44 protein-coding genes (1 of these 44 running past the window's edge) are annotated in these 57,671 nt (G+C 66.8%); 17 read left to right on the top strand and 27 right to left on the bottom strand.

Translation table 11 applies throughout. From position 1 onward, the window contains the following. A protein-coding gene (locus B0E47_RS02200; RefSeq protein ID WP_139351304.1) for a hypothetical protein crosses the window boundary here: on the bottom strand, nt 1–341 show its 5' end (the start). 409 nt of this gene lie to the left of the window's left edge; only the first 341 of its 750 coding nucleotides appear in the window; it begins with the start codon at nt 339–341; its stop codon lies off the left edge, out of view. A 370-nt stretch (nt 342–711) separates the two neighbouring features. On the opposite strand from B0E47_RS02200, the gene B0E47_RS02195 reads away from it, so the two are divergent. Both B0E47_RS02195 and B0E47_RS02190 read left to right on the top strand, forming a co-directional pair. Next, nucleotides 712–2,754, top strand: a complete 2,043-nt coding sequence (locus B0E47_RS02195; protein ID WP_139351303.1) for a TonB-dependent receptor — start codon at nt 712–714, stop codon at nt 2,752–2,754. A 52-nt stretch (nt 2,755–2,806) separates the two neighbouring features. Then, on the top strand, nt 2,807–3,745 hold the full coding sequence (locus tag B0E47_RS02190; protein WP_217318883.1) for an SMP-30/gluconolactonase/LRE family protein: 939 nt from the start codon (nt 2,807–2,809) through the stop codon (nt 3,743–3,745). Between the two features lie 59 nt (nt 3,746–3,804). Here B0E47_RS02190 and B0E47_RS02185 read toward each other — a convergent pair whose 3' ends face one another. Then, entirely contained in the window at nt 3,805–4,968 is a 1,164-nt protein-coding gene (locus tag B0E47_RS02185) for a YXWGXW repeat-containing protein (protein WP_077512066.1), read from the bottom strand. Nucleotides 4,969–5,156: 188 nt separating this feature from the next. On the opposite strand from B0E47_RS02185, the gene B0E47_RS02180 reads away from it, so the two are divergent. Next, nucleotides 5,157–8,414 (top strand): sialidase family protein, encoded by a 3,258-nt coding sequence (locus B0E47_RS02180; protein WP_077512064.1) that lies wholly within the window; start codon nt 5,157–5,159, stop codon nt 8,412–8,414. Between the two features lie 45 nt (nt 8,415–8,459). Here B0E47_RS02180 and bioC read toward each other — a convergent pair whose 3' ends face one another. From bioC to bioB, 5 genes are all read right to left on the bottom strand, one after another. After that, nucleotides 8,460–9,335, bottom strand: coding sequence for a malonyl-ACP O-methyltransferase BioC (bioC, locus tag B0E47_RS02175; protein ID WP_077512062.1), 876 nt, complete (start codon nt 9,333–9,335; stop codon nt 8,460–8,462). Beyond that, a complete protein-coding gene (bioH, locus tag B0E47_RS02170; RefSeq protein WP_077512060.1) occupies nt 9,328–10,131 on the bottom strand; it encodes a pimeloyl-ACP methyl ester esterase BioH in 804 nt (267 codons plus the stop codon). Before bioH ends, bioC begins: the two co-directional genes overlap by 8 nt. After that, complete coding sequence (locus tag B0E47_RS02165; RefSeq protein WP_077512058.1) at nt 10,128–10,877, bottom strand: sulfurtransferase; 750 nt, start codon at nt 10,875–10,877, stop codon at nt 10,128–10,130. The genes bioH and B0E47_RS02165 overlap by 4 nt, the downstream gene beginning before the upstream one ends. A 48-nt stretch (nt 10,878–10,925) precedes the next feature. Continuing rightward, entirely contained in the window at nt 10,926–12,110 is a 1,185-nt protein-coding gene (gene bioF / locus B0E47_RS02160; protein WP_077512056.1) for an 8-amino-7-oxononanoate synthase, read from the bottom strand. A gap of 180 nt (nt 12,111–12,290) precedes the next feature. Beyond that, the gene (gene bioB, locus B0E47_RS02155) at nt 12,291–13,349 is read right to left on the bottom strand and encodes a biotin synthase BioB (RefSeq protein WP_077512054.1); all 1,059 of its coding nucleotides are present in this window, start codon (nt 13,347–13,349) and stop codon (nt 12,291–12,293) included. 149 nt (nt 13,350–13,498) lie between these two features. Here bioB and B0E47_RS02150 point away from each other — a divergent pair, with 149 nt between their 5' ends. After that, nucleotides 13,499–14,221 carry a ComF family protein gene (locus tag B0E47_RS02150; protein ID WP_077512164.1) on the top strand — a complete coding sequence of 241 codons (723 nt, stop codon included), beginning with the start codon at nt 13,499–13,501 and terminating at the stop codon, nt 14,219–14,221. Nucleotides 14,222–14,240: 19 nt separating this feature from the next. Here the strand turns inward: B0E47_RS02150 and B0E47_RS02145 are convergent, their stop codons facing one another. From B0E47_RS02145 to B0E47_RS02120, 6 genes are all read right to left on the bottom strand, one after another. Then, nucleotides 14,241–15,413: a sulfotransferase gene (locus B0E47_RS02145; RefSeq protein ID WP_077512052.1), complete on the bottom strand. Its 1,173-nt coding sequence runs from the start codon at nt 15,411–15,413 to the stop codon at nt 14,241–14,243. Nucleotides 15,414–15,419: 6 nt separating this feature from the next. Then, nucleotides 15,420–17,372 carry a hypothetical protein gene (locus B0E47_RS02140; protein WP_139351301.1) on the bottom strand — a complete coding sequence of 651 codons (1,953 nt, stop codon included), beginning with the start codon at nt 17,370–17,372 and terminating at the stop codon, nt 15,420–15,422. Beyond that, nucleotides 17,369–18,262: a 4-hydroxybenzoate octaprenyltransferase gene (ubiA, locus tag B0E47_RS02135; protein WP_254422773.1), complete on the bottom strand. Its 894-nt coding sequence runs from the start codon at nt 18,260–18,262 to the stop codon at nt 17,369–17,371. Before ubiA ends, B0E47_RS02140 begins: the two co-directional genes overlap by 4 nt. Nucleotides 18,263–18,459: 197 nt before the next feature. Beyond that, complete coding sequence (locus B0E47_RS02130) at nt 18,460–20,112, bottom strand: ATP-dependent Clp protease proteolytic subunit (protein ID WP_077512046.1); 1,653 nt, start codon at nt 20,110–20,112, stop codon at nt 18,460–18,462. A 122-nt stretch (nt 20,113–20,234) separates the two neighbouring features. Next, the gene (locus B0E47_RS02125) at nt 20,235–21,617 is read right to left on the bottom strand and encodes a M28 family metallopeptidase (protein ID WP_077512162.1); all 1,383 of its coding nucleotides are present in this window, start codon (nt 21,615–21,617) and stop codon (nt 20,235–20,237) included. Nucleotides 21,618–21,771: 154 nt separating this feature from the next. Then, nucleotides 21,772–24,312, bottom strand: coding sequence for a pre-peptidase C-terminal domain-containing protein (locus B0E47_RS02120; protein ID WP_077512044.1), 2,541 nt, complete (start codon nt 24,310–24,312; stop codon nt 21,772–21,774). Nucleotides 24,313–25,098: 786 nt separating this feature from the next. On the opposite strand from B0E47_RS02120, the gene B0E47_RS02115 reads away from it, so the two are divergent. Then, complete coding sequence (locus B0E47_RS02115) at nt 25,099–26,346, top strand: TIGR03862 family flavoprotein (protein WP_077512042.1); 1,248 nt, start codon at nt 25,099–25,101, stop codon at nt 26,344–26,346. On the opposite strand, the gene B0E47_RS02110 is transcribed toward B0E47_RS02115, so the two are convergent. Next, nucleotides 26,343–27,404 carry a LysR family transcriptional regulator gene (locus tag B0E47_RS02110; protein ID WP_077512040.1) on the bottom strand — a complete coding sequence of 354 codons (1,062 nt, stop codon included), beginning with the start codon at nt 27,402–27,404 and terminating at the stop codon, nt 26,343–26,345. The two genes, B0E47_RS02115 and B0E47_RS02110, sit on opposite strands and share 4 nt — an antisense overlap. Before the next feature lie 155 nt (nt 27,405–27,559). Between B0E47_RS02110 and B0E47_RS02105 the strand changes: the two genes are divergently transcribed. From B0E47_RS02105 to B0E47_RS02095, 3 genes are read left to right on the top strand one after another with little or no spacing between them, the layout of a single operon-like run. Beyond that, nucleotides 27,560–28,693 (top strand): DmsE family decaheme c-type cytochrome, encoded by a 1,134-nt coding sequence (locus tag B0E47_RS02105; protein WP_077512038.1) that lies wholly within the window; start codon nt 27,560–27,562, stop codon nt 28,691–28,693. 12 nt (nt 28,694–28,705) lie between these two features. Further along, nucleotides 28,706–31,321, top strand: a complete 2,616-nt coding sequence (locus tag B0E47_RS02100) for an MtrB/PioB family outer membrane beta-barrel protein (RefSeq protein ID WP_077512036.1) — start codon at nt 28,706–28,708, stop codon at nt 31,319–31,321. A gap of 11 nt (nt 31,322–31,332) precedes the next feature. Continuing rightward, nucleotides 31,333–32,040 carry a c-type cytochrome gene (locus B0E47_RS02095; protein ID WP_077512034.1) on the top strand — a complete coding sequence of 236 codons (708 nt, stop codon included), beginning with the start codon at nt 31,333–31,335 and terminating at the stop codon, nt 32,038–32,040. Nucleotides 32,041–32,067: 27 nt separating this feature from the next. On the opposite strand, the gene B0E47_RS02090 is transcribed toward B0E47_RS02095, so the two are convergent. Next, a complete protein-coding gene (locus tag B0E47_RS02090) occupies nt 32,068–32,835 on the bottom strand; it encodes a glutaminyl-peptide cyclotransferase (RefSeq protein WP_077512032.1) in 768 nt (255 codons plus the stop codon). Nucleotides 32,836–32,864: 29 nt separating this feature from the next. Further along, on the bottom strand, nt 32,865–34,259 hold the full coding sequence (gene dbpA / locus B0E47_RS02085; protein ID WP_077512030.1) for an ATP-dependent RNA helicase DbpA: 1,395 nt from the start codon (nt 34,257–34,259) through the stop codon (nt 32,865–32,867). Between the two features lie 92 nt (nt 34,260–34,351). Here dbpA and folB point away from each other — a divergent pair, with 92 nt between their 5' ends. The 3 genes from folB to B0E47_RS02070 all read left to right on the top strand — a co-directional run bounded on the left by folB (nt 34,352) and on the right by B0E47_RS02070 (nt 36,153). Next, complete coding sequence (gene folB / locus B0E47_RS02080; RefSeq protein ID WP_077512028.1) at nt 34,352–34,711, top strand: dihydroneopterin aldolase; 360 nt, start codon at nt 34,352–34,354, stop codon at nt 34,709–34,711. After that, nucleotides 34,711–35,214, top strand: a complete 504-nt coding sequence (folK, locus tag B0E47_RS02075; RefSeq protein WP_077512026.1) for a 2-amino-4-hydroxy-6-hydroxymethyldihydropteridine diphosphokinase — start codon at nt 34,711–34,713, stop codon at nt 35,212–35,214. Before folB ends, folK begins: the two co-directional genes overlap by 1 nt. Before the next feature lie 78 nt (nt 35,215–35,292). After that, nucleotides 35,293–36,153 (top strand): DUF6159 family protein, encoded by an 861-nt coding sequence (locus B0E47_RS02070; protein ID WP_077512024.1) that lies wholly within the window; start codon nt 35,293–35,295, stop codon nt 36,151–36,153. 14 nt (nt 36,154–36,167) lie between these two features. Here B0E47_RS02070 and B0E47_RS02065 read toward each other — a convergent pair whose 3' ends face one another. Both B0E47_RS02065 and B0E47_RS02060 read right to left on the bottom strand, forming a co-directional pair. Continuing rightward, nucleotides 36,168–36,914 (bottom strand): pteridine reductase, encoded by a 747-nt coding sequence (locus B0E47_RS02065; protein ID WP_077512160.1) that lies wholly within the window; start codon nt 36,912–36,914, stop codon nt 36,168–36,170. Between the two features lie 70 nt (nt 36,915–36,984). After that, nucleotides 36,985–37,641: a hypothetical protein gene (locus tag B0E47_RS02060; RefSeq protein WP_077512022.1), complete on the bottom strand. Its 657-nt coding sequence runs from the start codon at nt 37,639–37,641 to the stop codon at nt 36,985–36,987. A gap of 211 nt (nt 37,642–37,852) precedes the next feature. Here B0E47_RS02060 and B0E47_RS02055 point away from each other — a divergent pair, with 211 nt between their 5' ends. Continuing rightward, entirely contained in the window at nt 37,853–40,021 is a 2,169-nt protein-coding gene (locus B0E47_RS02055) for a TonB-dependent receptor (protein ID WP_077512020.1), read from the top strand. A 91-nt stretch (nt 40,022–40,112) separates the two neighbouring features. After that, nucleotides 40,113–41,300 (top strand): SAM-dependent methyltransferase, encoded by a 1,188-nt coding sequence (locus B0E47_RS02050; protein ID WP_077512018.1) that lies wholly within the window; start codon nt 40,113–40,115, stop codon nt 41,298–41,300. Nucleotides 41,301–41,322: 22 nt separating this feature from the next. On the opposite strand, the gene B0E47_RS02045 is transcribed toward B0E47_RS02050, so the two are convergent. Both B0E47_RS02045 and B0E47_RS02040 read right to left on the bottom strand, forming a co-directional pair. Beyond that, a complete protein-coding gene (locus tag B0E47_RS02045) occupies nt 41,323–43,536 on the bottom strand; it encodes an alkaline phosphatase family protein (RefSeq protein WP_139351300.1) in 2,214 nt (737 codons plus the stop codon). Nucleotides 43,537–43,596: 60 nt separating this feature from the next. Further along, a complete protein-coding gene (locus tag B0E47_RS02040) occupies nt 43,597–44,844 on the bottom strand; it encodes a multifunctional CCA addition/repair protein (RefSeq protein WP_077512016.1) in 1,248 nt (415 codons plus the stop codon). Between the two features lie 330 nt (nt 44,845–45,174). Between B0E47_RS02040 and B0E47_RS02035 the strand changes: the two genes are divergently transcribed. Continuing rightward, complete coding sequence (locus B0E47_RS02035; RefSeq protein ID WP_168170991.1) at nt 45,175–46,041, top strand: cupin-like domain-containing protein; 867 nt, start codon at nt 45,175–45,177, stop codon at nt 46,039–46,041. Nucleotides 46,042–46,275: 234 nt separating this feature from the next. Continuing rightward, nucleotides 46,276–47,856 carry a tetratricopeptide repeat-containing sulfotransferase family protein gene (locus B0E47_RS02030; RefSeq protein WP_254422767.1) on the top strand — a complete coding sequence of 527 codons (1,581 nt, stop codon included), beginning with the start codon at nt 46,276–46,278 and terminating at the stop codon, nt 47,854–47,856. Between the two features lie 23 nt (nt 47,857–47,879). Here the strand turns inward: B0E47_RS02030 and B0E47_RS02025 are convergent, their stop codons facing one another. Both B0E47_RS02025 and B0E47_RS02020 read right to left on the bottom strand, forming a co-directional pair. Then, on the bottom strand, nt 47,880–48,818 hold the full coding sequence (locus B0E47_RS02025; RefSeq protein ID WP_077512010.1) for a complex I NDUFA9 subunit family protein: 939 nt from the start codon (nt 48,816–48,818) through the stop codon (nt 47,880–47,882). A 6-nt stretch (nt 48,819–48,824) separates the two neighbouring features. Then, nucleotides 48,825–50,867: a transglycosylase SLT domain-containing protein gene (locus tag B0E47_RS02020; protein WP_077512008.1), complete on the bottom strand. Its 2,043-nt coding sequence runs from the start codon at nt 50,865–50,867 to the stop codon at nt 48,825–48,827. A gap of 127 nt (nt 50,868–50,994) precedes the next feature. Between B0E47_RS02020 and B0E47_RS02015 the strand changes: the two genes are divergently transcribed. Further along, nucleotides 50,995–52,593, top strand: a complete 1,599-nt coding sequence (locus tag B0E47_RS02015; RefSeq protein ID WP_077512006.1) for a glycoside hydrolase family 17 — start codon at nt 50,995–50,997, stop codon at nt 52,591–52,593. Here B0E47_RS02015 and B0E47_RS02010 read toward each other — a convergent pair. From B0E47_RS02010 to B0E47_RS01990, 5 genes are all read right to left on the bottom strand, one after another. Then, nucleotides 52,504–52,920, bottom strand: coding sequence for a hypothetical protein (locus B0E47_RS02010; protein ID WP_077512004.1), 417 nt, complete (start codon nt 52,918–52,920; stop codon nt 52,504–52,506). The two genes, B0E47_RS02015 and B0E47_RS02010, sit on opposite strands and share 90 nt — an antisense overlap. Next, nucleotides 52,917–53,732, bottom strand: coding sequence for an endonuclease/exonuclease/phosphatase family protein (locus B0E47_RS02005; RefSeq protein WP_077512156.1), 816 nt, complete (start codon nt 53,730–53,732; stop codon nt 52,917–52,919). The genes B0E47_RS02010 and B0E47_RS02005 overlap by 4 nt, the downstream gene beginning before the upstream one ends. A 140-nt stretch (nt 53,733–53,872) precedes the next feature. Beyond that, complete coding sequence (locus B0E47_RS02000) at nt 53,873–54,523, bottom strand: thiol:disulfide interchange protein DsbA/DsbL (RefSeq protein WP_077512002.1); 651 nt, start codon at nt 54,521–54,523, stop codon at nt 53,873–53,875. 63 nt (nt 54,524–54,586) lie between these two features. Continuing rightward, nucleotides 54,587–55,474, bottom strand: a complete 888-nt coding sequence (locus B0E47_RS01995) for a thiol:disulfide interchange protein DsbA/DsbL (RefSeq protein ID WP_077512000.1) — start codon at nt 55,472–55,474, stop codon at nt 54,587–54,589. Nucleotides 55,475–55,538: 64 nt separating this feature from the next. After that, nucleotides 55,539–56,312 (bottom strand): c-type cytochrome, encoded by a 774-nt coding sequence (locus tag B0E47_RS01990; RefSeq protein WP_077511998.1) that lies wholly within the window; start codon nt 56,310–56,312, stop codon nt 55,539–55,541. 405 nt (nt 56,313–56,717) lie between these two features. Here B0E47_RS01990 and yihA point away from each other — a divergent pair, with 405 nt between their 5' ends. Next, nucleotides 56,718–57,371, top strand: a complete 654-nt coding sequence (gene yihA, locus B0E47_RS01985) for a ribosome biogenesis GTP-binding protein YihA/YsxC (protein WP_077511996.1) — start codon at nt 56,718–56,720, stop codon at nt 57,369–57,371. The last annotated feature ends 300 nt before the right edge of the window (nt 57,372–57,671 follow it).

The following is a 57,671-nucleotide window of genomic DNA, read 5'->3' as shown; positions in this document are numbered from 1 at the left end:
AGGCCCTTGGCGTCGTCGCCGGACATGCGTTCCGGATCGCGGCGGCCCTGGAACGGCGAGATCTGCCAGGCATCCTTGCCGTCCCAGGCCTGGATCTGGGTCAGGCCCTGGATCGTGGCTTCGATGCGGGTCGAGTCCGGCGTCTTCTGGTAGGAGGTGAACGCCAGGTCGAACTGGCCGCCGATACGCAGCTTGCCTTCGAGCTTCAGCGTGGTGATCGCGTGGATCTTGTCGAGACCGCCGCGGGCGGCGAGATTCTTCGCGACCAGTTCGTCCGCCGTCGTCGCCCGCGCGGACGTGGCGAGTAGCAGGAGTGCACAGCACAGCAAGGGCATACGCATGGAACCAGACCTCCCTCTGGTGGCGCCCGCAAGGCGCGGGCAGCGACTGGCAACATGGTGGCGGCCAGCACGGTGCATGCCTCTCTCGCGCAACGTCGGAGACATGCGACAAGCCGAAAGCTTACGCCCGCAAGCGGCGCTCCGCGATGGGGCAGCGGGTAAACCTCTGGCCTATGGCGCCAGATCGCGAAGCGGGTGATAACGTGCGGCTGGATTTTCCCCGAGATGAACCGTGCCGATTCCGCGCCATGCCTTGTTGCCACTTGCCGTCGTCCTCTCACTCGCTGCGTTCGCGGCGCGGGCGCAGCAGTCCGCGACGGATGCCCCTCGGGCGACGCCCAGGAAGGCGACCAACCTGGCGCCGGTCGACGTGAATTCAGAAGCCTGGCGCGAGACGCTCAAGGCCAAGCTCGAACACATGCTGCCCGAGGTCGATGGCACCAAGATCACCGTGACCAGGAAGACCACGGTGACCCACCTGGCCGACCAGCCGACCGTGATCGGCAACAACCTCGACCAGTTGCTGGCGCGCTCGCCCGGCGTGCAGGTGTCGCAGCAGCCCACGCCGACCCAGTTCAACCTGAGCTATCGCGGCCTGGGCAATCCGCAGGAATCGGAATACGTGCTGGTGATGCAGGACGGCATTCCGCTGGAAAGCGACTGGATCGGTTTCCCCACGCTGTATGCGATGCCGCTGACGCAGAGCTTGTCCGAGGTCGAGCTCATTCGTGGCGGTTCCAGTCTGTTGTACGGGCCAGAGCCTGCGCCGGTGATCAACCTGGTTTCGCGTCGCCCCAAGCCGGGCGCGCCGTTCTCCGCGAGCAGCGAGCAGGTGGTCGGCAACCACGGCCTGTACTCGACCTACGACGCGGTCGAGGGCAGCAGCGGGCGCTGGACGTATCGCGCCGACGCCGCCTATGTCCGCAGCGACGGCAGCCGGCCCAACGCCGGCTCGCAGATGCGCCAGGCCGATCTGTATCTCGACTACCGCCCGGACGACAGGCAGCTGTGGTGGATCGACCTGCACGCGATCAATGCGGCCTCCGGCGATGCGGGCCGACTCGGCTATCCGCAATGGCAGGCCAACCCGCGTGCCACGCCGACGCCGTACAACCGGGACTGGGTGACGCGCGACCAGTTGGTGCTCGGCCACCGCCGCACATTCGGCGACGGCTGGCTGTTCGAGGGCAAGCTGTGGTTTGCGTACCAGGATCTGGCCAGCCGCGGCGCGAACGGTGCGCTGGCGCCGCAACCGCCACCGACCGGCACCACCTTGCAGGACGAGCAGTTCCGCACCGCTGGCGCCGACCTGCGCCTGCGCAAGAAGTGGGGCCGGGGCAATGCGTTCACGATCGGCACCACGCTGTTCCACGGGGATGATCCGTTCCGGCAGTGGAGCAGCAGCGACCTGTACGTCGATCGCCACGACCGCAGCGGCACGCCGCGGCTGGTGCAGGCGCGTACGTCGGACTACGCGGCGATCTTCGCCGAGAACGTGTTCCGCCTGCCGCATCGCTTCCACATCGTGCCTTCGGTGCGGTTGGAGCATGAGCGGGTGGCCGTCGATGAAAGCGTGCGTCCGCCTTTCCTCAGTCGTCCGCTGATTCACGAGGCGGATGCGCGCAGCCTGCCGCTGTTCGGGCTCGGCGTCGGCAACGACTTCGGCCACGGCAACGAGACTTACTTCAGCGTATCTCAAGGCTGGCGCCCGCTGCGCTACTTCGACATGGCCTCGCCGTTCGCCAACGTGGTGCCCGGCCATGCGCCCGATCCGTCGAAATCGCTGTCGTACGAGCTGGGCGTGCATGGTGTGCCGGTAACCGGCCTGTACTACGACGTCAGCGTGTTCTGGATCGATTTCCGCAACCGCATCGAGGCGCAGCACATCAACGCCACCGACGTGATCGAGGTGAACAGCGGCGATACCCGCAGCCGCGGTTTCGAGGGCCAGCTCAACTACGATTTCCTGGCGAATACCGCCTTGGCCGATCGTGGCGAACATCTGGAGGCTTTCGTCAGCGCCAGCCTGCTCAACGCGCGCTTCACCGCCAGCGTGATCCCCGGCCAGGTCGGCAAGATTCCGGCGTACGCGCCGCGTTACCTGCTGAAGGCCGGCGTGAACTGGCGCGTCGAGCGGCGCATCAAGCTGAGCCTCACCGCGGTCTCCTCTGCCGCGCAATTCTGGCAGGACTCCGATCAGCCGCTGGGCAGCGGCAACAGCTACCTGCCGGCGCGCATCCCGGCTTATACCGTGCTGGATCTGGCCGGCGACTGGCAGCTCAACCGCCACGTCACCCTGCTCGCCGGCGTCAGCAACCTCGCCGATCGCCAGTACTACGACCGCGTGTGGCAGACCGGACTGGAGCCGGCGCTGGGGCGGTCGTGGTATGCGGGGGTGCGGCTGGGGTTGTAGGCCGGCGATGGCGGTGCCGTATGCTGGGCGGGTCATCACGGAGCCAACGCCCATGTCCGCCGAGCTGCCCGGCACTCGCCTGATCCCGTTGCCCGGCAACGGGCCCGAGGATGTCGTGGTCGATGCCGGGGGCCGACTGGTCGCCGGCGTGGAAGATGGCCGCGTACTTCGTATCGATCCGCGCAGCGGCGACGTGCAGGTGCTGGCCCGGCTGGACGGCCGGCCGCTGGGGCTGGAGATCCTGCCCGATGGAAATATCCTGGCCTGCGTCAGCCCCGGTGGCGTGGTGCGGATCGATCCTGCCGACGGCACGGTTACGCCGTTGATCAGCAGCTTCGAGGGCAGGCCGCTGCCGTTCTGCAGCAATGTCGTGGCGGCGCGCGACGGCAGCATTTTCGTCAGCACCTCGAGCGCGCGCTACACGTTCCGGCAGTGGCGACTCGACATTGTCGAACACCTGCCCACCGGCGTGCTGCTGCATCGGCATCCCGATGGGCGCGTGGAGAAGCTGCTCGACGGCTTGCAGTTCGGCAACGGGCTGGCGCTGGCACGCGACGAGTCGTTCGTCATCGTCGCCGAGACCAATGCGGCGCGACTGCTGCGTTACTGGCTGAAAGGCGAGCGCGCCGGGCAGCACGAAGTCTTCGCCGAGCTGCCGGGGTATCCGGACAATCTCTCGATGAGTGCGGATGGACTGCTCTGGGTGGCGCTCGCTTCGTCGCGCAATGCGCTGCTGGACAGGATCCACAAGCTGCCGTTGTGGTTGCGCAAGGTAGTCGCGCGTCTGCCCGAGGTGCTGCAACCTGCGCCCGAAAAGATCGCCTGGGCGCTGGCGCTGGATTCCGCGGGCCGCCTCGTGCATGACTGCTGCTGGAAGGATGGCCGCTACAGCATGGTCACCGGCGTTTGCCAGCATCGGGGCTCGGTATACCTTGGCAGCATGCTCGAGCCGGCGTTGCTCGTGTTCGAGTTGCCGACGTCGCCGGCTTGATCCGGTGGCGACAAGGCCCGCCATGCGGCGGGCCCTGTCTTGCTCACGCGTCGCCCGGATCAGTGATGATGGTCGTCGCGGTGATCACCGCGCGCGGGCGCTGCGGCATGTCCGCGTGGTGCGGCGGCGTGCGCCGCGGCGGGACGCGGGTTCGCCGGTCGATAGCCGCCACGCGCGTAGTCGGGTGCCGGGCGGGAGGCCTGTGGCCGGTAGCGTGGGGCACGGGAGACCTGTGGCTGGTAGCGCATGGCGCGAGCATCCTGTGGCTGGTACGCGGTGCCGCGCTCTGCGCCGGATTCGCGATTCCTCGCGTAGTTGTTGTTCGGCCTTGCGTAGCTGCCTTCCGAGGTCGACGCGCCGTAGCGGGATGGGCCGGACGAGCGCGCGGACGGATTCGCATGCGGCGCAAAACTTGCCGAGCGCATGGCGTCGCCGTCATGCATGGCCGCGCCGCGTGGTGCGCCATGCGTGGTGGGGATGCCACGGCCATTGAAGGCACCCGCCCGCGGCGTGGCGCCAATCGGTGGTGTGCCATGGTTCACGGCGGCGCGCATCGACGGCGTGCGGCTGGCCATGCTGCGCTGCTGCAGTTGCGCCGCCACCGGGCCGCGGTGCTGATCGCGTTCCCAGCCGCGCTCCTGCGAGGTGGGGCGTGCCGCGATCCCGCCCGGGCCGCCGTTGAAGCTGGCGCGTCGATTGTTGATGATCGTGGTGTTGCGAACCACGGTCCGGTTGTAGACGTTGCGGATGTTGCCGCCGACATGGTTCACGCTGCGGTTGTAGTAGAAGCCGCCACCGCGCCAATAGCCGCCTTCGTAACCGCGGCCGCCATAGCCGTAGCCGTAGTCGATGCCGCCGTAGAAGCCGACATGCCGGCCCCAGTAGCCGCGATGGAAGACGTAGACGCCGCCACCCCAGCCCCAGTAGCCGGGGGTCCACAGCGCGCCCACGTAAGGCGGCAGCACCCAGGTGCCGGGTACCCAGTAATAGCCGTCGCCGCCCCAGGCCCAATAGCCCGGGGTCCACAGGTAGCCGGGGCCGGGAATGATCGGCTGCTCGTATATCGGCAGGATCGGTGGCGCGATGTTGACCGAGACGTACACGCCGGCCTGCGCGCGCGTGGGCAGCGCGGCGATGGCACCGATGGCAAGCAGGGCGCCTGCCGCCCGCACCAGCCAGCTGTGCCGCAAGGAAGATCTGCTCGTGATGGTCCGGGTTTGCATGACGACCTCCTGGGTGTTGTCGTGTGCCCTTGATAACGCACGAACCTGCCTGGCGGCGACCGCGCACCGAACGCAAGTTGGGCGCGGTTCAGCGCCGCGATCCGCGCAAAGTCTTGCGTTGCTGCGAGGCCAGCGACGGCAGAGTATCGTCGATGCCTTGTGCGGCGAGTACTTGTCTCGGGGGTTTCATGTCGATTCGTCATGTCTTTCGTCCGGCCATTCTTGTCGGCGCGTTGCTGTTGTGCGCCAGCAGCCAGCTCGCCGCCACCGAAACGCCGGTGCCGGCGGGCGTCACCGGCGCGCTGGAATGGCGTCAGCTCGGCCCGTTCCGCGGTGGCTGGGCAACCATGGCCGCAGGCGTCTCATCCAGACCCGACACGTTTTACATAGGCACCGCCGGTGGCGGTGTGTGGAAGACCGACGATGCCGGGCGCACCTGGCACGCGCTGTTCGACAAGCAACCTGCCTCGTCGATCGGCGCGCTGGCGCTGGCGCCGTCGGACCCGAACGTGATCTATGTCGGCAGCGGACAGGTGGCCGCGCGCTATGACGTGGGCGCCGGCAACGGCGTGTATCGCTCGACCGATGGCGGTCGAACCTGGCAGCACATGGGGCTTGACGAGACACGCCATATCGGCCGGATTCTGGTCGATCCGCAACATCCGGATACGTTGCTGGTCGGTGCGCTCGGTCACTACTTCGGACCGAACCACGAGCGCGGCGTGTTCCGCTCGACTGACGGCGGCAAACACTGGCAGCAGACGCTGACCATAAACGACGACACCGGCATCGTCGATCTCGCCGCCGACCCGGCCAATCCCGCGATCGTCTACGCGGCGGCATGGCAGGTGCGCAACTATCCGTGGTTGTCGTACTTCCAGCCGAACGCGGGACCGGGCAGCGGGCTGTATCGTTCCAGCGACGGTGGTGTGACCTGGAAACGCATCCGTGGTCACGGCTGGCCGACCGGCACGCTCGGTCGCATCGGCATCGCCACCGGTCGCGGTGGGCGCGTGTATGCGGTGATCAATGCCGCGCCGAACAGCGGCAACGTTCCGCACGCGGCGTCGAAAGACCAGGGCGGTCTGTACCGTTCCGACGACGGCGGCGCGACGTGGCAGCTGGTGAGCCAGCAAGGCTGGCTGGAGAATGACTACTTCAGCCGTCTCACTGTCGACCCGAACGATCCCGATCGCATCTATTCGGCGGGTCAGTCGATCCGCGTCTCCAGCGATGGTGGCAAGAGCTGGCACGTATTCAAGGGCGCGCCCGGCGGCGACGACTACCACTTCGTGTGGATCGATCCGCGCAATACGCAACGCATGATCACCGCCAGCGACCAGGGCGCGGTGATCACCGTCAACGGCGGCCAGAGCTGGAGCAGCTGGTACAACCAGCCGACCGGTCAGTTCTACCACCTCGCTGCCGACAACCGGTTCCCGTACTGGGTCTATTCCGGCCAGCAGGATTCCGGCACCGTCGGCATCGCCAGCCGCGGCGACTACGGCGCGATCAGCTTCCGCGACTGGCGTCCGGTCGGCGGCGACGAGCGCGATTACGACCTGCCCGATCCGGCCGATGCCAACGTGGTGTTCGGCTCCGGCCTCGGCGGTCGCGTGTCGCGCTGGAACCGCCAGACCGGCGTGGTGCAGAACGTCACGCCGTGGCCGGTCAACAGCTACGGCCAGCGCCCCACCGATTTCAAATACCACTACACCTGGATCACCCCGATCGCGTTCGCCGCGAAGGCGCCGTATCCGCTGTACATGGGCGCACAGGTGCTGTTCCGCAGCACCGACCAGGGCGCGCACTGGGACGTGATCAGCCCCGAATTGAATGGCAAGCGCGCCGGTGCCAAGAACTGCGATGGCAACCCGACGACGGCCGAGGCGCGCGACTGCGGTTACGGCGTGATCTATTCCATCGCGCCGTCGCCGCGCAGCAACGACGAGATCTGGATCGGCACCGACGACGGCCTGATCCAGCGCACAGCCGATGGTGGCAAGAGCTGGCACAACGTCACCCCGAAAGGTCTGCGCGCGTGGGACCGGATCGACTCGCTCGATGTCTCCGCCGCGCAGGCGGGCACCGCCTATGCCGCGGTTGACGGCCATCGGCAGGACGACTTCAGCCCGCATCTGTGGCGCACGCATGACGACGGCGCCAGTTGGACCGACATCTCCGCGGGCCTGCCGAAAACCAGTTTCACCACCGTGTTGCGCGCCGACCCGGTGCGCACCGGCCTGCTCTACGCCGGCACTGATCAGGGTGTGTTCGTCTCCTTCGACGATGGCGACCATTGGCAGTCGCTGCAGCGCAACCTGCCCACCGCCTGGGTGCGCGACCTGCTGGTGCACGACAACGACCTGATCGCCGCGACCCAGGGCCGCGCGATCTGGGTGCTCGATGATGTCACGCCGCTGCGCCAGGCCAGCGCCGCGATCGCCCGCGCCCCGGCGCACCTGTACACGCCGGCAACCACCGTGCGCGTGCGCGCCAACGAAAACAAGGACACCCCGCTGCCACCGGAAACCCCGCTGGGCAAGAACCCGCCGGCCGGCGCCGTGATCGACTACCGCCTCGCGCATGCGGCGAGGGGTCCGGTGGCGCTGGAAATCCGCGACAGCGCCGGCGCGCTGGTGCGTCGTTTCTCCAGCGCCGACAAGCCGGCCGAGCTCGACGCCGACCGCTACTTCGCCAAGGGCTGGCTGCGCCCGGGCGCACCGCTGTCGGCGGCCGCCGGCGCGCATCGTTTCGTGTGGGATCTGCGCTATGCACGGCCGCAGGCGATCCAGTACGGCTACAGCATTTCCACCAGCTGGGATTCCGATACGCCGGTGACGCCGGAGGGACCGATGGCCTTGCCCGGCACCTATCAACTGACGCTGCATGTCGACGGCAAGTCGTACCAGGCACCGCTGAAGGTGGTGATGGATCCGCGCGAGACCGCGGTTACTCGGGCCGATCTGAGCGCCGGTCTGGCGTTCTCGCAGGAAATCGGCAAGCAGTTGCTGCAGGTCTGGCAGAACTACGGGCAAGTGCAGGCCGTGCGCAAGCAGTTGACCGCGCTCGACGACAAGCTGGCCGGCGATGCCGCACACGCCACGCAGCGCGCATCGGTCGAAGCGTTGCTCAAGCAGACCGCTCCACTGGTCAGCGGCAGCGGCGAGAACAGCATGAATCTGCGCGCGATCAACGACGGCCTCACCGATATCGCCACCGATGTGGAAGGCGCCGATCGTGCGCCGACCGATGGCCAGCGGCAGGTGGTCGCGGCGAGCGAGGCGCGCTATGGCAAGGCGAATGCGCAATGGCAGCAGATCCGCGAAAACGACCTCGCCAAGCTCAACCAGAACCTGCGCAGCGCGGGCCGGACGGCAGTGAAGGTGCCGGAGCCGGATCAGATCCACCAGGAGGCATCTGAAGAGTCGGAAGACATGCCCTGAGTGTCCGTCGCACCGCGCATCGTTCGATGCGTGACGCGAATCCATTCAGCGCCGTGACCCGCGCAGCTTGTCGACCGAGAAACTGGCGATCTCGCCGCCGTCGACACGACGCGGTTGCCCCATCGGCGGCCCCCACGCGTGCGCGCTGACCACTTCCCAGGTGGCCGGAATGTGGCCGTCCACCCGCATCCCCTCGTAGGCTGCGAGCATTCGGTGATAGCGACTCTTGCCAGTGAGGCCGCGTTCGCGGGTGCGATCGGCGTTGGTGGCGCCAAGGCCCTGCAATTCCTCCAACAGCTTGCGCGGCTCGCTGTAGGTGAGGGTGTAGCGGAACACGTCCAGCACCGGATCGCGCAGGCCGGAGGCGAGCATCGCGTCACCGACATCGTGCATGTCGAGGAAGCGGCTGACGTGGGGTTGCTGGTCGGCCTCGGCCCAGGCAGCACGCAATTCCATCAAGGTGTCCGGACCGAAACTGGAAAACACCATCAGGCCGCCGGGTTTCAGCACGCGCATGCATTCGCCGAACAGCGTGGGCAGATCGTCGATCCACTGGAAGCACAGGTTGGAATACAGCACGTCGATGCTGTGGTCGGGCAATGGCAGTGCACTGGCTTCGGCGCAGACACGGGAAAACGGCTTCAGCCAGCTGCTGTGCTGCTTCGCTGCGCGCAGCATCGGCAAGGCCAGGTCGAGCGCGATCACCTCGGCCTTGGGATAGCGCTGCTTGAGCAGGGCGCTGCCGAGGCCGGTGCCGGCACCCACGTCGAGCACGCGTTGTGGCGTGCCCGGATGGAAGCCGAGGCGCTCCAGCAGATGCGTCTGCACCTCGCGCTGCAGGGCGTCGTGCTGTTCGTAGGTGGTCGCCGCGTCGCCGAAATGACGACGCACCAGGCGGCGGTCCAGTTGAAAATCACTCATCGCGGAGACTCAATGCGGCGGGTCGGCCGGGTTGCCGTTCGAACAGGGGCTGCAGCGCCTGCACCAGCGCTTCGACGTGGCCGAAGAACGGGGCGTGCCCCGCCTGGGCGATCTCGTGGTAATCGCCGCCGCACTGGCTGGCCGACCACGCCATCGCCTGCGGCGGCACCAGCCGGTCGCGCCGACCGGCAATCCACGTGCTCGGTACGCCGAGGTCGGGCAGGGCGGCGCGGCGGTCGCCGTCTTCGAGAATGCGGATGCCTTCCTGCAGCACGCGCAGATCCGGCTCGCCGCGGGCGAATACCAGCTCGCGCAGATGGCGCAGCTCGGCACGCGGATCGGCGCTGCCCATCGCCTCCAGGGCGAGGAAACGTTCCAGCGTGACGTGGTAGTCGGTTTCCAGTTCGCTGGCCAACTGGTGCACCAGTACCGCATCGCTGCCATGTGGCCAGCTGGCGTCGCGCACGAACTTCGGGGTGGCGCACAGCATGGCCAGGCCACGCACCTGCTGCGGTATCTCCAGCGCGGCGGTGAGTGCGATCAATCCGCCCAGCGACCAGCCCAGCCAGATCGCCGGTGGCGTGATCGCGGCGATCGCCGCGGCGCAGGCGCGTGGTTCCAGCGGCAGGCCGCAATCGCGCGAGTAGCCGTGTCCGGGCAGGTCGACGACATGCATCGTGCAGCGATCGGCCAGCGCGTCGACCAGCGGTTGCAGTACACCGCCGTGCATGGCCCAGCCATGCAGCAGCACCAACGGAATCGGGCCGTGGCCGCGCTTGTCGATGTACAGGCTCACGCCGGCGTGCTTTCGTTTTTGGTGGGAAGCAGGTCGGCATCGACGGCACCGCGGCCGTCGAACACGAAGCATGTGCCTTGCCAGTGCGTCGCGTTCGTCTGCTCCAGGTATTTCAGGATGCCGCCCTCGAGCTGGTAGACATGTTCCATGCCCAGCGCGTTCATGTGCAGCGCCGCCTTTTCGCAGCGGATGCCACCGGTGCAATACGACACCACGGTCTTGCCGGCGTACCGCGCACGATCGGCGGCGATCGCCCGGGGAAAGCCGGTGAAGCTGGCGAGGCGGTAGTCGACCGCCTGCGGGAACTTGCCGAGATCCGTTTCGTAATCGTTGCGCGTGTCCAGCAGCAGGACCTCGCGGCCGGCGTCGTCATGGCCTTGATCGAGCCAGCGCCGCAGGGTGGGCGCATCCACCGCGGGCGCGCGGCCCCCTTCGGGGCGGATTGCGGGCAGGCGCATGGTGATGATCTCGCGCTTGATGCGCACCCGCATGCGGCCGAAGGGCACGCTGTCGGACAGCGACTCCTTCGGCACGATGTCGGCAAAGCGGGCGTCGCGATTCAACTGCGCCATGAAACTGTCGATATGCTCGCGCGCACCGGCGAGGAACAGGTTGATACCCTCGGGCGCCAGCAGGATCGTGCCCTTCAACGCCAGCACCTCGCAGCGCGCGAGCAACCGCTCGCGCAGCGCCGGAAGATCGTCCAGGCTGATGAATTTGTACGCGGAGATATTGACGATCGACATGCGGGGCATCGCGGCAGCAAGCTGGCCATTATACGTGGCGGCCCGCGTTCAGCCGGAATGGCCCGGCCAGTGCAGGCTTTCCAGTGCGCCCAGCAGCTGATCGACATGGGCTGTCTCGTGTGCCGCCGACAGCGTGATGCGCAACCGCGCCTGTCCGGCGGGAACCGTGGGTGCGCGGATCGCGGTGACCAGCAGGCCATGCCGCTCCAGCGCCTGCGCGGCGGCGAAGGTGGCCGCGGCGCTGCCAAGCAACAGTGGCTGGATCGCGCTGCTCGATGCCAGCAGCGGCAGGCCGAGTTCACCGGCACCGCGACGGAAGCGGGTGATCAGTGCGGCAAGTTTGGCGCGGCGCCAGGTCTCGGTTTGCGCCAGTTGCACGGCCTCCAGCGCGGCGGCGGCCAGCGCGGGCGGCATCGCCGTGGTGTAGATATACGGTCGCGCGAACTGCAGCAGCCCTTCGATCAGCGCGGCCGGTCCGGCGACAAAGGCGCCGGCGCAACCCAGCGCCTTGCCCAGCGTGGCCATCAGCACGGGCACCTGGTGCTGCCCCAGTCCGGCGGCGTTGACGGTGCCGGAGCCGTGGGGGCCCAGCACACCGAAGCCGTGTGCGTCATCGACCATCAGCGTGGCCTGTGCATCCGCGCACAACGCTGCCAGTTCGCGCAGGGGCGCCACGTCGCCATCCATGCTGAAGACGCCGTCCGTAGCCAGCAGTGCGACGGCGTCGGGACGGGCGTCCAGCTGCCGTCCGGCAGCGGCGACATCGGCGTGCGGGTAGCGCTTCAGCTCGGCCCCGCTGAGCTTGGCCCCATCGAGCAGGCAGGCATGGTTGAGCTTGTCCTGCACGCACACGTCGCCGGGGCCGAGCAGCGCCTGCAGCACCCCGAGATTCGCCATGTAGCCGGTGGAGAACAGCAGCGCACGCTCGCGCCCGGTCCACACGGCCAGCGCTTCTTCCAGTTCGGCATGCTCGGCACGGTGGCCGCAGATCAGGTGTGCCGACGCGCTGCCGACACCTTCCTCCCGCGCGGCACGGACCAGCGCGTCGATCAGCTGCGGGTGCCGGGCCAGGCCGAGGTAGTCGTTGCTGCAGAACGACAGCAAGCGCCGGCCACCGATCTCCAGCCACGGGCCGTCCGCATGCTCGACCGTGCGCAGCCGACGCAGCAGCTGGGTGCGCTCGCGTTCGGCCGTGCTGGCGGCAAGGCGTTGCAACAGATCGGGTCGACTCATGGCTCGCTAATCTACGCCAGCCTGGCAAAGAAGCATGTTGCGTCGATGAGGTCGTGCCAGCAGACAGAAGAGATCCACGAGGCACGGCTGGGTGACGAGAAGCGCCTCACGCTGCCGGGCGAGGTGGCTTGCGACTTCCCGCTGAGCCCGTCTTTGGCGCGCAACCGCGCCGACGCGCGGCTACGCCACCGCACTGCAGCCGCACGCGTGGCCGCAGCCGTGTTGTTCCATGGTGCGGGATTCGGCCGCCATGATGTCGGCGTGTACGGTGCCGGATGTCCCGCTTACTTCCATCGGGCGCAGGTCGAGCCGGCGGAACAGCGCGCGGTCGGCCTCGACGTCGGGGTTGCCGGTGGTCAGCAGCTTTTCGCCGTGGAAGATCGAGCCGGCGCCAGCGTAAAAGCACAATGCCTGCACCGCGTCGTCCATCTGCTGGCGTCCCGCCGACAGGCGCACGATCGACAGCGGCATCAGCAGGCGCGCGACCGCGATCGTGCGCACGAACTCGAACGGATCGAGTTTCTCCGCATTGGCCAGTGGCGTGCCCGGCACCGGCACCAGCTGGTTGATCGGCACCGACTGCGGATGCGCCGGCAGGTTGGCCAGCGCCTGCAACAGGCCGGCGCGCTGGTCGCGCGTCTCGCCCATGCCGACGATGCCGCCGCAGCAGGTCTTCAGGCCGGCGTCGCGCACCTGCTCCAGGGTTTCCAGGCGATCCTGGTATTCGCGGGTGTGGATGATCTCGCCGTAGAACTCCGGCGCGCTGTCGATGTTGTGGTTGTAATAATCCAGCCCGGCGTCCTTCAGCGCCTGCGCGTGGCCGTCGCCGAGCAGGCCAAGCGTGGCGCAGGTTTCCAGGCCAAGATCCTTCACCGCACGCACGATCGCGGCCACCTTGGGAATGTCGCGATCCTTCGGTCCGCGCCACGCCGCGCCCATGCAGAAGCGGCTGGCGCCCGCAGCCCTGGCGGCGCGGGCGCGTTCCAGCACATCCTCGACTTCCATCAGCTTTTGCGCCTGCACCCCGGTGTCGTAGCGTGCCGCCTGCGGACAGTAGGCGCAGTCCTCGGGGCAGCCGCCGGTCTTGATCGACAGCAGGGTGGATACCTGCACCGCGTTCGGATCGTGGTGAGTGCGGTGCAGCTCGTGAGCGCGATGCAGCAATTCGTTGAACGGCAGGTCAAACAGCGCACGCACCTCGTCGCGGCTCCAGTCGTGGCGGGTGCGGTCGTCGACCATGGATTGCCTGCTCCGTTGAATGGGATGGGAAGTGTGAAAGTCGACTTGCGTTGTGTCAACTCAAAAAGGTATAGGTAGAGTTGACACAGGCGCGCTGACCGCGATCCCGTTACGATCGAACCTCGGCTGCCGGCGGAGCTGGGATGGGCATGAATCACAAGGACGTGTTGCGGCGAGCCTGGTTCGGATTGCACCGCTTTGTGCTGCCCTTGCGCTGCCTGTTGTGCGGCGCTGCGGGGGCGAACGGCATCGATCTGTGCGGCGACTGTGCGGCCGAGTTGCCGCGCAACCGCAGCTGCTGCGCGCGTTGCGCCCTGCCGCTGGCCACGTCGGCGTCACTGTGCGGCGAATGCCAGCGTCGCGAGCCGCCGTGGGACGCAGCGTGGGCGCCATTCCGCTATGGCTGGCCACTGGATCGGCTGGAGTCGCGCTACAAGTTTTCCGGCGACCTTGCCGCCGGCCGGGTGCTGTCCTCGATGTGGCAGCGCGAGTCCTGTCCGGTCGATCTGCCGGACCTGCTGCTGAGCGTGCCGCTGCATCGCAGCCGTTTGCGCCAGCGCGGTTATAACCAGGCGCTGGAGCTGGCCCGACCGCTGGCGCACGCGCTGCATGTGCCGCTGCGCCATGACGTGCTGCAACGACGGCGCCGTACCGATGCGCAGACCGAACTCGATGCGGTCAGCCGTCGTCGCAATGTGCGTGGTGTCTTCGCTCTGCGCGAGGGCCTGGTCCTGCCGACGCACGTGGCGATCCTCGACGATGTGATGACCACCGGCGCCACCCTGGCCGAATGCGCCCGCGTGGTGAGACGCGCGGGCGTAGCGCGGGTGGATGTGTGGGCGTTGGCGCGGGCACCATCGCCGCGCGGCTGATGCCTTGCGCAGGCTCGGTCTAGTCGTCGCGATCGACGAGCGCGTCAAGAAAGCGGGTGACGCGCCATGACAGACGCCCGAGCGCCGTGAAGTGGACCGGGTCGAGGTGGCTGTCGTTCTGCTCGATCTGGAGGAGCCTGAAACCGGCCAGCGCCTCGCGCCGAAAATCCTCGTAGAGCGCCATCGCCTCGGCAGTGAGTGCTCGATGGGCCATCGGGATCTGCTCCAGGGTGTAGTGGCGGACCTTGTCGCGGTCGTAGTAGTCCATGGCGCGGGTCAACGGAACGGCCAGCGCGTTCTGCAGGGCATCGAACACGCCGGCGTCGATGCTCTCGTGGAAAATGGCGTGTACGTGCGGCAGGTTGCGCAGGGCGCGGAAATACAACTGCACGACCGAGAAGAATCCACGCAGCACCTCGACATGGCTGGCAACCCGACCCCCGTTGAGCTGCGCCAGGCCCCGCGTTGACATCAGCACGTCGAGCGGATTGCGGAAAGTGAAGATGTAATGCGCCATGTAGAAATGCCGGCACTGGAAATCGAACAGCTGCCGGCTTTCGTCCATCGCGTCGGTGGGGTTGATGACGATCTTCGAACCGACATGGCCGTACAGATCGGCCAGACGTTCCAAGTAGCGCCACCACGGAGCATCTTCTTCAAACAGCGCGGGGCAGTGGCTGCTCTTGTTCTCCTGGTTTCCCCAGGTACGGTGCATGCCATTGTAGCGCTCGGCGAAATCCGCGCTGCCCGGATCGCGATGGAAGCGGGGTTCGCCGAACAGGAAAATATCGGCGGAATCGTTCAGGGCATTCTGCAGGATCGTGGTGCCGGTTCGTGCGGCACCGATGATGAACAGACCCTGGGCGGCAATCCCGGCAGGCAGCGTGGATGGTGGTTCATGCTTCGCGCCATCGCACGGCGTGGTGCCCGGATCGACAGTCGCCGGTTCGCGCCGGTTGGCCGCATTGCGGAAGGCTTCGAAAATTCGGGCTGGCAATGACGGCAAGGCATGGGCTCCAGGTGGCGCAGGTCGATACGGCCTGTCAGGGGCGTTATCGTTCAGTCGGTCTCCTGCCGGAGAAGTCTCGCATGTAGCAGCTGTCTGCGGCACGTGGAGGATGTCGTGACGCCAGCTGCCGAGGCCGAAAACATCGACGGAAACGTGGGGCTTGCGGAGCATCCGGCGTCGCATCTGCCGTCAGTGGGCCCGCAACTCCAGATGGCTGAGCAACACGCCAAGCCGCCTTGCGTCGGTGGACTGGTGCCGCTGCAGTGGCGATACCGGTTTCATGATGTCCAGGCGGATGGTGATCCGGCCGCCTGTCTTTGCCGGCACCGTGGGAATGTCGATTTCGTAGAGGGCGGCCTGGTCGGCGCCGACTTTCCAGTGGCCGGCCGGGGAGCCATTCACCTCGACCGCCACCTCTTGCGGCTGGCCCTCTGCAGGTGCGTATGCCTGCAAGGTCAGCATCAGCTTCAGTGGAACAGGCGAGGGGGCAAGTCGGGTCACGATCAGCGCTGGCGTCCCGTCGCTCCAGACCCCGCCGGTTTCGGCGTGGCTCCAGCCCGAACCGAGATAACGCAATCCCGGTCCGTCGAGGTGAACCGGGTAAACCGTATCCGGATGCATGACGCTGACAAGGAACGGCGGCCGTGCGGGCGGCTCCCCGGAGCAACGTCCTTCGCGAGCGAGTCGGGCCATGTAGTCGTGCCAGAACGCGTTACGGTCCATCATGGTGTGCATGGGAATGTAATGATCCGGATCGATGTACTGGCTGGCTTGCGCGGGAGTGATTCCGGAGCCGATGCAGGCGATCGCGCGCGCGCGCGTCCAGGCCGCGGCGGCTGTTTTCATGCCCTGTGTCTGTTGTGCATTGACGGCATGACCCAGGGCGCTGGACAGTGCCAGCGAGGGCAACGCCAATCCGTACAGGAGGTCCCGTGTCCTGTTTGACCGGCACAGCGACACCAGGGCAAGCCCGATGGCAGCAAGCATGAAGAACAGCGAGATGCGACTGTCCAGATAGCTGCAGTTGTGGTCAATCACGCACCAGATCTGCTGTTTCCTGGCAGCAACCACCGGTAGAGTGATGGCGACTATTCCGAGCAGCAGGGCGCCGCCGGCCAACCACTTGCCGTGCGCGGGAGATCGGGCGGTCTGGCGGCTGAACCGCCAGTACGACAGCAACGACACGGCACAAAGCACGGCGGCGAGCAGGGCGCCTGGCCAGGCCGTCGGCACCAGTGCCGAGCGATCAAGAAACGGCAGCCACGTGGCAGAGGCGACATGCAGCGCGAATGTCCGCAGCAGGTCACCACCGTGGCCCAGGCCATCCAGGGTCGCACCGTCGTAATGCGTCGGCTGGCTCTGCCGGAACCAGGCGTAGGCAAGGTACACCAGCGCCAGGATCACGATGTCGCGCCGATATCTTCCAGCCAGCATCCGCAACTGCCGGAACCGAAGGCCCGAACGGCCTGAGCCTATTTCCGCGGCCAGCAGGATCGTGCCGACGATGATCATGTATTCGCTGCTTATCAGCGCAAGCAGATAGAGCACATGGACGACATGGACGCCGAGTTGGGCAGCCGACCCTCTGCTATCCGCTATTGCCGGATGTTCCGCCGGGAACGCCAGCCGCGTTGCCAGCATGACCAGCAGAGGCAGGCCAAGTTCGAGCGGGTAGCCAACCGGCGGCATGTGATAACCGATCATGGGCTGGATCGCCACCAATGCCAGGAACACGGGCAGTGCTAGGCGTGCCTGCGCGACCCGGGCGACCCATATCGAGAACAGCAGCATATCGACGTACCAGAGCAGGACGCAGGCGATCCGGAACAGCAAATAGTCCGAATAGTGCGAACCCAGCAACGTCAAAGGCACCAGTACGAATGCCCCGATGCGACCCTGCTGCAAGGCGGTCTGTACGATGTAATGGAAGGACTCGCCGTGAAGCACGACGTTCTCGAAAAGAACATCGTCACCGGTCAACCGGTAGCCGTCGAGAAAGAAGTGCCCCTGGAGGACCGCAAGCAGGGCAGCGCAGAGCCAGGCACCCCATTGCAGCGCACTGCATCGCTCGCGCCACGAAGTGGATGCGATGGAACGGGGCTCCAGTGACCGTTGGGCCTTTGGGTGAGCGGTACTGTTCAACGCACCGCCAGCGCCAGCACGATGCCTATCCACACCACCAGCCCCAGCCAGTTGTTGTGGCGGAACGCGGTCAGGCAGGCCTCGCGGGCGCGCGCCCGGATCAACCACAGTTGGTAGCCGAACAGCCCGGCGGCGAGCAGCAGCGCCAGCCAGTACGGCCAGCCCAGATGCGCGCGCTGGCCGACGAACAGCATCGCCAGCAGGAAGGTGCCCATCAGCATGCCGAGGATCGGCAGGTCGGCATCACCGAACAGGATTGCGGTGGATTTCGCGCCGGCCTTGAGGTCGTCCTCGCGATCGACCATCGCGTACTCGGTGTCGTAGACCGTCGACCACAGGATGTTGCCGATGAACAGCAGCCAGCCCAGCGGCGGCACGGTATTTGTCACCGCCGCAAATGCCATCGGGATCGACCAGCCGAACGCGGCACCCAGCACCACCTGCGGCAGGTGCGTGTAGCGCTTGCTGAAAGGATACAGCGCCGCCAGCGCGGCGCCGGCGAACGAGAGTTCGATGGTCAGCCGGTTGGTGAACAGCACCAGCACGAAGGCGAACATCAGCAACACGGCGAACACGAGCAGCGCCTCGCGTGGCGTCACCCGTCCGCTGGCGATCGGGCGTCCGGCCGTGCGCGCCACCTGCGGATCGAGCTTGCGGTCGGCATAGTCGTTGATCGCGCAGCCCGCTGCGCGCATCGCGAACACGCCTAGGGTGAAGATGATCAACAGCTTCCACGGTGGGAAATCGCCGGCGGCCAGCCACAGCGCCCACCAGGTCGGCCACAACAGCAGCAACGCACCGATCGGCCGGTCCATCCGGGTCAGCACCAGATAGTCCAGCGCCTTCTCGCGCTGGCGCGGTGGCAGCTTCTTCAGCAGCCAGTTCAACACGCGCGTGGCGCGCGTCGAGCTGTCCGCCGGCTGCGGCTTGGGTTTGGCAACAGGCCTCGCAGCGCCAGGCCGGGGCCGGGCGTCGAGCGCGGTGGTCTTGCGGGGTTTGCGTTTGCGCGGAGTCGGGGCCATCGGCCGAGTTTAGCGTGGGCGCTCCGCGTGCAGCGCGTACCCGGTCACTGGACTGATGGTGCGCGTCAACGCACGCGGAGATAGGCCCGCAAGGCCAGGTCGCCGTTGGCGCCGGGGGCGGCCAGCAGTTGATCCAGCGTAGCCAGCTGGCGGCTGCACGCCGCCGTCCAGTGCGCCTCGTCGGCGAGTTCGCCGTGCGCTGTCCAGCGCTCCGCCTGATGCTGTCGCAAGGCGCTGCCCAGGCTCGCGCGCCAGGCCGGTGTCGACAGTTGAACGGTGCCCTGGCCGGAGAACAGCGCGACGTAACCGGAACCCACGGCGTCCCTGAAGGCGCCGCCATGGCTGCCCAGCGTGATGGCGATGCCGCTGGCGTAGCGGCCGCAGGCGGATGGCGAGAGTTGCCGGCGCAGCATCTCCAGCGTCTGCTGCTCGCTCACGGCGTAGCGGCGCACGTCCTGCGTCGAGGCAACTTCAAGTTGACGCGCACGCGCGGCGTCGAGCGCGTGCCAGAAGTTGTCGTTGTAGCGTGCCACTGCAGCCGGGTGCGGGCGAACCGGTACCGCAAGGTCGCGTTGCAGCCATTGCTGGTAGATGGCCGGCTGCACCAGGGCGATCCGGTCGAACGCCGCGGCCAGCGTGCGCCCGTGCGGATCATGGCGCAATGCCTGCAGGAACTGTTCGCTGCGCCAGCCGTCGGCTTGCCAGTGGCGCCCGTCGGCGTCGATCGCGGTGATGATGTGGTTGTCGAACAGCTCCGCGCGGTCCGGAACATAGACATCGTTGCCCTGCCTGGCGAACGCGAGCCGGACAAAATCCGGGGTGGCGCCGAGTTCGTGCAGCTCGCGCTTGAAACGGTCCTGCTGTTCGCTCACGTAGTCGACCGAGCGGGTGGTGGCCAGCAGGGAACGCATCTGGTGGAAGCCGAACCAGGCCTGCGGCGTGGCCAGGCGCTGCGCCGCGCCGATGAAGGCCAGCGTGCAGGCGCTGGCGCAGATGCCATCGGCCTCCACCGCGATGTCCGGGTGGGCATGCAGGAAATCGTGCAGCTCCACACCCTCGGTCACGCTGCCGCCGCGGCTGGCGATGCGCAGGAGATGGATGCCGGCATGACTGGCGAAGGCTTGTTCGATCTGGTCCGTGAAACCCACGCCCATGGTGCCGCTGGCGTCGATGGCGCGCCCATCCGCCGCCACCCGGACGTGGAAGTCGTTCCAGCTCTGCTGCTCGCTGGACGCATGCAGCATGTCGGCCAGCACCCGGGCATTCGTGCGCATGCCGACGCAACTGCCCACGCAGCCAATGACCACCATGATCCGCGCCACCACACCCCAGCCACTGCCGCTGCGACCCGCGGCGCGCCAGACACCGACGTACTGCCACACGGCGATCCCCAGGCAGATGAGGACGGCGGTCGCCGTGGCCGCGATCGCCCAGGTCAGCGGATGGCGCTGCCAGTCGAGCGTTCCCAGTCCGGTGAGCAGCCCGCGCGCGAGGAGGGTGACCAGCACCAGGTTGATCCAGTAGCTCACCGGCAGCGACAGATCGCCGTGCCAGTGGGCGGACAGGAAGTTGCGCCGTTCTGGTGGTTTGGCAGCAGCGCGCGATGGCGATGGCAGCGGCGGCGGCGCGCCGGGGAGGACCGGTGGTTCGACTGGCGGGAACCTTGCCGTCGCAAGGCCCTCGCCCGCATAGGCGCGGCCGTCGTCGTCGGGATGCATCGATGTGGATTCCGTCGGTCGCGCGCAAAAACCCAGGTGGCGTCGCGGCGGATCACTCCCCCATGGCGTGACCGCGCGCCCTTTTTAGCAGGGCAACCGCAGGCAGCGCCAGTCCCGCACTCCTACGGTTTTTGAGCTGCCGGCGAGCGCTCGAAGCTGCCGGCGAAACCGGGGAAGACCACCGGGCTTTCGTAACCATCGGCGGACACCGCCGAGACCCCGAAGAACCAGTCATCGATCACCACGTCGTCCAGGACGGCGTGGTCGACGTCGCCTACCGCGCGCGCATGCTGCCATTGCGGTGCGGTGGTGTCGCGCCAGTGCACCCGGTAGCCAACGGCGCCCGGCACCTTGTTCCAGTGCACGGTCGTGTCGGTGGCCAGCGCGCCCTCGGTGGTGACGCCGCCGGGCGGCGCCGGCGCGCGGCTCAGGCTTGCCATGGTGATGGCGTTCAGCGCGGTGACCCGGGCCAGGTAACGGAAGTCGATGCCGTCGATGGTGTCGCCGTAGCGGATGCCGCGTTCGGTGCGCAGGTCCTGGTGTTGCCGCGTGTAGTTCTCATGGGCCTCGGTGACGCGCACGGCCGGGTAGCCCTCCTGCAGGAACGGAACCTGGTCGCCGCCGCGGCCGAAGCGGTCGGTGCGGTAGATCATGTGCACGCGAAAATCGGGCAGGTAATTGTCCGCGAGGTGGTCGATGTAACGGGCCAGGTTGCGCGAGGGCGAGTCCACCTCGCCGCCGTGATAGCGACGGTAGTCGGCCTGCGCCGGGGTCTCGTTGGTCTTGGTGCCCTCGGAAAACACGCGCACGGTGGTGTTGTCGATCGCGCCATTCTGGCCATGGCTGTTGCCGACGATGTCGTTGTTGAGCTCGGCTTCGACCTTCCAGCCCTGGGCCACGGCGTATTCGGCCAGCACCTTGCCGCCGTAGAGCCCCTGTTCCTCGCCAGACAGCGCGGCGAACACCAGGGTCGCGCCGTTGTCCTGCTTCGACAGCAGTCGCGAGGCTTCGATCAAGGCAGCCACGCCGGAGGCGTCGTCGTTCGCGCCGGGCGCATCGCTGGTGCTGTTCATCACGTCGGTGACGCGCGAATCGAGGTGTCCGGTCATCACGATCACGCGCTGCGGGTCGGTGCTGCCACGCTTGATCGCCACCACATCCATCACCTCGGTCGGCGTGGGCAGGCGCTTGCCGGTAAAAGTCTGTGCGGGCGTGACCACCTCGATGCAGCCCCCGCAATCTTTCGAGATCGCCTCGAAGCGCGACTTCACCCAGCGCCGTGCGGCACCGATGCCGCGGCTGTCGGATTTCGTGTCGGACATGGTGTGGCGGGTGCCGAAGCCGATCAGGCGGGTGATCGTCATGCGCAGTTCGACCTGGCTCGGCGCATCGGCCAGGGCATGCAGCGCCGGTTGCTCGCGCGGCGCGGCCGGCAACCCGGTGGATGCGATGGCGGTCGTGGAGACAAACAGCAGCAGGGCGGACGGCAGCATGAACAGGCGCATGGTCGGATTCCTCGGCAGAATCGTGACCATACAACGACTATGCCTTTGCGTGCTGGTCATGAAAAAGCCCGCTCGTCGCCGGGCGGGCCTGAAGCCTGGTCCTTCGCTTCCGGTGAAAGCTGCGCGTCCCTGCGCAGCCGGATCGCGCTTTCGCTTACGGGGTGTAGCTGCCGGTCAGGGTGACGTTCTTGTACGTCGCGTAAGCCCTCACCATGATGTAGTACGTGCCCGCGGTGGGTGCCGAGGCCGTGCAGCTCTCGTTGTTGCCCGAGACATACGGACGGCAGTCGTAGCTGCTGGTGGTCGGTTGCGAACCCAGCTTCACGTACAGGTCGGCATCGCCCGTACCACCGGCGATGTTGATGTTGAGGTTGCTGGCGCCGGCCGGCACGACCATCGTGTAGTACACGGCGTTGTTCCGCGTGGCAGTCAGGCCGGTTACCGGCACGCCGTTCTGCAGCACGTTGCCGCCACCACCGCCACCACCGCCGGTGCTCCAGGTCGCTTTGACACTGACGCCGGAGAAGGCCTGGTAGCCATTCAGCATGACGTAGTAGGTGCCTGCCTGCGGCGAAGCCACGGTGCAGCTCTCGTTGTTGCCGGTGAGGTACGGGCGGCAATCGTAGCTGGACAGGGTCGGCGCGGAACCGAACCTGGTGTACAGGTCCGCGTCACCGGTGCCACCGGACTCGGAGATCACCAGGTTGCTGGCGCCGGCCGGGATCACCACCGTGTAGAACAGCTGGGCACCGGTTGCACCGGACTGGCCGGCAAGCGCCACGCCGTTCTGCAACTGATTGCCACCGCCACCGCCTGCGGCCGTGACCGTCACCGACTGCGTCTTGGTGTTGGTCGCGCCGCTGTTGTCGGTCACCGTCAGCGAGACGCTGTACGTGCCGGCGGCCGAGTAGGTGTGGCTGGGGTTGGTCGCCGTCGAGGTGGCGCCATCGCCGAAGTTCCACGAGCGCGAGGCGATCGTGCCATCGCTGTCGGTGGAGCTGTCGGTGAAGTTCACCACCAGGTTGCTGATGCTGTCGCTGAAGTTCGCGACCGGCGGCACGTTGCCGCCGCCACCGCCACCGCCGATGTCGTTCGCGGCGCCGCTGATGATCAGTTCGCCGCGGCCGCTGGCCAGGTCATAGCCCGCACTGGCGCTTTCGCCACCGTTGTTGCCCGACGTGATGTCGTGGAAATCGGACGCCGGCAACTGGTACAGCAGCGGTGCCGCGAAGCCGACGCCGGCGCCCTTGATCGCGATCACGCGGGCCCAGGTCCCGGCGAACAGCGGCGCGGACAGGCTGGTGCCGCCGTACTGCTGGGTGGCGCCGCTGACGATGATCTTCGAGCCCGAGTTGGGATCGGCATCGTAGGCGATGTCCGGCAGGCCGCGCGTGCTGCCGGGGGCCACGCCGTTCTGCCAGCTCGGCTGCGGCTCGAAGGTGCTGGAGCTGCCGCCGCCACTGCTCCATACGGTGGCGCTGTTCCAGGTCGTGGTGGAGGCATTCAGCGTGGTGCCGCCCACCGCCACCACGTACTGCGAGGCGGCCGGCCAGCTCGGCGTGACGCCGCCATTGCCGCATTCGTCGGCCCCGGAGTCGCCGGTGGAGATGGAGAAGGTCTGGCCCTGTGCCACCGCCTGCTGGAAGATCTGGTCCTGCGCCGCGGCCGAGCCGTCGCCCTGCGCGCTGGTTTCGCACTCGCCCAGCGACACGTTGATGATCTTGGTCGCGTTGGCGTTGACGATGGCGTTGAAGTCGGCGGTAAGGTTGGCGTTGGACAGGGTCGGGATGTTGTAGAAGATCAACTTGCCGACCTGGCCGCCGGCCATGCCGACGATGTCCTGACTGTCCAGGCTCCACTCACCCAGCCCGCTGGTGTCGCTGCTGGTGCCGTTGGTGTTGATCGTCTGCGTGGTCACTGTGGCCAGGCCGTTCTGCGAGGTGAACGTATTCAGGTCGGTGATGGTCTGGGTGATGTTGCCTTGGGTGACGATGCCCACCGGCACGCCAGCCGCCGTAGCCACGCCGCTGCCGCCGTAGATCGAGGCGAACTCGGTCGGGTTGTGGCCGGTCACCGCCTGGGTCGTGTAGCCGGCCTGCATCGGCTTGGCGAAGGTGTGTGCCTGGTGCACGCTCTGCAAGCCGACCACTGACAGCACGACGTCCTGCAGCGACGCGGGAATCTGCACGTCGCCGTTGTGCATGAAGGCGGCGCGGCCATCGTGCGTGTGCACCTGGGCGAACGTGGTCTTGAACGCAGCCTGTGCGGTGTCGGCGCGGCCGTCGGCCGACACCAGCATCCGGTTCGGCGCGATCTGTACATGGGTGAAGCCGGCGGCCTTGAGCCAGGCGGCAACCTGGTTCGCCTGCTGTGCGGTTGGCGCGTAGCTGGTGGCGAACTGCGACGTGGTCATCGCGCGCTGCACGATCGACAGCGTCGAGTTCCTCGCGGTGGCGATGAAATTGTGCAGCTCGGCCGGGTTGCGCAGTTTCAATGCGACCTCGATGTGTATCGGCTGCGCCGGTGACAGCGGACCGGTGACCACGTCACCCTGGCGCAGGGCGGTCGCATGCTGGTTCAGCGCGACGAATGCATTGCTGCCGACGGCCGTGCCGGCCGGAGTGGCGCCGATGGAACCTGCGGCGGCGATACCGATGGCCGCGACCAGCAACTTGAGACGAAAATGACTTGGCATTTGTAGCTCCCGAAGTTTTCAAGGCAAAACGAGGCCCTGAGGCCATGCGTGCCCCATGAATGAAATGCCGTGGACAGACACGGCACCCGTGGTTTCTTGAACTGACCGGCGATCCCGTACCCGCTTCGGTTGACCCTCCCCCGGTAAATCCCTGAGGACCAGCATGCGGGCATTTTGTCTTGTGACGGCTGTGGACCAGGCTGTTCGCATGGCCCCGTGACAGGATCGTTCGCCAAGCTCCCGATTGGCGAACTGTTCGACGTTATGGCGGCGGCCGCAAAACGGTCAATAGGACTTTTTCCGGCCCGGAGTGATTTGCGTCACATCGGATCGGGGCGTCCGATTCGCTCGGCGATGGCGCAATTAATTGCGATTTCCGCACGATGATGGAGGCTCGCGCGACACCTGTGCAACAGCCACCGGGCGGCCGGACAAACCCCCCTCGGTCGCAGGCATCCGGTACGAAATCTACCGCGACAGCCCGATTTTTCGCGCATGAACTTGGCGATTATGTATCCGCGCAAAATCGCGCCAGATTTATTGGAACAGGACATATTCGGTCATGCCGAATGAAATTACGGCGTGACAAAATATGCTGTTTGTAGTCGCAATATATTGTTGAGCTGTCGCCCTGGCGGCGAATCCGCCGTGACGGTCGCGCCACCCTTTTTGCCATCGTCGGTCAGCTTCAATTCAGGCGCCGGACCCCGTTGGCGACTTCGCCGCCGTCGGCAGGCGCAGGTATCACTGCAGCGAGGGCATGCGGGCGCATGCGACCATGGGCGGATGACACGCGTTCCGCCACCACGACTCGCCATTGTCGGGGGTGGTCCCGCCGGCCTCATGGCTGCCGAGACCGCCTGCGCGGCTGGCATGCGCGTGGATCTGTACGATGCGATGGGCTCGGTGGGCCGCAAGTTTCTGTTGGCCGGCAAAGGCGGCTTGAACCTGACCCATGCGGAGGCACCGGCGCGCTTCGTGGAGCGATTCGGTGCGCGTCAGGCCGAGATCGCACGCTGGCTCGCTGCGTTCGACGCGCAGTCGTTGCGGGAATGGGCACGCGGGCTTGGCGTGGAGACCTTCGTCGGCAGCTCCGGGCGGGTCTTTCCGGTCGACATGAAGGCAGCGCCGCTGTTGCGTCGATGGGTGCGGCGCCTGCGCGAATCCGGTGTGGAGTTCCACATGCACCATCGCTGGCTGGGCTGGCAGGCGCACGACACGCTGCATTTCGCCACGCCGCACGGTGAGCGCGCGCTGCCTGTCGACGCGGTCGTGCTCGCACTGGGTGGAGCAAGCTGGCCGCAGCTGGGTTCGAATGGCGGTTGGGTGGCACCACTGACGCGCGCTGGTGTGGATGTCGCAGCGCTGCAGCCGGCCAATTGCGGCTTTGAGCTGGACTGGAGCGAGCTTCTGCGCAGCCGCTTCGCCGGCGCGCCGTTGAAGCCGGTGGTGGCGCACTGGCACGACCGGCACGGCGTGGCGCACGCGCGTCAGGGCGAGTTCGTGCTCAGCGAATACGGCATCGAGGGCAGCCTGGTCTACGCGATCGGCGCCGAGTTGCGCGAACAGATTTCCGAACGCGGCGAGGCCTTGCTGAAGCTGGACCTGGTGCCCGGTTACACGCAGCCGGCGCTGGCCGAGCGCCTTGCGGCGCCGCGTGGCAAGCACAGCCTCGGCGACTGGCTGCGTCGCCGCGCCGGGCTGGATGCGGCCAAATGTGCGCTGGTGTTCGAGCTTGTCGACAAGCCTGCGCTGGCCGATCCCTTTGCCCTTGCCATGCAACTCAAGGCGCTACCGCTGCGCCTGCGCGCACCGCGGCCGGTGACCGAGGCGATCAGCACCGCCGGTGGCGTGCGGCTGGAGGCACTGGACAAGTACCTGATGTTGCGTGATCGCCCCGGCGTGTTCTGCGCGGGCGAAATGCTGGACTGGGAGGCGCCCACCGGCGGCTACCTGCTCACCGCCTGCTTTGCCAGCGGACGAATTGCCGGCCATGGCGTCGCACACTGGCTGGCGGCGCGGTCGGCGGCCTAGCCGAAGGCGCGTTGTTCCTGTACCGGTCGCGCGTTTTCGGCCAGCAGGCCCTGCTGCGTGCGGCGCAATACCTGCGGCATGCGTTGCGCCACGAAGTCGATGAAGCAGCGCAGCGCCGGCGTATGCCCGTGGCGCGACGGATACACCGCGTGCACGTTGCCCGGTGGCAGCGACCATGCCGGCAGCAGCGGCACCAGCCGCCCCTCGGCAATCGGTTCGCGGCAGACGAACTGCGGCAGTTGCGCCATGCCGACGCCGCCGATCACCGCCTGGTACAGCACCTGCAGGTCGTCGCTGACCAGGCTCGGATGATGTTCGACCTGCTGGGTGCGGCCGTCGGCGGCCTGCAAGTGCCAGAAATGCCGCCCCTCGGCGTTGATCACACCGAGGCTGGCAAGCCGCTTGAGCTCGATCGGCTGGGTCGGCCGGCCCTGGCGCAGCAGCAGCTCGGGGCTGGCTACCAGGATCTGCGGATCCATGCCGTAGCTGCGCATCACCAGGCTGGAATCCTTGATCGAATCGCGCACCCGGAACGCGATGTCGTAGCCGCCGGCGATCACGTCGACCTGGTGGTGGCAGATGTCGAGGTCGACCTGCACGTCCGGGTGCTGCCGCAGAAAATTGACCAGGATCGGCGCCAGCAATAGCTGCGCGAACAACACCGGGCAGGCCACGTGGATGCGTCCGCGCGGCGCCGCCTGGGCTTCGTCGATCACGCGCTGGGTCTGCTCGGCGGCGGCCAGCAGCAGCCGGCATTGTTCGTAATAGCGGCGGCCGATCTCGCTGACGTGCGAGCGGCGGGTGGTGCGCTGGATCAGCCGCACGTCGAGACTGGCCTCCAGTCGCGCCACCCGGAAACTGAGCTGCGACTTGGCCACGCCCAGCGCCTTGCTGGCCGCTGTGAACGAGCCCAGTTCGACCACCTGCACGAAATAGTAGATGTCGGTGAGATCCTGCACGGCAAGTCCTTGCGAGGTGTCCGGACAGGCTAGCGCAGTACGGCGCAATGTCTTGCTGCGATGCGCAATCCTGATGGATTGTTCTTCGATCGTGGACATTCAACGCAATGCACAGGGCTTATCAATCCCGCGATCCAAGGTGAATACTCCTCCGTCATGGGACAAGGCCGGATGCACTGAGGGGGTGCGTGCCGAGCGAGGGCGGACCGGCCGATCGCTTTGCAGTATTCACGCTAGCCAAGGGGCTTCAAGCCATGCGTGTGATTTCGTTGTTTCTTGCGGCCTCGATTTGCGTCGTGCTGGGCGCCGGCGGGATGGTGCTGGGTTCCCACGACGCGCAGGCCCAGCAAGCCGCCGCGACGTCGCCGACCGATGCCTCGCACAGTCCGTCCAGCGGGCTCAGCCAGAGCGACATCGCAAAGATGCTGCCGGCCACTGACATGGGCGCCCACGCGGCCCGCGCCAACAATCCGCACCTGGCGCCGGTGGACGACAGCCAGGCCACCCCGTTCGACGCGGCCTCGATACCGGTCAACCCGCTGGCGCCAAATGCCGATGCGGTGGGAGCGAAGACCTGCGTGGCCTGTCATTCGCAGGAAAACGTGCAGGCCTCGCACAGCCTGCACGTCGGCGCGTTCCGTGCCGGTGCGGCGAACAGTGGTCCGCAAGCCGCCTGCGAAAGCTGCCACGGCCCGGGCTCCGAGCATGCCAAGAATCCCACTGCGCCAGGTTCGATCATCGCGTTCACGCATGACGCGAAAACCTCGCCGCAGGTGCAGGCCGGCGTCTGCCTGAGTTGCCATGCCGGCGGCGCGCGACAGCACTGGATCGGTTCGATCCACCAGAACCGCGGCCTGTCCTGTACCGACTGCCACAACCCGATGGCCAAGTTGTCGCCCGAAGGCGTGCTGGCGAAGTCGTCGATCAACGAGGTCTGCGCGACCTGCCACCAGGACATCCGCGCCAAGTTCAACCGCCGCTCGCACATGCCGTTGCCGGAAGGGCAGATCGCCTGCACCGATTGCCACAATCCGCACGGCAGCATCACCAAGCCGCTGCTGAAGACCGATACGGTCAACGAGACCTGCTACACCTGCCACGCCGAGAAGCGCGGGCCGTTCCTGTTCGAACACGCGCCGGTACGCGCGAACTGCCTCAACTGCCACGACGTGCACGGTTCCAACCAGCAGACCCTGCTGGTCGCGCCGATCCCGATGCTGTGCCAGCAGTGCCACACCATGACGCGTCACCCGAATGATCTGCAGAGTGCGGCCGGACTCGCCAACGGCCCGCATCCGGACGAGCGGCTGATCGGGCGCGGCTGCCTGAGTTGCCACAGCAATATCCACGGCTCGAACAATCCTTCCGGACCGAAGTTCCACGAGTGACGGAGGCGGACGATGCTTGCGCTGAAAGGGAATCGCACGACGCTGAGTACTTTGGCGCTCGCTCTGCTGTGCGGGCTGTTCGGCACGCAGGGCGCGCTGGCGGGTGACACCAGCGGCACCATGCGCGTGGGCGACATGCAATACGGCAACGGGCTCGACCCGCGCGGCTGGACGCCGATGCTGTATCCGGCCGACCCGGACGGCATGTCCTACCTGCACGCCGGCATGCTGCGCACACCCACCGGCGCACTGTATCCGTATCCACTGCTGATCGATGCCGGCAAGCCGGTCGGACAGGGTGACTGGACCTACAGCGGCCTGCTGGAGTTCGGCTACCTGCACGTCGGTGGTGATCGCAACGCAGAATATTTCCGCCAGTACGACGACTGGAAGAGCGGTGCGGTGCTTGGCCTGTTCGCGCTCGACTTCAATAACCGCAAGACCGGCAGCTATGTGGATCTGCGCGGCAGCCGGATCAGCGGTGACGACCAGTTTTACCGTCTGCGCGGCGGTCGTTACGGCAGCTACCGGGTCGAAGGTTTCTATCGCGACATGCCACACACGGTATCGACCAGCGCGTACCCGATCTGGAACGGTGTAGGCAGCACCGACCTGACCCTGCCGTCATCGCTGGTCGCCGGTGCCAGCACGCCGGCGCAGGTCGCTGCGGTATCAGCCGCCACGCCACGGCGCAGCATCGGCCTCACCCGCACGCGCAGCGGCCTGAGCTACGAAGGCGTGCTCTACCGCAACTGGATCGGCTCGGCCGCGATCACCAACGAGAAGCGCACCGGCACCCGCCTGTGGGGCGGCTCGATGTTCTTCAACTTCCCGTTCCCCGACAACGGTGGCGTGCTGGAAACGGTGCGGCCGATCGACTTCCGCACCACCGACATCAACCTCAGCGTGCGCAACGTCGGCAAGCTCTGGCACTTCCTCGCCACCTACAACGGCTCGTTCTTCCGCAACCACAAGGACCATCTGGACTTCGAAAACCCGTTCGCGCTGTATAACGTGGTCGGCACACCGCAGGTGGCCGACATCAAGGACGGTCAGTTCTCGCTGGAGCCGGATAACGACTACCACAACATCCGGCTGGATCTGTCGCGCGAACTGAAAGGGAACGGCCAGTTCACCGTGGCCGGCGCGTGGGGCACGATGCGCCAGAACGCGGCGCTGCTGCCGCCGACCGCCTGCACCGGCACCGGCGGCATCTTCATCGCACCGCCGGTGAACTACACCTTCCAGTGCGCGAACTGGAACACTACCGCGGCACTATCGCGGCAGAACGCGAACGCGCGCATCGACACCGGCCTGTTCGATGCACGGGTTACCTTCCAGCCTGCGCCGGCGTTCGGCTGGCATGCCGGCCTGCGCTGGTATCGCGAGGACGACAAGACCCGCTATCTCGCCTACAACCCGCTCACCGGCCAGTACGGCTACATCTCCGAGAACGGCTCGCAGGGCAGCGTGGTGCCGGGTGAGACCGGCATCTTCGACCCGACCAACCCGCTGTACTGGTCGTCCAACGTCACCGTGCGCAACAATCCGTTTGGGTACACCGACAGCATCTTCGAACTGGGCAGCGACTGGCAGCTCGGCCGCAAGACTTCGCTCGGCGTCACCTACACCTACGATCACAACCAGCCGAAGTATCGCGAGCGCAAGCGCGTCGATGACCAGCGCATCAAGTTCGACTGGGTCAGTCGCGATGTCATCGGCGCCACCGTGCGGCTGAGCTGGGAGTACGCCAAACGCGACGGCGACAAGTACAACTACGATCCGTACGCGCAGTTCTTCTCCGAGTCGCTGCCGGGTTTCGTCGATCCGGCCACCGGTCTGCCGGCGCACACGGTAGCCGACATGCGCAAATACGACCTGTCCAATCGCACCGAGAGCAAGGCGCGCGCGATCGTCACCTATCCATGGGGCGAGTCGGCCACGTTGTCGGCCACGTTCTACGGCAATCGTGACAACTACGATGCCCTGATCGGCCGGCAGACCACCAACACCACCGGCGCCACCGTGCAGTGGGACTGGCAGCCGACACCGGCGACCACGATGAACGCCTATCTCGGTGTGGAGGGCTCGCGCATGGGCATCTCCAACGTCGGCGATTCGGATGCGCCCGACAACGGCGCCGGCCTCGGCACGATCGGCCAGACCAATCCGAACCTCGGTGGGCCGCTGTATCCGTACGCGAACCAGTGGTGGGAGTTCGATCGCGAGAGCAATCGCAACGCGGGCCTGAGCTTCAGTCACGACTTCGGCCGCGCACGCGCCGATATCAGCTACAACTACACCGGCTCGTTCGGGCATGTCGGCTACACCTATGCCAGCATCGGTGCACTGGCCTATCGTGATCCTGCCGGCGTGGCCGCGGCCGAGGCCGGTTTTCCGGACAACAAGTACCGCACCAATACGCTCGACCTGGGCCTGAGCTTCCGCGTCAACCGCAACGTCGGCGTGCGCCTGTACGGTCGCTACGAAACCGGCGCGTTCAGCGACTGGCACTACGCCGGGCTCGACAACACGCTCAGCTACGACCATCGCCTCTACACCGACAAGGGCGGCCAGCTGCACTACAGCGTGAGCCTGGTCGGCGTCATGTTGAACTTGAAGTTGTGAGGAGCGCCCGGATGACAAATCGCACAAGCCTCCTTGGCGTGTTCCTGTTTGGTTGCAGCATGGCGATGGGCTGCGTGGCACAACAGCCGGCAGCCGATGCCGCGGCAACGCCGGTCAAGTTGCTCGACCAGCGCCGGATGCAGCCGATCAGTGGCGACGCCCAGGCCGGTGCCGGCAAGGCCGCGGTGTGCGCGGCCTGCCATGGTGCGCAGGGCGTGGCGATCGCGCCGACCTTTCCGAACCTGGCCGGTCAGTCGGCGACCTATCTCTACGCGCAGTTGAAGGAATTCCACGACGGCCAGCGCAATGATCCGGTGATGACGGGCCAGGCTGCCGCGTTGAGCGACGCCGACATGCGCGACCTGGCCAGCTATTACGCGTCGCTGGCTCCGAAGCCGGCCGGTCAGGCTGATGCGAGTTCACGCGGTGCGCAGTTGTATCTGGCCGGCGATCCCGCGCAAGGCATTCCGCCGTGCCAGGGTTGCCACGGCCCGACCGGAATGGGGCCGCAACCGCACCCGAGCAGCGCACCACAGCCCCCATGGGCCACGTTCCCCTATCTTCGAGGCCAGTCCGGACTCTATCTGACCAAGCAATTGGGCGATTACAGGAGCGGCATGCGTGCCGGCAGCAGCAATGCGAAGGTGATGCAAGGTGTAACGCAAACACTTGGCGACGCCGACGTGCAGGCGTTGTCGACTTACCTCGGCACGTTGTGAGGTCGGTCGATGCGGCGTGGCGCGGCGCTATGGCGCAACCCGCTTCACCAGCTTGATCTCGAACAGCTTCGGCCAGTTCTTGCCGGTGACGAACAGGCGATCGTGCTGCGCATCCCAGGCAATGCCGTTGAGTACATCGTCAACGGGCCGCGGCAGCGTGTTCACGTCGAACAGGCCGGTCAGGTCGATCCAGCCGACGACATGGCCGGTCGCCGGATCGATGCGTGCGATGCGGTTGGTCAGCCAGATGTTGGCGTAGATCTCGCCATCGACCCATTCCAGCTCGTTGAGATTGGTGACCGGCACGCCGTCGGCCGTCACCATGATGCTGCCGATCGCGGCCAGCGTATCGGGGTCGAGGATGCGCAGCACGGATGAACCGTCGCTCATGTAGATATGGCGGTTGTTGCGGGTCAGCGCCCAGCCTTCGCCGGGGTAGCTGAAGGTGTGCCGCAACTTGAAGTCGTCCAGGCCGTAGACGAAGCCGGTCTCGCTCTGCCACGTCAACTGGACCAGCTGGCCGTTCCAGTCGACGATGCCCTCCCCGAAATACTGCGATGGCACCTCGTGCCGCTGCAGCACCTTGCCGGTCTCCAGTTGCACCTTGCGTATGCTCGATGCGCCCTTTTCGCCGGTGCTTTCGTAGAGGTAGCCGTCCTTGTAGAACAAACCCTCGGTATAGGCCGAGGTGTCATGCGGGTAGGCGTGCACGATCTGGTAGCCGTAGACCGGAATCGCTGCCCGGCAGGCGACGGTGGCAAGCAGCAGGACGAGGACGATCGCAAGACGGTGCATGGGGTTGCCCGAAGGTCAGGTGGATGAGGTCAGGACAGTGCGCGCACGCGGAAATTCCGGCCCTTGATCTTGCCGGCGCGCAATCGTTCCAGCGCCTTGTTCGCCAGCGCACGGCTGATCGCCACGTAGGCGCGGGTGGCGAACACGTCGATCTTGCCGATGTCTTTCGCGTCGAGTCCGGCGTCGCCGGTGAGTGCACCGAGGATGTCGCCGGGACGCAGCTTGTCCTGCCGGCCGGCGTCGATCACCAGGGTCTTCATCGGCGCCAGATGCAGCGTCTTGCCGCGCGACGGTGCCACTTTCAGCGGACGCCACGGCAGCGGCGTGCCGTTGAGTTCTTCGATGTTCGCTGCCTTCGGCCGCTCGCGCGGCGTGCACAGCGTGATCGCCAGGCCGGTCTGGCCGGCGCGGCCGGTGCGGCCGATGCGGTGGGTGTGCGTTTCCGGGTCGTGCGCAATGTCATAGCTCACCACCAGCGGTAGCGCCACGATGTCCAGCCCGCGCGCGGCCACGTCGGTGGCCACCAGCACGGCGCAACTGCGGTTGGCGAAACGCACCAGTACTTCGTCGCGGTCGCGCTGTTCCATGTCGCCGTGCAGGGCCAGTGCGGAGAACCCGCGGCGGTCCAGCTCCTGCGCCACCGCGTCCACTTCGCGGCGCATATTGCAGAACACCAGCGCCTGATTCCGTTTAGCGTCCGCGGCGTGCGCGCCGCCCAGCAATTGCGCCAGTGCGTCGAGCTTCTGCGCCGGCTCCACTTCGTGGAAGCGCTGCTCGATCGCGGGCTTTTCATCGGCCGGCGCATCCACCGTCACCTCGACGGGATGCTTCTGCACGCGCTTGCTCACCGCACGGATCTCGTCCGGGTACGTCGCCGAGAACAGCAGGGTCTGATGGTGTTTGGCGATGCGCCCGATGATGTCGTCGATCGCCTCGGTGAAACCCATGTCGAGCATGCGATCGGCCTCGTCCAGCACCAGCACCTTGATGCCGCCGCCGTGCAGGCTTTCCCGCTTCAGATGCTCCTGCACGCGACCCGGCGTGCCGACCACGATGTGCGGGTCGTGCGTCAGGGATGCCAGTTGCGGTCCCAGCGGCATGCCGCCACACAGCGTCAGCAGCTTCACGTTCGGGATGTTCGCCGCCAGCTTGCGGATCGCCTTGCTGACCTGGTCGGCCAGCTCGCGGGTCGGGCACAGCACCAGCGCCTGCAGCCGGATTGTGTCGACATCCAGTGATTGCAGCAGGCTCAACCCGAACGCCGCGGTCTTGCCGCTGCCGGTCTGCGCCTGCGCGATCACGTCGCGACCGTCCAGCATCGGCGGCAGGCTTTGCGCCTGCACCGGGGTCATGTCGGTGTAGCCGAGTGTTTCGATGCTGGTGAGCAGGGCGGGTTTGAGCGGGAGCGTGGTGAAGGCGGTCATGCCTCTATGATCGCACGGGCGCTCCGGCGCGACTTGCATCCGCGCGCCGCCTCGCCGACCCTGTACAGCTCTGCCTCCTGCCGACTACCGCCATGGACACCGTTTTCATCGAAGACCTGCGCATCGACGCCGTCATCGGCATCTACGACTGGGAGCGCCGTGTGCGGCAGACGCTGGCGTTCGACATCGAGATGGCGTTCGACAACACCGTACCGGCGGCCAGCGACGACATCGCGCTGACGCTGAACTACAAGGATGTCTCCAAGCGCCTGATCGACTACGTCGGTGCGTCGAGCTTCGGTCTGGTCGAGACGCTGGCCGAGCGCTGCGCCGCGATCATCCGCGAGGAGTTCGGCGTGGGCTGGGTGCGGCTGAAGCTGTCCAAGCCCGGCGCGGTGCGCGGCGCGAAGTCGGTCGGCGTGTGCATCGAACGCGGCGTGAGACCGGGCTGATGGTACGGGTCTACCTGAGCCTGGGCTCCAATCTCGAACCGCATCGCCATCTGCCAGCGGCGATCGCGGAGTTGCGTGCGCATTTCGGCGAGCTGGCCGTGTCGCCGGCGTATCGCAGTGCGTCGGTCGGGTTTGATGGCGGGGAGTTCGTCAACCTGGCGGTGGGGCTAAATACCGACCTGTCGCCCGAGGCGTTGAACGAGTGGCTGCACGCGTTGGAAGATCGCCATGGTCGCCGCCGCGACGTGCCGCGCTATGCGGACCGCACGCTGGACATCGACATCGTGTTCTACGACGCACTGGTGCTCGACGGTCCGGGTCACCTGCAGATCCCGCGCAACGAGTTGCAGCATGCCTTCGTGTTGCGGCCGATCGCGGATATCGCGCCGGGGTTCCGGCATCCGGTCAGCGGGCAGAGCATGGCCGAGTTGTGGGCGGCGTTTCCGCCACAGCGCGAACCGTTGCGGGTCGAGCCCTTGCAGGTCGAGCCCCCGGCGGGCTGAGCGGGGCGCACTTTCGCACTCTCGCGACGGATGCTAGAAATGGTGCATTCGCGATTCGCGCTCAAAGGGGAGACAGGCATGGCCGGGAAGTTTGCACGCAGTTGGGCGTTGCTGAAGGCGAGTGCGGCAGTGCTGCGCTCGGACAAGTCGTTGCTGCTGTTTCCGCTGTTGTCCAGTGTCTGCACGCTGCTGGTGGCGGCCAGTTTCCTGGTCCCGGTGGGCATGCTGGTGATCGGCGGCGCGCACGCCGGCGAGGATTTCCACCAGCGCATGTCGGTCGGCAGCTACCTGCTGATGTTCGCGTTCTACCTGGTGCAGTACTTCGTGATCATCTTCTTCCAGACCGCGCTGACCGGCGTGGCGCTGATGCATCTGCGCGGCGAGCCGACCAGCGTGGGCGCCGGCCTGGCACTGGCCCGGGCGAAATTGCCGCAGATCTTCGGCTACGCGCTGATCGCCGCCACCGTCGGCCTGCTGCTGCGGATGATCCAGGAACGCCTCGGCCTGATCGGCCGCCTGGTGGTCGGCTTCATCGGCCTGGCCTGGACCGTGGCCACCTTCCTGGTGGTGCCGGTACTGGCCAGCAAGGAGGTGGGCCCGGTCGATGCCGTGAAGGAGAGCGTGGAACTGCTCAAGCGCAGTTGGGGCGAGAACCTGATCGGCAACGGCGGCATCGGCGTGGTGTTCGCTGTGCTGATGGTGCTGGCGGTGCTGGTCGGCGCCGTCCTGATTGGCGCTGCGGTGGCGATGCAGTCGGTGGTCGCGATCGTGGTGGCTGGCGTGATCGTGGTGATGGGCTTCGTTCTGCTCAGCCTGGTCCAGGCGTCGTTGCAGGGCATCTACGCGGCCGCGCTATATCGCTATGCGGAAGCCGGCGAAGCCAGTGTCGGCTTCGACCAGGCGTTGCTGCAGCAGGCGTTCGCGCCGAAGAAGAAATAGCCGGAGCAAGAACCTCATACCGACAGCGTGCGCCCGCCATCGACGCGAATGATCTGCCCGGTGACGAACGGCGCATCGCGCAACAGCCACAGCACCGTACCGGCCACGTCCTCCGGTGTGCCGGCACGTTGCAGCGGCGTGCGTGCCAGCATCGCCTGCTGGTCGTCGTACGGTTTGCCGTCGCTCGGCCACATCACCGCACCGGGCGCCACGCCGTTGACGCGTATCTCCGGGCCCAGCTCCAGCGCCAGTGAGCGGGTCATTGCGGCGTGTGCGGCCTTGGCCATGCAGTAGATCGGGTGATTCGCCAGCGGCCGCTCGGCGTAGATGTCGATCATGTTGACGATGCCGCCACGCGCTGCGCGCAGCGCCGGGATCGCCGCCTGGCTGAGGAAGAACGGTGCCTGCGCATTGGAGGCGAACAGTTCGTTCCATTGCTGCGGGGTCGCCGTGCCTAGCGGCGTGGGGAAGAACGCCGAGGCGTTGTTGACCAGCGCGTCGAGCCGCCCGTAATGCGCCAGCAGCCGTTCGAGCATCGCCGGCAAGGCCGGCAGCTCGGCGAGTTCCGCCTGCAGCAGCAAGGTGCTGTCGCCGCGTTGCCGTTCCAGTTCGTCGGCCAGTGCGTGGACGTCGTCGGCGGAACGGCGGTAGTGCAATGCCAGGTCGTAGCCGGCTGCGTGCAGCGTGCGCGCGATCACCGCGCCGACCCGGCGGCCGGCGCCGGTGATCAGCGCGACGGGTCGATCATGGCGTGGTGACATGTTGCGGCTCCGGTAGATGTGCTGCATGCAGCTTGCAGCAAAGGCGCGCTGGCGTCATCCGCGGCATGGCTCATCCGGGTTTCGATTTATCGGTTTTCGCGGCACGGGTTTCGGGGCTCTCCTCCACCGTCATCTCGCTTTCGAACATCTCGATCGCGGTGCTGGCGACTTGCCCGGTGTCGTAATACGCGTACGCGCTGACCCCAAGCGCGCCGATCACCGGCAGCCAGCGTGATATCCCCTTGCCCAGCGTGCGCTGGGTCAGCTTGACGCCGACCTGCTTCGCCACGCGCTCGGCCACGTTCCAGGACATCTGACGAAACACAAGTCGATCGCCGACGCGCACCACCAGGTCGCGAAACGCCTGCGCCGCGGTGTGCCGGAACAGGCACCACATCATCTGCTCGCGCCCCAGCGTGGCGTGGCGGCCGTAGGCGGCGGCAATGTCGCTGACCATCTGGCCCTGGATCTTCCAGATCGCGATCAGCTCCGGCAGCAGGGTCAGCCAGCCCAGCGGTCCCGGCGGCAGCGCCAGTGAACCGGCGGCGAGTGCAGCGCGGCGCGCGGCACGGTTGGCCAGACGGCGCGCTTCGCTGGCCGGGTCGCCGCAGCTGTCGATCCGGCTGCCCGGCACCTCGCTCACGAAATCGAGAATCGCCGTGGTGATCCGGCCGTGGTCGACCGGCGGGATGACCGCGGGGAGTTGCTGGCTGCCGGACTTGGTCATGCGGGCTCCATCAGGCGTGCAGGGCGACGAACACGGCGTGGTGTCCTTGCCAGTCTAGGTGGCCTTGCGTGACGCCGGGCCGAATGTCGGGCGTCACCGCTGCGCCGGTTCGATTTTCCGCGGTCCATGACTTCTGGCAGTTGTCGCAATTTCTTGCATAGATATGTTATAACATAACATCCAATCCATTCCCTTGCTGCCGGAGTCCTCGATGAAATTCGCCCCACTTGCCCTGGCTCTGGCCCTCGCGCTGGCGACGACCGCCACCCACGCCACCGACGAGACCCCGACGCCGGCCGCTGCCGCTCCGGGCGCGGGCGATCCGGCCGGCGACAGTGGCGGCGGGTTGCCGCGAGTGCAGAACCTGGCCGGGGTATCGGTGTCGGCGGCGCTGGACCAGGCACGCAACGCGCTGTCACCGGACACCGGCAGCAGCCAATACGTCATCGATCACAAGGCGATCGCGCAGCTGCCGCTGGGTGCGTCCACGCCGATGAACCAGGTGCTGCTGCAGGCACCGGGCGTGGTGCAGGATTCGTACGGCGGCCTGCACGTGCGCGGCGATCACGCGAACCTGCAATATCGCATCAACGGCGTGATCATCCCCGAATCGATTGGCGGCTTCGGGCAAAGTCTCGATGCACGCACGATCCAGACCGTGAAGCTGCTCGATGGTGCTTTGCCGGCGCAGTACGGCCTGCGCACGGCGGCGGTGGTGGACATCACCACGAAGAGCGGGCACGACCTCGGCAACGGCGGCAGCGTGGGCATCACCGGCGGCAGCAACGGCACGCTGAATCCGAACGCGTCGATCTGGGGCAGCAACGATCGCTGGAGCTGGTTCCTCACCGGCAACTACCTGAAGGACGATGCCGGTATCGAGAATCCCACGGCGAGCAAAAAGCCGATCCACGACCACACCAACCAGGCGAAGGGCTTTGGCGACATCAGCTACCTGATCGACAACGATACGCGCCTCAGTTTCCTGTTCGGCGTGGCCAACAACCGCTTCCAGATTCCGAACAATCCCGGCCAGACGCCACAGTTCGGTTATCTGGATACGGTTGACTTCAACTCTGCCGATCTCGACGAACGCCAGCGCGAGAACACCCGCTTCGGCGTGCTGGCGCTGCAGGGCAAGCTGGGTTCGACGGACTATCAGGTGTCCGTGGGGCAGCGTTACAGCAGCCTGATCTATACCCCCGACCGGATCGGCGAACTCATGTTCAACGGGGTCGCTTCCGCCGTCAGCCGCAGCAATCGGGCCAGTACCCTGCAGGCGGACTTCGCCACCCGCCTGGGCAATGGCCACACCCTGCGTTACGGGATGTACGGCAGCTTCGAGCACTCCGCCAGCGGCAATGACGCCTGGGTGTTTCCCGCCGATGCCGACGGCAACCAGCTGAGCAGCACGCCGATCAACATCCTCGACGACAGCCGCCTCGTCGCGAAAACCTGGTCGGCGTATGTGCAGGACGAGTGGAATATCGCCGACAACTGGACGCTGAACTACGGCCTGCGCGGCGACCGTTACCAGCTGGCGCGCACCGAGAGCCAGCTGAGTCCGCGCGTCGGCCTGGTGTGGCAGGCCACCGGCAGCACCACCGTGCACGCCGGCTACTCGCGCTACTTCACCCCGCCGGCGACCGAGATGATCGCCAGCGCCAACATCGCCAAGTTCGACGGGACCACCAATGCGGTGCCCGACAACGGCAACAATACGCCGCTGGCCGAACGCTCGGACTACTTCGACGCCGGCATCTCGCAGAACCTGGGTTCGGCCTGGACCATCGGCGTGGATGCCTACTACCGCAAGGTGCGGCGCCTGCAGGACGAGGGCCAGTTCGGTGCGGCCCTGATCTATTCCACCTTCAACTACGCCCAAGGGCGGGTGAAGGGACTGGAGTTCACCGCCAACTACGCGCAGGGACCGCTGTCGGCGTACTTCAACGCCTCGCTCGGCAAGGCGATCGGCGAGCGCATCATCACCAGCCAGTACAACTTCTCGCCGGAGGATCTTGCCTACATCGACGGCCACTACATCTTCCTCGACCACGACCAGAAGCTCACCTCGTCCGGCGGCGTGAACTATGCGCTGGACGACAATACCCGCGTCGGCGCCGATTACCTGTTTGGCAGCGGCCTGCGCAAGGACGGCGGGGTACCGAACGGTGCCTCGCAGCCGGCGTACTTCCAGCTCAACCTCAACGTCTCGCGCGACTTCACGTTCGACCGCTTCGGCAAGCTGCACACCCAGCTGGCGGTGATCAACGCACTGGATCGTACCTACGAACTGCGCGACGGCAGCGGCATCGGCGTCGGCGCGCCGCAGTTCGGCCCGCGCCGCGGTGTGTACCTGAGTCTGCAGAAGGATTTCTGATTGTCGTTGCGCGTGATGGTCTCGTGGCCATCACGCGGATCGGCTGCTGCCATCCGCTATCCTTGCCGCGCTGAAGTCCTGGGCCGCATGCATGCAAACCCGCTTACCCGAACCGGGCGCCGACGAGCGCGCCCACTCCGATCATCTGTTGCAACTGTTGCGCGAGCAGATCGTCTCGCACGGGCCGATGCCGTTCGCGCAGTACATGGAGCGCTGCCTGTATGCCCCCGGGCTGGGCTATTACAGCGCCGGCCGCACCAAGTTCGGCGCGGCCGGCGACTTCGTCACCGCGCCGGAGCTGGGTGAGCTGTTTGCGCGCTGCGTGGTCAACGCGGTGCAGCCGGTGCTGGCGATGCTGGGCGAGCAGGCGGATTTCCTCGAACTCGGTGGCGGCAGTGGCGCGTTCGCCGAGACGGCTTTGCATGCACTGGCCGCCGCCGACACCTTGCCGCGGCACTACCTGATCCTGGAACCCAGTGCGGACCTGCGCGAACGGCAGCGCGAGCGACTGCAGGCGAATCTGCCGGCGGAAGTCAACGCGCGCGTGCGCTGGCTGGATCGTCCGCCGGAGCAGGACTGGCGCGGCGTGCTGTTCGCCAACGAGGTCATCGACGCGTTGCCAGCCACGCGTTTCGCCATGCGCCAGGGCGAGGTCTACGAGGAATACGTGGCGCTCGACGGCGCCGGTCGACTGAGCCGCCTCGATCGACCGGCCGACGCCCTGGTGGCCGGTGCCGTGCGCCATGTCGAGCGCGATCTGGGCGCCGAATTCGCCGACGGCTACCGCTCGGAAGTCCTGCCGCAATTGCCATACTGGATCCAGGCTGTGGCCGGTTCGCTGAGCGCCGGCGTGATGCTGTTCGTCGACTACGGTTACGTGCGCCGCGAGTTCTACCTGCCCGAGCGCGATGACGGCACCTTGATGGCGCATTACCGCCATCACGCGCACAACGATCCGCTGTATCTTCCCGGCCTGAACGATCTCACCGCCTCGGTCGATTTCACTGCGCTGGCCGAGGCCGGCAACAGCGCCGGCTTCGGCGTGGTGGCGTATCTGCCGCAGGCGCAGTTCCTGATCGGCGCGGGCCTGCAGGAAGTATTCGAGCAGATGCAGCCGCAGGACGAACACGGTCGCTATCGGCTGTCGCAGCAGGTCAGGAAGTTGATGCTGCCCGACCAGATGGGCGAACGCTTCCAGGCGATGCTGCTGGCGCGCGGACTCGATGCCCTGCCGCTGCCGGCCGAGCTACTGGCCGCCGATCAGGGCGGCCGACTCTGAGTTGATGCGTGTTGCAACCGGATCAGTACGCCGGTGGCGTTGCTGATCCGGTGGAGCTGGCGGGTGCCGGCGCGGAACCAGCAGGCGCAGGGGCCGAAGAGGCCGGCGGGGGCAGCGGTTCCACCTTGGTCGAATCGCTCGGCCGGCGTCTCAGCTTGCCATCCTTGAACTGTTCGCTGGCGATCTGGTAATAGGCCACGGCGTCGTCGACCAGCGACTGGTTCAGCGGCTGGACCGGCGTGGCGTCGCCGGTGGCGAAGTCTGGCCTGAGCTGCTCCAGCTTGCGCTGCGGTTCGAGAATGGTGAGCACGTCGCCGTGCACGTAGCCGAGCTTCTCGTAGGTGCCGGGGAAGGCATGCTCGCGATCGGGCGGCAGCTGGAACAGGTCGTGGCCGAAGAAGCGCGTGCGATAGCTGAAGTTGAGCATGCCCAGCAGGGTCGGCGGGATGTCCAGCTGGCCCATCAGCCGGTGCACGCGTTCGGGCTTGAAGTTGGCCGGCGAGTAGACCCACAGCGGGATGTGATAGTTGTTGATCGGCAGGCTGGTCTTGCCGGCGCTGGAGGCGCAATGATCGGCCGTGATCACGAACACGGTGTTGGCGAAATACGGCTTCGCACGCGCACGCTTGATGAAATCCTCGATCGACCAGTCGGTATAGGCCACCGCGCCGGCACGCGAATGATTGGGAAACTTCACCCGGTCGTCGGGGAAGGTGTACGGCCGGTGATTGGAGGTGGTCATGATGTGCAGGAAAAAGGGTTTCCCCTCGGCGTGGATCTGATCCATCTGGCCCAGCGCCAGCGTGTACAGGTCCTCGTCGGCGACGCCCCAGACGTTCTGGCCGTGGATCGTGGCCGTCTTCGGAATGTCGCGCCGGTCCACGTCGCGATAGCCGTTGTTGGCGAAGAAGTAGTTCATGTTGTCGAACTGGCCGTAGCCGCCGTAGACGAAATCCGACTGGTAGCCGCGGTCGTTGAAGATGTCGGCCAGCGAGAACAGGTTTTCGTTGTCATGCTCGCGAATCAGCGAGTCGCCCGGGGTCGGCGGCACCGACAGGGCAAGCGCCTCCAGCCCGCGCACCGTGCGCGTGCCGTTGGCATAGAGGTTGTCGAAGAACACGCTCTGGTCGACCAGCGAATCGAGGTAGGGCGTGAGGTGTTCGGTGTTGCCGAACGTGCCCAGGTAATCGCCGGACAGGCTCTCCACGCTGATCAGCACCACGTTGAGGCGCTTCTCCGGGCCGACGCGGCGGATCTCGCGGGTGAGGTCGTGCGGATCGTTGCTGATGAAGGTGGCGTCGGGTGTCTGCAGCAGCTGACGCAACCGCGCGTAGGCCTGGTCATCCGGCAGCGTGCGATAGAACTTGGCGTAGTCGAGATGGCTGCTGCGGAACGCCGCGAAAAATTCGTAGATGCCGTTGCCGGCCAGTTCGTTGACGTAGTTGTTGCTGGTGCGGTCCTTCATGCTGCCGTTCACGGCGGCGACGGAAATCACCGTGAGCACCAGCCACACCAGCACCACCTTGCCGCGCTGCCACAGCCGGCTGCCGTCGTCGCGCGCGCGCAGGCCGCGTTTGCCGGCGAAGAACACCATCAGGGCCAGCACTATCAGCAGGGCCAGCCAGCGGCCGATAGGGTACGACTCCCGGATATTGCCGATCACCTCGGAGGTGTAGACGAGATAGTCCACCGCGATGAAATTGAAGCGCACGCTGAACTCGTTCCAGAACACCAGCTCGGACGCGGCCACGAACAGCAGGCCGTAGACCAGCAGCAGGCCGAAGCCGTACAGCACCCACTGGCCGGCGCGCGAGGTATAGGAAAAAGCCGCCAGCGGCAGCACGAACAGGAACGGAATGATGGCCGGCCAGGTCACCTTGAGGCTGGCGTGATACATCAGGTGCAGTGTGCCGACGCAGAGCACGCAGGCGAGCACCACGCCGATGGCGTACAGCAGCCAGCGCAGCAGCGGTGCCACGCGGCCGGACCGCGTGGGCACCAGCCACAGGAACAACACCATCGGCCACGCCAGGTAGATGAAGGTGACCAGGTCGTAGCCCAGCCCCACTCCGAAGGCGTACAGCAGGTTCAGCGGCGTGTGCGAGACGTTGCTGCCGGACATGACCAGCAGCACGATCCGGGTCACGAACGAGATCGCCAGGTAGGTGATGCCCAGCCACCACAACGGGCGGAAACGCTGGCGCAGCGGTGAGGTGGGGGTGAAGGCGTTGGACACGGGCAACTCCAGCGAAAACAAGGTCGGCCGATACCCGCAACGGGCGAGGCGATCCGGGCTTTATACCGCGGATCCGCTTTCGGGGTGATTAGCTTTCAATGCGGCGATCGCCGCGATGCGTGCCGTCTCCATCGCCTTGCCGATCGCCGGACCGGTCAGCCCTCCGGCGACGAAGACCGCGGCATCGACCGCGGCGGCGGCGGCGCGGGCCTCACGCAGGTAGTCGGCTTGCGGGTAGGCATCGTGTTCGTGGCCGAGGCGACCGCGCTTGTCCGCCATGCAGGCCGCCAGGAACGAATCCAGCCGCGCCGGGCGGCGCAGCGCATCGAGCGAGCTCAGCAGCTTCAGCAGCGTGGCCGGTTTCAGCTCGAAGGCACGATGCGCATTCAGATGTTCGCGACAGACCAGTTCGGCCAGGGCCGCGTGTTCGGTGGGCACTTTCAGCCGCGCCGCCAGCGCACGCAGCGGCGCGATGCCGCGATGCTCGTGGCCGACGTGCCGGGGCAATTCCAGCGTCGGCGTCAGCGCCTTGCCGAGATCGTGGGTCAGCGCGCAGAAACCGACCAGGTCATCCCCCGGCGCCAGCTGCGCGGCCTGGTCCAGCACCAGTTCCAGATGCACGCCGCAGTCGATTTCCGGGTGGAACTCGGCGCGCTGTGGCACGCCATACAAGGCGTCGATTTCCGGGAACAACACGGCCAGCGCACCGCAGTCGCGCAGTACGCGCAGGAATGCCGACGGCTGCGCCTCGGCCAGCGCCTTGCGCGTCTCCGCCCACACCCGCTCCGGCACCAGGTGGTTCACCTCGCCCGCGCGCACCATTTGCCGCATCAGCGCCATGGTCTCCGGCGCGACGGCAAAACCCAGTGGCGCAAAGCGCGCGGCGAACCGCGCCACCCGCAGCACGCGCACCGGATCTTCCACGAAGGCCGGCGATACGTGTCGCAACACGCGCGCCTCGATGTCGCGCACGCCGCCGAAGGGATCGGTCAGCACGCCGCGCGCATCCTCGGCAATCGCATTGATGGTGAGGTCGCGCCGGGCCAGGTCCTGTTCCAGCGTCACGCCGGCGTCGGCATGGAACGCGAAGCCGTGATAGCCACGACCGGTCTTGCGTTCGGTACGCGCCAGCGCGTATTCCTCACCCGAGGTCGGGTGCAGGAACACCGGGAAGTCCTTGCCCACCGGCTTGTAGCCCAGCGCAAGCATGTGCTCGGGCGAGGCGCCGACCACCACGTGATCGTGGTCGCCCGCCGCTCGCCCCAGCAATTTGTCGCGTACCGCGCCGCCGACCAAATAGGTTTGCATGAGAGCGATGATGCCATGCGCCGGCGCGTTGTCGCCGGCTCCAGTCGGAATGAAGTTCGTGGTAACCACGCCGGCTACCCGCTTCGAAGACGCCCGTCGTGCAAGGCATTGCTTGCCGCGGGGGATTGCAGGAACATGCGGGCCGCAACGCTATCGAATGGCCGCACGGGCAGCTGTTCAAGCTTGGATTCGATCGGATTGCCTGCCCGCGTGACTCGGGGTGATCGGGTGGCTCGCCACCCATGTGAGGTTGCCATCATGCTTGGCAGGTTCATTTCACCTGGGCATTACGCCGAACTCCTGGGGAGTGGGCGCCAGTCCGGTTCGCGCATGCTCGAATGCGATCCCGGCTTGCTGGCCGGCCGTTACAACCGGCAGCCGTTCCCGTTCACCCATCGACTGGCCGGCAACACGGATTTCGCCCTGCCGCGATTGTTCGAGCTGTGTCGGCGCATGGATCCCCGACAGATCCAGTACCGCATCGGCGAGATTCCCGGCGACGCGCATTTCGACAGCACTTTCGAGCGCTACCGGGAGGGTCTGAGCCTGGCCGACGCACTGGACCGGTTCGAGGAAAGGCGCGCCTATGTCGTGATCTACAACCCCGAGCTGGATCCGGAGTACCAGACGGTCATCGAGGGCGTGCTGGCCGAGATCGCCGCGTATACCGAGCCCTTCGACCCGGTGATGACCTGGTATTCGACCTATATCTTCCTTTCCACGCGAGATGCGGTTACGCCCTACCACATGGATCGCGAGATGAACTTCCTGTTCCAGGTTCGCGGAACCAAGCGGGTGCAACTGTGGGACCCGGCCGACCAGGACGTCATGACCGACCAGCAGAAGGACCTGCTGCTCTCCCATGTCGGTGAACGGCCGACGTTCAAGGAATCATTCGAAGCCAAGGCGCAGACCTTCGACCTGCAAGCCGGCATGGGCGTGCATCATCCATTCATCGCGCCACACCGCGTGTACACCGGCTCTGAGGTTTCGGTGACCTTGGCCGTCACCTACCGCACGCACGGTTCCGACATCTGGACCGACGCCCACAAGTTCAACGCGAAGTTGCGCGGCATCGGCTGGCGCCCGCGACCGGTCGGCAGCAACCCCACGCTGGATCGCTGGAAGTCGGCAACCATGGGCCTGACCCGGCGCGCACGCAGCGTGCTGTGGAGTGCGCCCCCCGAGCCGACTTGACTGCTGGTCCGGCCGCGGATCCGAAGTTGTCGATGCTGCATGGTCGGACCGCGAGGCAGCACCGTTCGCCAGCTGTCGAGGAACCACGCCAGTGCAGGCAGGCGGGATACGGGCGGCGAAATGGCGATCCCGAGATCTCCCCTGCTTTATGCTGCCGCCACGCTCGCGTAAGCTGGCGCGTGCGCGGCAGGCGGGGGACAATCGATCATGGGGGAAACGCGGGTTCATCCGCTGATGCGCGATCGCGCCGCCGGTTTGCCGGTGGCGGCGGCGGATCTGCTTGAACGTGCGGCGAGCGCGCTGGAAGCGCAGGATCTGCGTGCCGCCGAGGCGGCCCTGGTCGGTGTACTGGCGCTGGCGCCGGCCTGTGCGGAGGCGATGCGCATGCAGGGGGTGGTGCTGCATTTGCGCGGCGACTTTCCTGGCGCGGTGGGCTTGCTGCAACAGGCGCATGACCTCAAGCCGGATGACGCGCTGATCCAGATGAACCTGGCGACTTCGCGCTATGCCGGCGGGGAGGCCGATGCCGCGTTGGCCGGCCTGCAGCGTGGCTGCGCGATGGCACCGGATTTCGCGCCGGCCTGGTACAACCTGGGCAAGATGTACATGTTGCAGGAGCGCCCGGCCGGCGCCGTCACGGCACTGCACCGCGCGCTGGATATCGAGCCCGGGCACGTGCCTGCGCGAATGCTGCTGGCGCAGGCGCAGGCGAGCCTGGGTGCCACGCTGCCGGCCAGCCAGAATTATCGCGAAGTGCTGCGCCTTGAGCCCGACCAACCTAGCGCCTGGATCGGACTGGCTGACCTGGATGCCGCGCGATTCAGCGCTGACGACGTGGTGCAGCTGCAGCGGGCCCTGCGCTTGCCCGAGGCGGATCTGCACGCGCGCGTCTGCTTCGGTTTCGCCCTGACCCGCGCACTGGAGGAGCAGGGCAATTTTGGCGAGGCGTTCCGTGCGTTGCGCAAGGCCAACGGCCTGATGCACCGGCAACTGGGCTGGAATGCGATGAAGGCGACGGCGATGGCGGAGACCATGCGCCAGTTGTTTGCCCAGCCGTTGCGGTCGGCGATCGACGCGACTCCGGGCGGGGACATCATCTTCGTGGTGGGCATGCCGCAGGCCGGTTCGCTGCTGACCGGACAGATCCTGGCCACCCATCCACAGGTGGCGATGTCCGACGGATCGAACGAGATGGAGCAGCTGATCGACGCCGAGTCGGCGCGCAGACAACAGCCGCTCCGGGAATGGATGGCGGCGGCGACGCCATCGGACTGGCAGCGGCTGGGGCAGGACTATCTCGCCCGCATCGAACCGGTGCGCCAGCGCAGGTCGCGCTTCGTCGAGCGAACGCCGCGCAACTGGCGCCTGGTCGGCGCGATCATGGCGATGCTGCCGGGAGCGCGCGTGGTGAACAGCCGTCGCGGCGCGCTCGAAACCTGTTTTGCCTGCTATCGGCAGTTGTTCGTCGGCGGCCACGAATTCAGTTACGACCTCGATCACGTGGCGAGCTACTGGTCCGACTACGACCGGCTCACCCGGCATTGGCGACGAAGGTTTCCCGCCGGTTTCCTCGATCACGACTACGAGGCATGGCAATCGGACCCCGAGCCGCAGGTGCGCCGGCTGCTGGAATTCTGTGCTCTGCCGTTCGATCCGGCGTGCGTGGATTTCCACCGCACGCAGCGTGTCGAACGCGCCGCCAGCAGCATGGCGGCGGGCGAGTTGATGCGCCGGGACAGCCTGCGCTGCGCCGCCTACGGCGACCAGCTGGATCGCTTGCGGGCCTTGTTGCGGGCAGGTGTCACCATCGGCTGAATGCACCCGGACGTGCTGCCGGATCAGCGTCGCCGCGCGCGCGCCTGATCCAGCCGGAGTTGTCGCACGGACGGCTCAAGCAGGGACGGCAGCTCGGCACTGAAGGCCCGGGGCACGATATCCAGTGCGGCGTAGCCGTCGGTCTTGCCGACCGAGTCGGTGCGCAGCGAGCGGAAATTGTCCAGCGAGAAAGGCTTGCCCGGAAGCAGTTCGGCGACCTGTGCCTGCAGCCGGCCGAGGCTGTCGGGCAGCGCGAGGATCGGTGTGCGAAGGCCGGCCTGGTCGCGGATGCGGCGCACGATCTCGCCGAACGTGAATACCTCCGGCCCATACAGCTCGAAGCTGCGTCGTCGCCCGAGTTCGGTACGGTCGACGCAGCGGGCGATCGCCTCCGCCACGTCGCCGACCCAGGTTGGCGCCAGGCGTGACTTCGTGCGCGCCAGCGGCAGCAGCGGCAGGCGTCGCAACAGCGCGGCAAACCGGGTGACCAGTCCGTCGCCCGCACCGAAGATCACGCTGGGTTGGTAGATCGTCCAGTCGAGCGCGGAGGCCTTGACCAGCGCCTCGGCTTCGCCCCGCGTCTTGAGATAGTGCGACAGGCCCTGGCCGGCCTTGAGCGAACTCATCTGGTGCAGGCGCGCCACCCCGCTGGCCTCGCAGGCGGCGATCAGTCGCCGGGTCAGGTCCACGTGCGCGCGCTGGAAGGTATGGCGTCCGTCCGGGTTGAGTATGCCGATCAGGTTGATCACCGCATCGGCACCGGTCAGGTGCGCACGCAGCACGTTGTCGTCGTAGACGTCGGCGCTGCGCACGCTGACGCCCGGCAACACGCCGAGTGCGCGCCGCCGTTCGCGGTTGCGGCTGAGCAGCACGATGCGATGGCCATCGGCAGCCAGTCTGGGCACCAGGCGGCCGCCGACGAAACCGGTGCCGCCGAGGATGACGAGCTGCTGCGCGGCCATGCCGGTTCAGTTCCCCGCTGCCGTGGCCGCTGCCGCCGGCGCGCTGGAGGCCGCTGCCGGCGCCGCGGCCGGACAGCTGATGGCGCGGCGCGGGGTGTCCTTGTCCGGCAGTCCATACGGCTGGCCGATCGCGCTCAGGCGCAGCGTCAGCGGTACCGCGCTGCCATGCAGGCGCCAGTCGTAGATCACGCTGAAAGCCATCACCCGCGCCACGTATTCGCGGGTCTCCTTGAACGGGATGGTGGCGACGAACAGTGCCGGCGCCAGCGTGCCGCGTGCGGCCAGCCACTGGTCGACCCGGTTCGGGCCGGCGTTGTAGGCGGCGCTGGCCAGCCATGGCGAGCCGTTGAACCGCTGCGCCATCTGCGCCAGGTAGCGCGTGCCCAACGCGATGTTGACGCTGGGGTCGTACAGGCTGGCGGCGCCACTCCAGGCCAGGCCATTGCGTTTGGCGACGAGCGCGGCGGTGGCGGGCAGCAGCTGCATCAGGCCGCGCGCGTCGGCGCCGGAACGTGCATCGCTCATCCACGCGCTCTCGGCACGCAGGATGCCGTAGGCCCAGGCCGGCTCGATGCCGGCCTGCTCGGCCTGCGGCACCAGGCCATCCTGGCTGGCCAGCGGGAAGCGCAGGTCGTACAGGCGCAACGCCTCGCCGCTGCTCAGGGTGAACACGGCGCGGTCGTACCAGCCGCGACGATTGGCGAGGTCGGCGGCGATGCGCAAGGTATCTCCGTCGGCGCCCTGCAGCGCCTGCGTCCATTCGCGCCGGGCCAGCGCGGGCAGATCGACCGCGAACAGCTCGAACGCGCGGCGCAGGCCGGGTCGCGTCAGCAGTTGCTGCTCGCGTTGTGAATCGTCGGCGAGGGTTAGCGGACAGATCGCGTACGGTTGTTGCAGCTGGTCGGCGGCAAGAAAACCGAAGAAGGTGGATTTGTCGGCGAGTGCCGCAAACTGCTGCCGGGCCTGCCCGGCGTGACCGCTGGCGGCCAGCGCGCGGGCGCGGAAGTATTGCCACTCGCCGTCCTGCTGCTGGTCGGCGGTCATCGCCTCGATCGCGGCCAGAACCGCCGGCCAGTTCATGCGTGCCAGTGCCACCCGTACACGCCATTCGCGGGTGCTGTCGCTCTGCGCGGCCGGCGGCAGCGCGATCAGGCGCGCGAGTGCGCCGTCATCGAAGTCGGTGGCATGGAACAAGGCCAGCGCATGCAGGACCTGGTCACGTTGCTGCTGGCCGAAACTGAAATGGGTTTGCAATTGCTGCCAGAAGCTGTCCGCGCTGCTTGACTGGCGCCGTGCCAGCCGGGTCAGTGCCAGCGTGGCGGCCTGGCGGTCGCGCGGCGTGTCCGGCCAATTCGATGCCGTGGCCAGTGCGCCTGCCGGATCGCGCAACGCGAGTGCCAGTTGTCGGGCGCTGGCCTGTTCGGCGGCCGGCAGCCAGTCGGTGAGGCTGACGATCGTGCCGGCCTGGCCAGCGTCTGCGGCCTGATCGATGCGCGTCCAGAGTCTGGCGTCGGTCAGCAGGCCCTGGGCCTGCGCGGCGCTCAGTACCGGATCGCAGGCATTGGGCAGGCTCGGCCTGGCCCATAGCGTCGCCAGATCCCGCTCGAAATCCAGGCTGCCGCCCTGCGCCAGCTTTGCCTGCAACGCGTCGCAGCTGAGCGACTCGCCCAGCCCGGGTTGGTAAAGCGCCAGGAAATCAGTCCAGTCCTGCCGGCGCGCCAGTTCCCGCAGGAAGCTGCGGCGCAGGTCGGCGGCGGGAATCCAGTCCGGGTATTGCCGGAGATAGGACTGCACCATGTCGAGGTCGATACTCTGGATATCGTGCTCCAGCGCAGCGGCCTGCAGGTACGGGTACAGCGGATAGTGGTGCAGCCCGCTGGCGAGCTTGCGCCAGTTGTCATCGCCTTGCTGCGCAGCCGCGTAGGCCTGCTTGAACGCGGCGCGCTGCGCGGCCGTCGGTTCGCCCGCATGCAGGCTGGCGGCGAGCAACCAGGTGCATATCAGCAGCCAATTGAACGCGGGACGACACGGGGGCTTGGAAACAGGCATGGCAACTCCGCCATTCGATCTTGCGGCAGTGTAGTGGAAGGCTCATCCCGGCTTGTTCGGATTCGGTGAGCACGCCGCATGCCCTGTTAAGCTGATGCGCTGCTGCTTCAGCATCCATGGGTCCCGCATGTCGACAAAACCTGCGCCTGTTTTTCGTCGGGAAAGCCTGGCGTGGTCGGCGTTGCTGGTCGCGGCGTTGGCCGCGATGTACTGGTGGTGGGCAGTTGGCCAGCCGGTAAACCTGCCGGACGCGCCCTCGGCGCGCATTGCCTGCGTGTCGTACGCACCGTTCCGTCTGCCGGGCGAATCGCCGCTGGATGCCAGTGCGTTCATCAGTCCCGAGCGCGTCGATGCCGACCTGCGCGCGCTGTCGCAGCGCTTCGACTGCGTGCGCACCTACTCGCAGGGGCAGGGCCTGAGTGTCGTGCCGCAGATTGCCGGACGTTACGGCATGAAGGTGCTGCTCGGTATCTGGCTGGGCAGCGACCGCAAGGCGAACGCCGAGCAGATCCGGCTCGGCATCCTCACCGCGCGTGATCACCCGAACGTCGTGCGTGGCGTGATCGTCGGCAACGAGGTGCTGCTGCGCGGCGATCTGTCATCGGTCGCATTGGCCGCCGATCTGGCCAAGGTACGTGCCGCGGTGCCGGAGCCGGTGACCTACGCCGACGTGTGGGAGTTCTGGTTGCGGCATCCCGAGCTGGCCGCTTCGGTCGACTATCTGACCATCCACATCCTGCCGTATTGGGAGGACAAGCCGGTGCCGCCGGAGCGCGCGGTGGAGCATGTGGCGAAGGTTTACGCGCAGGTGCAGCAGGCATTCCCGGGCCGGCGCGTGATGATCGGCGAAACCGGCTGGCCCAGTGCCGGACGGCCGCGCCAGGCGGCGAGTGCCAGCGTGGTCAACGAGGCGCGCTATCTGCGCGAGTTCCTGGACTATGCGGCGAAGGCTGACCTGCCGTACAACGTGATCGAGGCGTTCGACCAGCCGTGGAAGCGCGATCAGGAAGGCACCGCCGGCGGTTACTGGGGCATCTTCGATGCGCAGGCGCGGCCGAAGTTCGCGATGCAGGGGCCGGTGACCGAGGATCCGCGCTGGTGGCTGGGCTGGCTGGCCGCAGCGGCAGGCGGCGGACTGTTCCTGCTGGCCGGTGCATGGCGCCGGCATCGGCACGGCTGGCGCGATGCGCTGGCGCTCGGGCTTGCCGGTCTTGCCAGCGGCGCGGCGCTGGCCTGGCAATTCCGGCAAATGGTTTTTGCCTGTCGCAACCTTTGGGAGTGGGCGGTATCGCTGGCTGCCTGCCTGCTGGCCTTGTTCACCGCGTTGCGGCTGGCGCGCTGGATCGCGGCCCACCTGGCCGGCGCGACGCGTCCGTTCCAGCCCGGCCGGCTGCGGCTGGGCTGGCTGTTTGCGCTGGCGTACTACGGGCTGTTGCTGATCTTCGACGGGCGCTATCGGGATTTTCCGCTGGGCCTGTTCCTGCTGCCCTGCGTTGGCTACTGCGTGGCCGGTGGCTTGTCCGATCCAGGCAAGCGGGCGATGCCTCGATTGGAGCAGCGTTTCCTGGCCGCGTGGCTGCCGCTGCTGGGGGCGATCGTGGTGGTGCAGGAGGCCGGTCTCAATCCGGTCGCGTGGCTATGGCTGGGACTGAACCTGCTGCTGGCGTCGTCGGCGCTGCTCGACTGGCGCAGCGCGCGCATCCGCCTGCAGTCGCAGCAGGCGTAGGCTGCCGATCAGCACGGCCAGCGCGCCTGTCTCGACGCAATACAACTGCAGCGCAAAAACGCCGAGTGCGGCGGCCAGCCAGGCCAGCGCGCGGTGTCGGGACAGCAACGCCAGCAGCGCGCCGAGCAGCGCCGCCAAGCCGTAGACGTTGTGCAGGAAGCCCAGCACCAGCCCGGTTCGTACGCGGCACCACCAGGGAGCATGATTGCTGCAGAATTGCCCGATCGCACTCGATTCGATCAGCCCGAAGCGCAGCGCCGCCGCGCCCAGCCCGACAGCCAGCAACAGCAGCCAGGGCAGTGCCGATCGCCACGAGGACGTCTTCATCGTGGCTTCCGCGCCGCGGGTTTTCTGCCGACATGCGCCGGCAAGCGGATCTCCGCCGCCAGCGGCAGGTGATCGGAGAATGCCTGCGGCAACGCCCAGGTCTTCTCCAGCTGGATCGCTTCCGAGGTGAGAATGTGGTCCAGCGCCCGCCGCGGCTTCCAGCTGGGAAAGGTGGGCGTCGCCTGCGCCGGTGGCTGCAGGCTGCATTTGCTGAACAGGTAGCGCATTTCGGCGCTGTGAGGCTCGGTGTTCAGATCGCCCATCAGCACCGCGTGTCGAAAATCCTGCAGCAGCTCGGCAATGAAGCCGAGCTGGCGCGCGCGCGCCGGTGCGCTCAGCGACAAGTGCGCGATCATCACCGCCAGCGCGTGCTCGCCCTCGCCGAATTGCGCCAGCAGGGCGCCACGACCGGGAATCCGGCTGGGCAGCGGATAGTCCGTTACCGAAGTCGGTTCGAGCCGGCTGATCAGACCGTTGGCGGAATGCGCCAGCTTGGCCACCGGCCGGTTCGGCTGGTGGCTCCAGAACGGCAGGCCGGAGGTTTCGGCGAGGTAACGCGTCTGGTTGAGGAAGCCCGAGCGCAGGCTGCCGGCATCGGCTTCCTGCAGGCCGATCACGTCGAACCCGGTGAGCACCTCGGCGAGCCGGTCCAGGTTGTCCATCTTGTTGCGCCCCGGCAGCACCGCGGCAAGGCTGCGTGTGACGTACTGGCGGTAGTGCTGCACGCTGGCGCCCGCCAGGATATTGCAGCTGAGCAGGCGCAGACGGCGCTCGGCAGGAATGGCTGCTGGATGGGTTGCGGCGGGGTTCATGGCGAGATACGGCAGAAATGGGGAAGGGATCGCCTCCACCGGTGTGCCGGGCAGGCCATCAGGTGCCAGCATGCGCGCAACCGCGTGAACGCGATGCCTGCCGTGCGATCCGATGCGCCGGCGGGCGCGAACCGCCGCGGCTATTTGCCGGCCAGTTCACGCTTGGTCAGCCACATCGCCACGGCCAGCATCTTGTCGTGCGAGCCGACCGTGAGCACGCGGTACTTGCCGTCTACCACCAGGGTTGGCGTGCCGTCGACCTGCCATGTGCGGATCAGGTCGAGGTCGCGCTTCATCTTCGCCGTGGTTGCTTCCGACGTGGCGATGCGCATGAAGTCGGCCCGGTTGACGCCCTCGCGCGCATAGAAATCGGCAAGTTCGTCCATCGAGTTGATCGGGTAGTGCTCGCCGAACTTGGCCACGAACAGCTGCAAGTGCGTGCGGTCGACCACGCCGAGTTCCCTGGCGGCGTAATACGCACGGGCGAACGGCACCCATTCGGCGTTGAACGGCGCCGGCATCAACTTGAATTCGGCCCCGGGCGGCAGCTCCTTGCGCAGTTTCTCCGCGTCGGGCGCGAACTGGGCGCAGTGGATGCAGGCGTAGGAGAACACCTCGACCACTTCGACCTTGCCGCTGTTGCTGTAGCGCTGATGCGGGGCGGGCAGGGTGACGTAATCGGTGCCCTCGGTGTACGGCGCCGAGTCGCTGGATTGCGCGGTGCAGGCGCTGGCCAGCAGCAGGCCGCCGAACAGGGCAAGAACGTGCAGGCGGGCGAATCGCTTGAGCATCGTGGTGTTCTCTTCGCGGAATGGCGCGGGGACGCCGAAGCGGCCAGGCAGATCGAGGCGACTTTACTTGCCGGCCGCTTCCTTGGCGACCAGCCACTGGGTCAGCTCGATCGTTTGCGCATAACCGCCGGCCGACGTCACGTCGTAGCGGTATTTGCCGTTGACCACCATGCTTGGCGTACCGGCGACGCCATAGGCCTTGATCAGGTCGTCCGCGCGTTTCATCTTGGTATTGACGGTGAACGAGTTGGCGATGCCGACGAATTCCTTCGGATCCACGCCGAACTTGGCATAGAACCCGGCGATGTCGTCGATCGTCGGCCACGCCTCCTTCGGTTTCAATCCGGTGCCCTTGAGGTTGTAGGTGGCGGTCTCGCCGGTCTTCCAGGTGGCATCGAACATCGCATCGTAGGTCTTGTCGGCCACGCCCATTGCCTGCGCGGCGTAGAACGCGCGCTGGTAGACCGGCCAGTTCTCGTCGGGACGGAACGCAGCGGGCAGGTAGTTCATCACGGCGCCGGCCGGCAGGCTCTTCGCGATCTGATCGGCGGTGGTGTGGAACGCGTTGCACGCCGGGCAACCCCACGAAAACACCTCGGTGACCTCGATCTTGCCCGGATGGCTGGTCGGCTGGGCCGGATCGATCAGGAAGTAGTTCTTGCCCTCGACCCACTTGCCGTTGTCGACGAAAGGCGTGGCCGGAGCGGCGACAGGTTCCGCCGCGGCCGTGTTGTCGTCGCTGACCGGGGCAGCCGTGCTGCTGGCGGCCGGAGTCGCGGTGGTGGCGGCCGCGGCGGGGCTGCTGGTTGCCGGTGCGAGCGTGGTGGCAATCGTGGCCGTGCTGCTGGTGGCGGCTGGCGTGGCGGGCTGGGCGGTGTTGCCGTTGTTGTCATGGCTGCACGCGGCGAGCGCGAGCAGGGCGGCACACAGGAGTGGCAGACGCTTGAACATGGCAACCTCGTAATCGGTGGAGCGTGGGACCGACGGCGCCGACCTGGGGTCGGCGCTCGATCAATCAGGGCGTGGCGGCGGCCGGCTGGCCATCGGTGCCGTGCAGGCCCTCGATGTAGCTGGCCAGCGCGGCGATATCGTCGGCGTCCAGCTTCCTGGCGATCGTCGGCATGATCTGCGAATGCGCATCGCTGCCCCAACTGGTGCCATCGTGCCAGGCCTTCAACGTGGCTTCGATGTATTGCGCATGCTGGCCGGCCAGCTGCGGGTACATCGCACCCGGATTGCCGCGACCGTCGATGCTGTGGCAAGCCATGCAGGCCGGGACGTCGCGCGTGGGGTCGCCTTCGCGGAACAGGGTCTGGCCGTGCTCGACCAGGGCCTGGTCGGCCACCCCGGGCCGCGACTTCTGGCTGGCGAAATAGGCGCCGATGTCATGCATGTCCTGGCTGGACAGCGGCGTGGCCATGCCCAGCATGATCGGGTTCTGCCGCGCGCCGGATTTGAAATCGGTCAGCTGGCGCACGATGTACTCCTCGCTCTGGCCAGCCAGTTTCGGGTACTGCGCATCGCTGGAATTGCCGTCCAGCCCGTGGCAGGCGCCGCAGACTGCGGCCTTGGCCTGGCCCGCGGTGGCGTCACCAGGCTTGACCGCGACCTCGGCTGCAGCGGCAGGCGCGGCTGCCGTGCCGGTGCTGGCGGGTGGCGCTGCGGTAGCGGCGGCCGCGGGTGCGGCGGCTTGCGGCTGGGCCATCAGGGCGGTGGCGGACAGCGCAAACGCGAGCGCCACGGCGGCCGCGAGAACGGTAGGCCGAAAACCAGCGGAGCGAAAACTCATACACTTGACTCCCGAGAGACTTGCAAATGCTGCCGACCAGGCCATCGAAGCCTGCCGCGGACAGAAACCCGAGAATTATCCCGTGCCATCCTACCTTGGTCAAACCGTTCCCATGCCCAATCCCTCAGAGCCTGCTCATAATCCCCAGATACCCCGCGCCGGGAGCTGTTTGTACGCAGGCCAAGGAAGAACGAGGAAGTGGACGTCGGTCCACGACCGAGTGATGACGCCGGGCTGCGTGCAAACAGACCCGGCCCGACGGGTTGCCGTTGAGTGGCCGCCATGCGGCAGCGCGCGGCTTGACCCCTGCCTTCGCAGGGGCAGGGCTCTGACGGCCAGTCAGGCACTGCGCCACGCACTACCACCTGGCGACCACTCAACGACAACGCGGAGCATCTGGGGATCATGAGCAGGCTCTTACAAGGTGCGCAATTCGTGCTCGCCGCGCACCGCATCAGCCAGCTGCCCGCCGACCATGGCGCCGAGGTGGCGTTCGCGGGGCGCTCCAACGCGGGCAAGTCCAGCGCGCTCAATGCGCTGACCAACCACAAGGGGCTGGCGCGCACCTCGAAGACGCCCGGACGCACCCAGCAAATGGTTGCCTTCAGCCTGCCGTCGCCGGGCGCCGGTGGCGCCGAGCCGGCGCTGGATGTGCGCCTGATCGACCTGCCCGGGTACGGCTACGCCAAGGTGCCGCTGGAGATGCGCGAGCATTGGAAGCTGGAAATCGACGCCTACCTGCACCAGCGCCGCAGCCTGCGCGGACTGGTGCTGATCGTCGACATCCGCCATCCGCTGAAGGAATTCGATCGCTTGATGCTGCAGTTCTGTTTCGATACCCAGCTGCCGTGCCACGTATTGCTGACCAAGGCGGACAAGATTTCGCGCGGCCAGGCTGCGCAGGCGCTGGCGGCACTGCGCAAGCAGTTCGCGGCCGAAAGCCTGGTCGCCACCGCGCAGATTTTCTCGTCGTCCGCCGGCACTGGCGTGGATGAGGCGCGCGAGGCGGTGATGACGCTGCTGCGGCAGCCGCGTGAGGGTGCGCATCAGGGGCGCTGAGCCAGCCGGGTTTGGCGGAAGCGATTGTAGGAGCGGCTTTAGCCGCGATGCTCCTGGCCCTGAAGCTCAACGACAAGAGCCTCGCGGCTGAAACCGCTCCGAGCGTCACGCAGAGTAAGGATCAAAAGCGTCTCGTCCACCTGCGGTGGCCGAGCCACCGTTCTCTGTGTGGCTGTTTAGACCGATGACATGGGTAACGGACGTGCCAGGACATGGGTAACAGTTTAGTCGGCTTCACGCATATCGATGCTGGCCAGCCGATGATGAGCGAAGTAAAGCGTGTAAATGCCGTCCTGGTTG

This window comes from Rhodanobacter sp. B05 (genome assembly GCF_002001085.1).
Lineage (GTDB): Bacteria > Pseudomonadota > Gammaproteobacteria > Xanthomonadales > Rhodanobacteraceae > Rhodanobacter.
The sequence above is the reverse complement of the archived record's forward strand: the minus strand, read 5'-3'. Positions and strand labels throughout refer to the sequence as shown.

Excerpts from the sequence above, each read along its gene's own strand:
- B0E47_RS02165 (WP_077512058.1), bottom strand. The coding sequence starts at position 10,877 with ATGTCGATCGTCAATATCTCCGCGTACAAATTCATCAGCCTGGACGAT.
- B0E47_RS02180 (WP_077512064.1), top strand. The coding sequence starts at position 5,157 with ATGTCGATTCGTCATGTCTTTCGTCCGGCCATTCTTGTCGGCGCGTTG.
- B0E47_RS02110 (WP_077512040.1), bottom strand. The coding sequence starts at position 27,404 with ATGTCCACGATCGAAGAACAATCCATCAGGATTGCGCATCGCAGCAAG.
- B0E47_RS02100 (WP_077512036.1), top strand. The coding sequence starts at position 28,706 with ATGCTTGCGCTGAAAGGGAATCGCACGACGCTGAGTACTTTGGCGCTC.
- B0E47_RS02090 (WP_077512032.1), bottom strand. The coding sequence starts at position 32,835 with ATGCACCGTCTTGCGATCGTCCTCGTCCTGCTGCTTGCCACCGTCGCC.
- B0E47_RS02005 (WP_077512156.1), bottom strand. The coding sequence starts at position 53,732 with ATGAACCCCGCCGCAACCCATCCAGCAGCCATTCCTGCCGAGCGCCGT.
- B0E47_RS02065 (WP_077512160.1), bottom strand. The coding sequence starts at position 36,914 with ATGTCACCACGCCATGATCGACCCGTCGCGCTGATCACCGGCGCCGGC.
- B0E47_RS02070 (WP_077512024.1), top strand. The coding sequence starts at position 35,293 with ATGGCCGGGAAGTTTGCACGCAGTTGGGCGTTGCTGAAGGCGAGTGCG.
- B0E47_RS02020 (WP_077512008.1), bottom strand. The coding sequence starts at position 50,867 with ATGCCTGTTTCCAAGCCCCCGTGTCGTCCCGCGTTCAATTGGCTGCTG.
- B0E47_RS02120 (WP_077512044.1), bottom strand. The coding sequence starts at position 24,312 with ATGCCAAGTCATTTTCGTCTCAAGTTGCTGGTCGCGGCCATCGGTATC.
- B0E47_RS02190 (WP_217318883.1), top strand. The coding sequence starts at position 2,807 with ATGTCCGCCGAGCTGCCCGGCACTCGCCTGATCCCGTTGCCCGGCAAC.
- dbpA (WP_077512030.1), bottom strand. The coding sequence starts at position 34,259 with ATGACCGCCTTCACCACGCTCCCGCTCAAACCCGCCCTGCTCACCAGC.
- B0E47_RS02015 (WP_077512006.1), top strand. The coding sequence starts at position 50,995 with ATGTCGACAAAACCTGCGCCTGTTTTTCGTCGGGAAAGCCTGGCGTGG.
- B0E47_RS02000 (WP_077512002.1), bottom strand. The coding sequence starts at position 54,523 with ATGCTCAAGCGATTCGCCCGCCTGCACGTTCTTGCCCTGTTCGGCGGC.
- bioB (WP_077512054.1), bottom strand. The coding sequence starts at position 13,349 with ATGGTCGACGACCGCACCCGCCACGACTGGAGCCGCGACGAGGTGCGT.
- B0E47_RS02050 (WP_077512018.1), top strand. The coding sequence starts at position 40,113 with ATGCAAACCCGCTTACCCGAACCGGGCGCCGACGAGCGCGCCCACTCC.
- B0E47_RS02105 (WP_077512038.1), top strand. The coding sequence starts at position 27,560 with ATGCGTGTGATTTCGTTGTTTCTTGCGGCCTCGATTTGCGTCGTGCTG.
- B0E47_RS02030 (WP_254422767.1), top strand. The coding sequence starts at position 46,276 with ATGCGCGATCGCGCCGCCGGTTTGCCGGTGGCGGCGGCGGATCTGCTT.
- B0E47_RS01990 (WP_077511998.1), bottom strand. The coding sequence starts at position 56,312 with ATGAGTTTTCGCTCCGCTGGTTTTCGGCCTACCGTTCTCGCGGCCGCC.
- B0E47_RS02040 (WP_077512016.1), bottom strand. The coding sequence starts at position 44,844 with ATGCAAACCTATTTGGTCGGCGGCGCGGTACGCGACAAATTGCTGGGG.
- B0E47_RS02185 (WP_077512066.1), bottom strand. The coding sequence starts at position 4,968 with ATGCAAACCCGGACCATCACGAGCAGATCTTCCTTGCGGCACAGCTGG.
- bioF (WP_077512056.1), bottom strand. The coding sequence starts at position 12,110 with ATGAGTCGACCCGATCTGTTGCAACGCCTTGCCGCCAGCACGGCCGAA.
- folB (WP_077512028.1), top strand. The coding sequence starts at position 34,352 with ATGGACACCGTTTTCATCGAAGACCTGCGCATCGACGCCGTCATCGGC.
- B0E47_RS02060 (WP_077512022.1), bottom strand. The coding sequence starts at position 37,641 with ATGACCAAGTCCGGCAGCCAGCAACTCCCCGCGGTCATCCCGCCGGTC.
- B0E47_RS02130 (WP_077512046.1), bottom strand. The coding sequence starts at position 20,112 with ATGCATCCCGACGACGACGGCCGCGCCTATGCGGGCGAGGGCCTTGCG.
- B0E47_RS02025 (WP_077512010.1), bottom strand. The coding sequence starts at position 48,818 with ATGGCCGCGCAGCAGCTCGTCATCCTCGGCGGCACCGGTTTCGTCGGC.
- yihA (WP_077511996.1), top strand. The coding sequence starts at position 56,718 with ATGAGCAGGCTCTTACAAGGTGCGCAATTCGTGCTCGCCGCGCACCGC.
- B0E47_RS02095 (WP_077512034.1), top strand. The coding sequence starts at position 31,333 with ATGACAAATCGCACAAGCCTCCTTGGCGTGTTCCTGTTTGGTTGCAGC.
- B0E47_RS02010 (WP_077512004.1), bottom strand. The coding sequence starts at position 52,920 with ATGAAGACGTCCTCGTGGCGATCGGCACTGCCCTGGCTGCTGTTGCTG.
- B0E47_RS02115 (WP_077512042.1), top strand. The coding sequence starts at position 25,099 with ATGACACGCGTTCCGCCACCACGACTCGCCATTGTCGGGGGTGGTCCC.
- B0E47_RS02055 (WP_077512020.1), top strand. The coding sequence starts at position 37,853 with ATGAAATTCGCCCCACTTGCCCTGGCTCTGGCCCTCGCGCTGGCGACG.
- B0E47_RS02145 (WP_077512052.1), bottom strand. The coding sequence starts at position 15,413 with ATGCGACGCCGGATGCTCCGCAAGCCCCACGTTTCCGTCGATGTTTTC.
- B0E47_RS02035 (WP_168170991.1), top strand. The coding sequence starts at position 45,175 with ATGCTCGAATGCGATCCCGGCTTGCTGGCCGGCCGTTACAACCGGCAG.
- bioC (WP_077512062.1), bottom strand. The coding sequence starts at position 9,335 with ATGAGTGATTTTCAACTGGACCGCCGCCTGGTGCGTCGTCATTTCGGC.
- B0E47_RS02125 (WP_077512162.1), bottom strand. The coding sequence starts at position 21,617 with ATGCGCCTGTTCATGCTGCCGTCCGCCCTGCTGCTGTTTGTCTCCACG.
- B0E47_RS01995 (WP_077512000.1), bottom strand. The coding sequence starts at position 55,474 with ATGTTCAAGCGTCTGCCACTCCTGTGTGCCGCCCTGCTCGCGCTCGCC.
- folK (WP_077512026.1), top strand. The coding sequence starts at position 34,711 with ATGGTACGGGTCTACCTGAGCCTGGGCTCCAATCTCGAACCGCATCGC.
- B0E47_RS02150 (WP_077512164.1), top strand. The coding sequence starts at position 13,499 with ATGAATCACAAGGACGTGTTGCGGCGAGCCTGGTTCGGATTGCACCGC.